We start from the raw sequence: 40,474 nt of genomic DNA on the forward strand, positions 1-40,474 counted from the left end.
TTGTATCTGGCCATGAGTGGGGCGCGGGAAAATATGCGCTCTCAACAGGCTCATGCGAACAACCTTGCGAATGCGACTACGACGGGTTTTAAAGCTGATTTTGCCCAGGCCCGGGCGATGCAGGTTGAAGGCGATGGCTATGCTTCCAGAGTCTATGCGATGGCAGAGCGTCCCGGAACCAATCTGTCCAGTGGCACATTGATGCAAACGGGTCGTTCTATGGATGTGGCTATCGATGGTGATGGCTGGATGGCCGTTATCGATGCCGATGGTAATGAAGCCTATACCCGCCAGGGCGAGCTGCAGGTAAATCAGTTTAATCAACTGGTTACCCGTTCGGGTCACCGGGTAATGGGTAATGGCGGTATACCGATTACCCTGCCACCGTTTGAAAAAATGGATATCGGTGGTGACGGCACCATCACCATTAAGCCTGCCGGTGAAGCAGCGACGGAGCTGGCGATTCTCGATCGGATTAAACTGGTTAATCCAGAGCAGGGTGAGTTGTTTAAAGGGGTCGATGGGATGATGCGCAGCGGCAATAATCAGCCGCTATTGCCGGCCAATGAGGTAAAGATGCGCTCCGGTTTTCTCGAGTCGAGCAACGTGAACTCTATTTCAGAGCTGACATCCGTGATCGATCTGGCGCGTCAGTTTGAGATGCATGTGAAGATGATGAAGACGGCTGAAGAGAACTCCTCTGCAGCAACGCGCATCCTGTCACTGCAATAACAGCATAATCATGAATAAAACAGGCGGAGAATAAGTATGCATGGTGCTCTCTTTGTTGCCAAAACGGGTCTGAGTGCGCAAGACACCTCCCTGAAGATTATTTCCAACAACCTGGCAAACGTCAGTACCGTTGGATTCAAAAAGGATCGTGCGGTTTTCGAGGATCTGATGTACCAGATTCAGCGCCAGCCAGGTGCGCAGAGTGCTGAAGCTTCGCAGCTGCCTTCGGGGTTGCAGCTCGGGTCGGGTGTACGGGTTGCGGGTACGCAAAAGTTGTTTCAGGAAGGCGAACTACAAAACACAGGAGAGTCGTTCGATATCTCTATTCAGGGACGGGGCTTCTGGCAGATTACGATGCCGAACGGTGATACCGGCTATACCCGTCATGGCCAGTTTCAGCTGAACGCCGATGGTGAGATTGTTACTTCAGAAGGTTATCTGTTGAATCCGGGGTTAACACTGCCAGATGGCGTCCAGTCAATGTCGGTGAGTGTGGATGGTATTGTCAGTGTTGTGCTTCAGGGCGATCCCAACCCGCAGCAGATCGGGCAGCTGCAGCTGGCTGATTTTGCGAATCCGCAGGGGCTGCAAAATTATGGTCAGAACCTGTATCTCGAAACAGCGGCAAGTGGTAATGCTGTGCTGTCCAACCCGGGCGAAGGTGGTACAGGTCAGTTGCGACAGGGAATGCTGGAAGGCTCTAACGTCAATGCGGTAGAAGAGCTGGTGAATATGATCACTACCCAGCGGGCCTATGAGATGAATTCTAAAGTGATCTCAACCGCAGATCAGATGCTGTCCTACGTGACACAGAATCTGTAAGTGTGAGTTGAGGAGGTAACCGATGAAACAGTTGCTATTATTACTGACTACAACTCTGATATTGGGTGGTTGTGTCAGTACGCCACCCAAGCCGGATAGTCCCCATTTTGCGCCCGTGCGTCCGCAGGCTATGCAGGCACCTCAGGAAGTTACTGGTTCAATCTTTAATGCGGCCACCAGTAACAGTCTTTATGGCGACGGCCGGGCGCATCGGGTTGGCGATATTATTACCGTTGTGTTGCAGGAAAGTACCTCCTCCTCGAAAAGCAATAAAACGTCTGTGGATAAGTCGAACTCACAAACGCTGGCGTCACCGACTATTATGGGCATTCAGCCTACCGTATTTGGTAAGCCTCTGAGTGTCAGTACCGGCGATTCAAACACCGCGTTTGATGGTGAGGGTAAATCCGATATGAGCAACAGTCTGGATGGCAATATTACTGTCACAGTGCATGAAGTAATGCCTAACGGGTTGATGATAGTGAAGGGCGAAAAGTGGCTGACTCTGAATCAGGGAGATGAATATATCCGTGTCAGCGGTATGATCCGGCCTCAGGATATCTCTAGCAGTAATACGGTGTACTCTACCCAGCTGGCCGATGCCCGAATCACCTATAGTGGTTCCGGTGCCCTGAACGATTCCAACTCAATGGGTTGGTTGTCAAAGTTCTTTATCGGTCAGCTGTGGCCATTCTGAGCGGATCAAACGGAGAAAAATGATGAAACGTTTTTGGATGATCGCTTTGACCGCAGTGTTGTTTAGCAACACTGCTTATGCAGAAAGAATCAAAGACCTGACCTCGGTTGCCGGGGTACGTAGTAACCAGTTAGTCGGTTATGGTCTGGTGGTGGGTCTGGATGGTACCGGCGATAAAACCGCGTTCACTTCAGCGACTTTTCGCAACATGCTGAATAATTTTGGTGTCGCTATTCCGCCGAGTATCGACCCTAAATCAAAAAACATTGCGGCAGTGGCCGTCCATGCAGACCTGCCTCCCTTTGCTAAGCCCGGGCAGACGATTGATGTCACAGTGTCGACAATTGGCGATGCAAAAAGCCTGCGGGGAGGCAGCCTGATTATGGCCCCGCTGAAGGGTGCCGATGGACAGGTTTATGCTATTGCACAGGGAAACCTGGTGGTCTCCGGGTTTGGTGTACAGGGGGCAGACGGTTCAAGGTTGTCACTTAATGTGCCCAGTGTTGGGCGTATTCCCGGTGGTGCATCAGTAGAGCGTACCGTGCCCAATGCGTTTTCTCAGGGCGACAGCCTGGTGCTGAACCTCAATTACGCTGACTTTACCACTGCCCGACGTGTGGCTGAACAGATCAATAGCTTACTCGGACCGGACATGGCAAAGGCAATTGATGCCACGTCTATCCGGGTGTCTGCACCGCGTGATCCGAATCAGCGTGTGTCCTTTTTGTCCGTGCTGGAAAATCTCGAAGTCCAGCCTGCACAGGAAGTGGCGAAAGTCATTATTAACTCACGTACTGGCACCATCATTATTGGCCAGAATGTGCGGGTTTCGCCGGTGGCTATTACTCATGGCGGAATGACCGTCGCGATTACGGAAGACCTGAACGTTAATCAGCCCAATGCGCTGGCGAGTGGTGCAACGGTTGTGACACCTCGTACCGGTATCGAAGTTGATGCTGGCAGTGGTCATATGTTCGAGTTTTCTCCGGGTGCCTCGTTACAGGATATTGTCGAAGCGGTTAATCAGGTCGGCGCGGCCCCTGGCGACCTGATGGCGATTCTTGAAGCGCTGCGTCAGGCCGGTGCTCTGAAAGCTGAACTGATCGTTATCTGAGGTAGAAGATGAAAACTGATTCGACTCAACATGCGCAGCTGTACACCGAACTGGGTGAGATGAATAAGCTGCGTCAGCAGGCTAAGGATAAAGATCCGGCCGCGTTACAGGCAGTGGCTGAACAGTTTGAACAGCTGTTCTTGAATATGCTGGTTAAAAGTATGCGAGAAGCCAATGCCAGCTTTGCCGATGACAGCTATTTCAACAGCTCGCAGGTCGAGTTTTATCAGCAGATGGGGGATACCCAGCTGACCAAAGAGATCGCTGAAAACAAAGGCTTTGGGCTGGCTGAAATACTGGTGCGGCAATTGGGCGGCAATATTGATCCGCGCATGTTGAATGATAATGATAAAGAGGACAATCGTCTCAAGCCTCTGTCTGAATCTGAACGGATGTTAAACCGTACCGTTGATAACGCCGCCAGTATGGCAGCGTCAGCTATATTGGGGCAGGCGCAGGCGAATAGCCGTGCTCTGGAAAACGCTCAGATGTCGATGCAGAAAGCGGTTGAGCCCGTATCAGAAGATGAGATGCCGCCAGTTAACCGTCATATCACCGGGTCTTCTTCAGATGCAACGGTTAAACCACCATCTACGCCAGTCACAGGGAATACTCAGCCGCAGCGCTTTGACACACCTGAGCAGTTTGTCGCAACGCTGCTGCCGCTGGCAGAGAGTGTGGCTGCTGAACTGGGGGTTGACCCTAAAGTGCTGTTAGCACAGTCCGCCCTGGAAACCGGCTGGGGGCGTTATCTTATTCAGCGCCCAGAGGGCGGCAGTAGTTATAACCTGTTCAATATTAAAGCGGATAGTCGCTGGTCTGGAGATAAGGCGCAGGTAGGCACGGTTGAATTTCGTGATGGTGTCGCTCAGAAAGAACGCGCTGCCTTCAGGGTTTATGATTCCTACGAACAGAGTTTTCGCGATTATGCTGAGTTTCTGACAAATAGTTCCCGCTACCAACAGGCGTTGGAGCAGGCGGGTGATCCATACCAGTACTTGAGTAGCTTACAGCAGGCGGGTTATGCAACTGATCCTGAGTATGCAGCCAAGATCAGCAGAATTTTTGATGGGGATGTTCTGGCCGGCCTCAGTTCCGATCTGAGTGCGGCTACAGGCACTAAAGAAAGCTAGTGTCTGGCCGCTATAGAGAGCAGTATCTAGGTGAAACCTGTCTGCTCCCTGCTTTGCCGATAGAGTGTTCCCGGGAGTGATTATATGTCCAGTTCCAGTTTATTAAGTATAGCCAGCCAGGCCACGCAGGCCAACAAGACTGCGTTGAGTGCGATTGGCCAGAATATCAGTAATGTGAATACCGAGGGATATACACGCCAGCGGGTAAACCAGGTAACCCGTCCCGATCTGTCCGGGGTGTTTGTTCAGGATATTGAGCGGATTACTGACAAGTTTCTCACTCAGCAGGTCTGGACTGATACGTCTTCATATACGCAGGTTTCTACCTATGCCGGTCTGTCAGGCAGACTGGATAATATGTTGGGTGCGAGTGCCAACAGTGTATCGACGGCACTGGATGATTATTTTGGGGCGTTGCAGAGTGTTGTCGATGACCCAACTTCTTCGCCTAACCGCGAGTTGTTTATGGCGCAGGCTGATGCTCTGGTTAAGCGGTTTAATAGTCTTGATGCGAATCTTAAGAGTCAGGAAGGCACGATTAATGCGCAGATGGATAGTTATGCCAGCCAGATCAACACGCTGACAGCGAGCATTGCCGACCTGAATGGTAAGATAAGTGTGGCGGCGAGCACGAACCGTTCGGCGAACGATATGTTGGATCAGCGCGATGTGTTGACTGATAAACTTTCTGCCATCGTCGGTATCACCGTGGTTGATCAGAGTTCTGATCAATACAGTATTTTTATCGGCAATGGGCAGCCACTGGTGATTGGTTCGACAGCTGAAACGGTTGTCTCTGTACTGGGTGATAGCAGTTCTCAAAAAGAGCTTGCTCTGGTGAACGGCAGGGAAACTGTCAATATCAACGATGAGCTAACGGGTGGTCAGGTCGGAGGGCTGATTCAGTACAGGGAACAGGCGTTGAGCGAGGCCCGCAATCAGCTAGGCCTGATTGCTATTGGCTTTGCTGAAAGTATGAATGAACAGCATAACCTGGGTATCAACCTGAATAATGATTTTGGTGCAAACTTGTTCACTGATATGAACAGTGACTTTTTACAGCAAAAGCGTATTACCCCCAACAGCAACAATCAATCGGTGTTGTCAGTGGCTCGCGTAGAGATTCAGCAAACCGATAAGCTTCAGGCCAGCGATTATGAATTAGTGGTGGGTGACAGTGGCCGATTAACACTTTATCGCAGCAGTGATGGTACGCAGGTGCGCGTTGATCAATTAGAAAATGTTGACGACCCTGCGTCACCGCTGACACCCGCGGATGGTGTTTATAAAGTAGGTCAGGATCAGTTTTATCGCGACCCTGATGGCAAATCGTTATCTTTTGCGGTGGATGGCATCAAAGTAACCATTGATACCGGTTCAAATCTGATTAAGGGCGATCGGTTTGTGATTCGCCCGGTCATCAGTGGTGCTGAAGACCTGAAGCTGACGATTCATGATGGCAGGCAGTTGGCGCTTGCATCGCCAATACGTATAACCCCTGACAGCGGTAATAATGGCACCGGTATAGCAACAGCGATGGCAACAGATGCTAAGGCTGCATCCTTTGCGACACCGGGCACGCTATCACCGCCTATCTCCATCGTGTTTAATGCGCCAGATCTCGGGGCAACAGACCCTCAGATGACCTATACCGTTTATGATATGACTGATCCTGCCAACCCTCAGCCATGGCCACAAAGTGCTCCGTTGTCAAATCAGCCATTTGAATCCGGCAAGAGTATTCAGCTGGATGGGTACGCGGTAACTATTAATAACCTGCCCCAGCCCGGAGACCGGTTCAGCTTTGGTTTCAACCTTGATGGGGTGTCGGATAACCGCAATGCCATCGCGTTATCGAATTTGCAGCAAGCTAATCTGTTTGACCGGGGTTCCTATCAGGATATCTATGGCAGTCTTGTTGAAAAAGTGGGGACTCAAACAGCGTCCGCTGTGATTTCAGAACAGGCGGGTAAGGTGGTGCTGGACACAACCACGGGGGCTAGGGCCAGTGTGTCCGGCGTCAATCTGGATGAAGAGGCTGCTAAGCTGGTGCAATACCAGCAAGCGTATCAGGCGTCGGCCCAATTGATCCGGGTGTCGCAGACTATTTTTGACAGTCTGCTCAACAGTATTTAAGAGGACGGTTGAATCATGCGTATATCAACCCAACAGCAATATCTGCAATCAATGCAGAGTATGCAGCAAGGTCAGACCAGACTGGCTGAATTACAGGAACAGATTTCCTCGGGTAAAAGAGTGGTTCGTCCATCGGATGACCCTGTTGCTGCGGCGCAGGCGATTAAGCTGGAGCGAGAGTTAGCGCAAAGCGAAAAATATGACGAAAATATAAATGTCACGCAGCGACGGCTTGAACTTGAAGAAACCATACTCTCAGATATCAATGTTGCCGTTGATCGGATGAGAGAGCTGACCGTTCAGGCCGGTAATGGAACCCTGGGTGATCAGGATCGTGCGTCTATAGGTAATGAGCTTTATCAGTTAAAGGATTATGTCGCCGGTTTAATGAACACCAAAGATTCACAAGGGGAATATCTGTTTGCCGGAAGCAAAGGCTTAACCAAGCCCTATATAGAATCAGGTGATGGAAGTTATAGCTTTACCGGTGATGATGGCCAGCGGGTGATACAGGTGGGTAGTGATCTGTTTGTGCCCTCAAATGATTCAGGTCAGTATCTGTTTGAGTCGATTGAAGGACCGTTGCAGGTCAACCTCACGGGTCAGGCGGTGTATAATGCGGATCTGGCATCAACGGATCCTTTTATGCGTAACGTTGCTTTTGCGAATACCAGCGCAGAAGATCAGTTTAAACTGGCGACTCAGGGGTTGGGCGATTTAACCATCAGCGTCACCGAAGCGTCTCCCGGTGCTTTTGTCTACAGCATAGAAGATAGCGGTGGTAATCCGGTCATTGATGATAATGGCGATCCTATTACTGATATCCCGGCAGGCGATCTTTCTACCACACCGCTAGCCCTGAATCTGTTTGGTATGCAGTTTGATCTTACTGCACCGGCAGACCCGGCTGCGAATGAAATTACCATCAACACCTATACTGAAACCAAAAATATCCTCGATGTTGCTGTTGAGCTGGCTGATGTGCTGGTTAAACCCGTCAAGGGGACAGACGGGCAGGCCGCTCTGAATAAAGCGATTGCTTCAGGTCTGACTCAGTTTGAAGAAGGGGCAGAGCGGATGCTTCAGGCAACCTCAGTGTTGGGTTCCCGGTTAAAAACACTTGAAAATGTTAGTAGTTCAAATCTGGATTTTCAACTGCTGACGCAGACGACGCTGTCAACGCTGGTGGATGCCGATCTGGCTCAAGTTATCAGTGAGTTTAAACTTCAGGAAGCAACACTACAGGCCTCACAGGCAACCTTTGCCAGGGTGAGCAGTCTGTCACTGTTTAATTATATTAATTAAGTAGTAGGTTGGGCTGAGCGCAGCGATGCCCAACAAAGATTAACCAACCCCTCGATATCAATCACAAGGAATGTAATTGATGCTGTCTGTTTACAGCAGTAGGTTGGGCCGAGCGAAGCGATGCCCAACAAAGATTCACCAACCCCGCGGTATCAATGACAAGGAGTGTAAGCGATGCGTTATCGACGCAGCGATATTGCCGGCGGCACCTATTTTTTCACAGTGAATCTTTGTGATCGTCGCCAGCATCTTCTGGTTGAGCAGGCCGATCGGCTCCGCTCGTCTATAGCCAGAGTTAAAGCGCGTCATCCGTTTACCATCGACGCAATGCTGGTGTTACCTGATCATCTGCATGCTATCTGGACCTTACCCCAAAATGATTGTGATTATGCGATGCGGTGGATGCTGATTAAAGCCGCTTTCTCCCGTGGGGTCGATAAGAATGAATCAATCAGCGTGAGTCGGCAGATTAAGAGAGAACGTGGCATCTGGCAGCGCAGATATTGGGAACACCTAATTCGTGATGAAAACGATTATGCGCGTCACGTGGACTACATTCATTTCAATCCGGTAAAGCATGGCTATGTTAAAAGGGCATTGGATTGGCCGTTTTCGAGTATTCACACGTTTATCGGTCATGGCGTGTTGAATAGGGATTGGGGTGGCGAACCAGATAACGATGGTATTTATGGTGAACGGTGATGTTGGTTTTTGTTGAAGTGGTGTTGTTGAAAGGGAGTTGTTGAAAGGGGGCTGTTGGGCATCGCTGCGCTCAGCCCAACCTACGAGGCTATCGGTTATCTTGATAGGCTTTGTTCATCTTGCGGCCTTTGTTGTTTTTTTGTGTCTCTTCGATAATAGACTGCTTCTGTTTTAACAATAAAGGCAGGATGCGGGCGTCCAATGCCTGAATGTTGTTAACAAGTGCTGATAGCTGTTCTGACGCCTCCTGGTTTTGCGGTGCGGGTAGTGTCTCTGTCTGCTGCATCAGTTGTTCGCGCTGGCGTTGCAGTGTTTCTACTGCTGGCCAATCGCTTGTCTCTGCGGCAGAAAGAATTTCTTCTGTAAGTTCAAACACTTGTTTTATCTTGGCGTACATTTGCTTAACCTGATTATTTTGTTAAAGCCATTAGAAATGCTGCCGATGATAAGGTTATCACTTGGCCAGAAAAGAAACAGCTAAGAGATTCATAAAGAGACACTCAGTAGTATCAGGAACGTCTCGCCAGAGCTTCACAGAAGAAACTCAAATTAACACGAAAAGAATCTCTAAAGTATCTTCAAAAATGGTCGATAAACTATTCAATACTCGATGACGCTCAGTTTTTAAATAGTTGGACGGTATCGAAAATATGTAAATTAACGGCCAGTCAGAACTGGTTGATATGAGGGGAATATCTCATGGCTATGGTAATTAATTCCAACATTATGTCGTTGAACGCACAGCGTAACCTGACCAGTTCTCAGAACGAACAGAATCAGGCGATGCAGCGACTCACCAGTGGTTTGCGTATCAACTCTGCAGCGGATGATGCTGCCGGTCTGTCTATTTCCAGCCGTATGACTTCTCAGATCAGCGGTCTGAACCAGGCAGTACGTAACGCTAATGACGGTCAGTCTCTGATTCAAACTGCAGAGGGTGCGCTGGGCGAATCCACTAACATTCTGCAGCGTATGCGTGAACTGTCTATCCAGTCTGCCAACGGCACCTACGATAGCGGCAACCGTACAACGATGAACGCAGAAGTTAAACAGCTGGTGGCCGAACTTGACCGTATCTCACAAACTACCAGCTTCAATGGTCAGAATGTGCTGGACGGTAGCTTAAGCAGTGTAACGCTGCAGGTTGGCTCTGAAGCGAATCAAACCATTGAAATGAAGCTGGGTGCGATGGATTCCAAATCATTGGGTCTGGGTTCAACCAGTGCTGATGTCATGGGGTCGGCAATAACAAAGGCTAGTGTTGCTCTTTCTAATAACTCTGTGACTATCAACGGACAGTCAATTATGGCGATCGGTGAGACCTACGATGGCTCCACAGATAATTTGGGCGACTTGGTTGATGCTATTAATACCAATGTCAGTGGTGTGACTGCCTCTACATATGCTGAGGCAACGGCTTCAACCGCAGGTACAGGCGTCCTGGTTGAGGGCACTGATACGCTGACAGTCACTTTAACCAAACTGGATGGTGTTGATGCAGCAATCAGTGTGACCGGTACCGATAGTCTTGCTTCTTTAGTTGATAAGCTGAACGCAGAAGGTGGCGGTCTATTAAGCGCTTCTATCACTGACGAAGGTAAGCTGAATATTAGTGCTGAAAATGTTACTGCAATTGCATTTACTGATGTTGCCGGTGCAACTGGTACTCTGACTGATGCTGAAGCTTCGCTAGCGCTATCCTCTGATGCAGGTGCTGATATTGTTATTGAGCGAGGCTCTGCCGGTAACTCTGCTGACTTGGAAGCCCTGGGCTTTCGTGAAAGCAACGTTTCTGGGGTTATTGAAGGTGCTGCTAGTGATGCCGGCACAACTACCCTGGCTGCCGGAGATGTGACTATCAATGGTGTGAAAGTTGGAGCAGGCGAGAGTGGTGCCCTTCAAGACACCGTTGCAGCCATTAACAAGGTGAGTGATGAGTCTGGTGTAACAGCCAACGCGTTTACCTCTGTTGAGGTAGATACAGCGACTAACGCGACAGGTGCCGGTACAGCAGCAGCTTTTACTATTAATGGTGTGATTGTCGCTGCAGGTGCTGATGCTAAATTGGCAACTACTGTTACTCAGATTAATGCTCAAACCGCTTCAACCGGTGTTACTGCAGTGCTGTCTGGAAGCCAGCTTCGCTTAGAAGGCGATGTGTCATCTATGACATTTGGTACTGCTACCGGAGTATCTGATAATGGCGCTGCATTCGCTGCAGTGTTGGGAGCAGGTCTTGCTGCTGGTACTGATATTGCTGATGGTGTTGGTGGCGTGAAGCTAACATCCGATAGTGGTTCCCCAATCAGTGTTGATGTAACCGCTAATGGTGCGCTGGCAACTGGTTTGTTAGATGCTAACAATACTTCTAATGGTGCCTTCGGAGCTTCACTTAGCAGCGTTGATATCTCTACTGCTGCAGGTGCTCAGAAAGCGATCGGTATCATTGATAATGCCCTCGACACTATCAACTCTACCCGGGGTGATCTGGGTGCGGTGGCTAACCGTCTGGACTTTACCGTCAGTAACCTGTCTAACGTTGCAGAGAACGTTTCTGAAGCGCGGTCACGTATTGAAGATGCTGACTTTGCCCAGGAATCTGCTAACCTGAGTCGTGCGCAGGTGCTGCAGCAGGCGGGTACTGCGATGCTGGCACAGGCGAATGCTTCACCACAGCAGGTTCTGTCACTGCTTCAGTAAGCGTTCAGGGGTAAGATAACCTAACGTTAAAATCCCTCACCCACCGTTGGTGGGGGATTTTTTGTTTCAGGAGATGAAAAATGTCAGTTGAATCGATGAATGCAACCAGCAGCATCGCCAGTGCGCAGCCCGCGGCAGCCCGCGCAGCGCAACCAAGCGATACCGCTGGGGTGAAAAACATACAGCCGGTTACCGCTAATACTGTTGATGTCAATCCACAGCAGGAGATGACCGCTGATGAGATGCAGGCGGTCGTGGATAAGCTCAATGAGTTTATGCACAATGGTCAGCGTAATCTGAACTTCTCGGTGGATCGGGAAACCGATGAAACCGTTATTAAGGTGATGAACAGCGAAACCCAGGAAGTTATTCGTCAGTTTCCCTCAGAGGAAGCACTGAAGCTAACGCAGCATATTGAAGGCATGATGGGGTTAATTTTTAACGATCGTGCGTGATTTGTTGTAAAATACTACATTAGTCACCCGTTGATAGTCGCTGTTGAAGCGCAGATTCTGTATTGAGAAGAGAGGTTTGTTATGGATACCAGTATTGTTTCCGCATTAGGGGCCGGTTCAGGTATCGATACCGTTGCGCTGGTAAAACAGCTGGTTGAAATAGAGAGAGCCCCTCAGCAACAGCGCCTTGATTCCAAGAAAGAGACCCTTGATGCTCAGATTTCTGCATACGGGACATTAAAAAGCAGCTTGTCAGCATTTCAGGAAATACTAAAGCCGTTATCCAGTAATGACACCTTTAGTGCGCGTTCTGTTTCTTTTCCTGAAACCGATGTTGTCACCCCGAATAGTCTTGGCACCAATGCCCAGGTGGGTAGTTATCAGCTGGAAGTGATTGATGTTGCTCAGGCGCAGTCTCTGGCGATCAATACCACCTATGCGAATAAAGATTCAGCCATTGGTGTTTCAGGCAGTCTGACTATTAGTCTGGGCACCTGGACCTATGACAATACCGACCCGAACAATCCCCTGCCGCAGTCTTTTGCTGAGAATGAAACGCAGCTGGCATTCGATGTAGAGGTTACATCTGATGATTCACTGCAGGATATTGCCGATAAAATTAATGCGGATAAATCGGATGTACAGGCATCCGTTTTGCTGGTTGATGGTAATTATCAGTTGATGATCTCCGCGCCTTCCGGCAAAGACAATGCGCTGCAGATAACGGCAGATGACCCCAGCCTGGACCTGTTTAATTTCAACGCGACTAATTATGCAAATGTATCTGAAACTCAGCAGGGCCAGGATGCACATCTGAAACTCAATGGTCTGAATGTCTATCGCGACACTAACGAAGTTGATGATGTGATGCAGGGGCTGTCATTCTCAATCAATAAAGCCAGCCCGGGTGAGAAGTTTACTTTTTCTATCTCTGACGATAAAAATACCGCGGAAACGGCCATTCGTAACTTTATTGATGGTTATAACAGTTTATATACCACGATGAAGTCGTTGACGGGTGTAAGCACCGATGCTGAAACCAATGTCGCCTCTCGGGGGGAGTTAGCCTCAGACGGTACAGCTAAAAACCTGTTGGCCAGAATTCGCAGTATGATCTCTGAGGCGGTGCCGGGTGTGAGTGAGTTTAATGCCCTGACCAATGTCGGAATCCGAACTAAGCTTGATGGAACTCTGGAGATAGATACTGAAGACTTTAATGCCGCGATTAAAGATAACTTTGATCAAGTCGCTGCGATTTTCGCTCCTCAGACCTCTTCTACCAGTAGTGGTGTAGACGTTGTTATCGGTAGTTACGCATCCAAAACGGTGGCAGGCACCTATAGCGGTTCTGTTACCACTGCACCTAGCAAAGGGTCGGTGGTCAGTGATGCTGTCTTTGCCGCGTTTGATACAACTGCTCCGGCCGGTGATTATACCTTTGCTGTCACCGTAGACGGGACAACCTCCGAAGCGTTAACCCTGTCCGGGAGTTTTACTACGGTAGAAGAGTTTCGTGCTGAACTGCAGTCATTGATTAATAATGATGCATCTATATCAGCTGGGAAAGCTTTTGTTGATGTAGTGATTGATAACAACCAGATACAGATTCAATCCCGCCAGTATGGCAGTACATCCAAAGTGGCTATCGACAGCGCGGGAACGGAGTTTACCAGCGCCACCGGTTTGTCATCGGCGTCGGTATCGACTATTGGGGTTGATGCGGCGGGTACTATTAATGGTGCCGCGGCGTTCGGTTCCGGCGAAGTGTTGCTGCCTCAGATTGATAGTGACCCTTACGGTCTGAATCTGACCGTCTCAGAAGGTATGTCTGGTGATTTTAGTTTTACCTTCTCTCGAGGCTTTGCCGGTGAATTGTCGTTGCTGATCGATAGTTTTCTGTCTACTACCGGAGTTATTAAATCGAGAGAAGACAGTATTAATAGCCAGCTTGGTAGCATTGTTGATGATCAGGAGAGTCTTGATCGAAAAATGACGATTAAGAGTGATCGTCTGACTCAGCAATACCTGGCTATGGAACAGATTATTGCCAGTTTTAATGCTACCGCAGACTCGTTGACCGGGCTGACTGATCGATTGCCCTTTACGTATAAAAAATAATTTGTAACGCTTTTGGAGTTGTTAAAGATGAGTGTTAATTTAAATGCATTAAAGCAGTATAAAAGCGTTGGCCATGCAGCCGCTGTTCAAACAGCGTCACCCCATCAGCTGATCGTGATGTTGTTTGATGGTGCCCTGACTGCCTTAGCAACAGCGAAGGGCTTTATCGAGCGGAAGGATATTCAGGGGCGTGGTAAGCAGCTGAATAAGGCCAGTGATATTATTCTCGGTTTAAAAGACTTTCTTGACCATGAGCAAGGTGGAGAGATCGCAACTAATCTGGATGCGCTCTATGACTATATGGTGCGTACTATCTCTCAGGCTAATCGCAACAGTGATGCTGAGAAAGTTCAGGAAGTGATTAACCTGTTGCTGGAAGTTAAAGCGGGTTGGGTGGAGATGCAAAAGCCAGCTTAAGCGCGCCAGCTTCTCTGTCAATTGTTTGTCAATATCTGTGCTTATTATATGTGCTTATTATATGTGCTTAGATCAACCTCTCGATATTAGTTTAGAAAACTGAAACCGCCTCTGGGCGGTTTTTTATTGTCTGTCCCAACGGCTGTAACGTTGATGGTCATCTGTTGTTGCAATGGATTGATTGCTGCTGTGTCAAAAAAACATCATCTTCTTTTGTTGTGTTTTCTCTTCTTATGTCATAAATTTGACGTAACCTGTTTTAACACAAGATCTATTGCAATTAATTCCTGAGTGAAGTTGATTTGGTAACCCTATGAACAGCCCGCTTCAGATAATATATATTGATGACAATGCTGAAAACCGCACACATCTGTCAGAACGGCTGGGCTTTGCGGAGATCAATCATACAACCACCGACTATGTGTCATGGCTGCAGGGTGATATTACCGAGCCTGGCAATCGTTCGGTTGTCTGGCTGGGGCAGTGCTCGTTGCCGATTTCGCTGGAAAAACTGATGCAGCAGTTTGACCGTCTGGATGACAAACTGCCGGTGATCGCTGTTACCCCCTGGCCGGAACTGGAACAGCTGCCAGAAAACCTGCAGGAAAAAATTATAGGCCGGTTAAACCCGGATGCGACGTTGGAAGCGCTGACGGTGATGCTGCACCGGGCGCTTATCTACCGTCAGTTACAGCTGCAATATGCCGGTCAGCCTGATCTTTTTTCACCTAAGTCCGTTGCCAGTCAGTTTGAGGGGATGGTAGGGCATAGCGAGGCGATGGCGCTGGTGCGCAAGATGATCAGCCAGGTGGCCGGGCGGGATGTCAACGTGCTGATTACCGGTGAAAGTGGCACCGGCAAAGAGATCGTGGCGAATAACCTGCACCGGGCATCAAAACGATCAAACGGGCCTTTTGTGCCGGTTAACTGCGGTGCTATTCCGGCCGATCTGCTGGAAAGTGAACTGTTTGGCCATGAGAAGGGTGCGTTTACCGGGGCGATCAACTCCCGTGCCGGCCGTTTCGAGCTGGCCAATGGCGGTACTCTGTTTCTTGATGAAATTGGTGATATGCCGCTACCGATGCAGGTGAAACTGCTTCGAGTGCTACAGGAACGCTGTTTCGAGCGGGTTGGCGGCAGCATCACCATCGATTGTGATGTCAGAATCATTGCCGCCACCCATAAAAATCTGGAGCAGATGATTATTGATGGCAGTTTTCGTGAAGATCTTTACTACCGTCTTAATGTGTTTCCTATCGATATGCCGCCCCTGCGTGGACGGGTAGAGGATATCCCCCCGCTGGTGGATGAGTTTGCCCGCCGCCTTGCTAAAGAGGGGTTTGGCCGTATCCGCTTTCATCCTGCGGCAATCCGTTCGCTGCAACAGCATGACTGGGCGGGGAATATCCGAGAGCTGGCTAATCTGGTGGAGCGCCTGGCGATTCTGTATCCGGATGCGGTGGTGGGTGTGAGTGAGTTGCCGCCAAAATTTCGCCATATAGCGGAGCCTGACCCTGAGATGTATCTCGGTGCTGCGGATGTAGCAGCGGGTGAAGGAGAGGCGGAGAATCAGAATCTGGTTGAACTGCCTGAGCTAGGTATGGATCTGAAACTGCATATTGAAAACATCGAGCAGACGTTAATTACTCAGGCGCTGGATCAAACTTCCGGGGTGGTTGCCAGGGCGGCAGACCTGTTGCAGATCCGCCGGACCACGCTGGTGGAGAAGATGCGTAAATATGGAATTCAGCGAAAATAGATGATGACAGACGCAAACAACAGAATTGCACAACTGGAAGCGGAAAATAGCCGGTTGCGGCTGCAACTTGAACAGAGCCTGCAGACCAGTGTCGAAAAACAGGTGGAGCATGAGCGCCTCTCGGGGCGCTTGGAGGATCTGCTGGATCTGCTACCCGCAGGGGTAGTGGTCATCGACAGCCGGGGGCGGGTCGCGGAGTGCAACAGCGCCGCTGAGCAGTTGCTGGGATTACCGCTAAGAGATGAAAACTGGGTAGCGGTGATACAGCGCAGTTTTGCCCCCCGTAGCGATGATGGTCATGAGGTCTCACTAAAAAGTGGCCGACGCGTGAGTCTGTCGACCAGTACTCTGGCGAATGAGTCTGGTCAGTTGCTGATGCTCACCGACCAGACTGATACCCGACTGCTGCAAGGGCGTCTGGCGCATTATCAGCGCCTTTCTGAGATGGGGCGGATGATGGCATCGCTGGCGCATCAGGTGCGCACGCCGCTCTCTGCAGCGCTGCTCTATGCCGGGCATCTGATGAAGCCGGAACTGCTGCCGGAACAGCGGATCAAATTTGCCGGAAAAGTGAAATCCCGTCTGGAAAATCTGGAGCTACAGGTGCGCGATATGCTGATCTTTGCCCGGGGGGAAACCCGGCTGGAGGATCGTATCAGCATCGGCCAGCTGTTTCGCGAACTGGAAGATGCGCTGGATATGCCGTTGCACAGCTGGGATGCCGATTGCGACTGTCTTAACCGTGTGCCTGAACTGACGTTACAGTGTAATAAAGACTCGTTGCTGGGGGCGATTATGAACCTGGTTAACAACGCCCTGCAGGCGGGAGGCAAAGGTACAGAGCTGGTGATCGAAGCGCAACTGATCGGTGATAAGTTGTGTATTGAGGTGCGGGATAATGGTCCGGGAATGGATGCGGAGCTGTGTAATAAAGTGATGGAGCCATTCTTTTCGACAAAGTCTCATGGCACCGGATTAGGGCTTGCGGTGGCGCAGGTGGTGGCGAAGGCGCACCATGGCGAGTTCCTGCTGCGCTCGCAGTTAGGCGTGGGCACTCAGGCTGCATTTCTCATTCCCTATCAAACGGGCAGTCAGGCTGGAAGTGAAAGTAGCGATACAGATAATGACAGTAGCAATGGGTAGTTTATGAGCATTCAGGTATTAGTGGTTGAAGACGATGCAGATCTGCGCGAAGCACTGGTCGACACGCTCGAGCTGGCGGGCTTTGATTATCTGGAAGCGGACTCAGGGGAACGCGCGCTGGAGGTGATTGCCGAGCATTCGGTGGATATGGTGGTCAGTGACGTCAACATGGGCGGCATGGATGGACACCAGCTGCTGGAAAAAATTCAGCAGACTCAGCCCTGCCTGCCAGTGATGCTGATTACCGCTTATGGTCAGGTGAATAAAGCGGTGGATGCGATTCGCAGCGGCGCAGTGGACTATCTGATGAAACCGTTTGCGCCGGACGCGCTGATTGAGGTGATTAAACGTTATACCGGCACACAGATTAATGAACAGGACAGCGTTCAGCCAATTGCGGAAGAGACCAGCAGCAAGCAGCTGCTGCAAGTCGCCCGGCGCGTTGCTGAAACTGATTCTACGGTGTTAATTACCGGTGAGAGTGGTACTGGTAAAGAGGTGTTGGCGCAGTATATCCATATGCACTCTCCCCGGGCGGACAAACCGTTTATCGCGATCAACTGTGCCGCGATTCCGGAAAATATGCTGGAAGCAACGCTGTTTGGCCATGAGAAGGGCGCATTTACCGGCGCCTATACCAGTAACCCGGGTAAGTTTGAGCAGGCCAATGGCGGAACGATTTTGCTGGATGAGATCTCCGAGATGGATCTGGGTTTGCAGGCTAAATTGCTGCGGGTGCTGCAGGAACAGCAGGTGGAGCGGGTGGGTGGCCGCAAGGTGATCAACCTCGATGTGCGCATACTGGCAACCACCAACCGCAAGCTGGAAGAGTATGTCGCTGAGCATAAGTTTCGTGAAGATCTGTATTACCGCCTGAATGTATTTCCGTTGCAGTGGTTGCCGCTACGTGAACGGATCGGCGATATTGTGCCCCTGGCACAGCGTCTGCTGGCTAAATACTCCCGCAAAATGAACCGCACCGCGGTATCGCTGAGTGAGGAAGCGCAGCGCGCCCTGCAGGCCTATCACTGGCCCGGCAATGTGCGTGAGTTGGATAATATTGTGCAGCGGGCGCTGATTTTGCAGCAAGGTGCGTTGATTGGCCCGGCTGATCTGCATATTCAGCCAGGTAGTATGCAAACCTCGGAGATGGCGGGTCGCATCAGCTCGGTCAGTATGTCTGTTGATGAAAGTAGTCAGCTGGGCAATGATATGAAACAGCATGAGTTTCAGTTGCTCATTGAGACACTGCGGGAAACCGGTGGCAGTCGTAAAGATGCAGCCGAAAAACTCGGTATCAGCCCACGAACACTGCGTTATAAACTGGCCCGGATTCGTGAGGCCGGAATTGATCTTGATGCCCAGTTAAAAAACTAATTCATCATTATTTCGCTGTTTTGTGCGTCTAAAGTTGTAGTAAACAACCTTGCTACGACTAATGGCCTGTGTCGGATAGACCAATGTCTAATTCAGCAGGAATCGGTCACTTCGGTATAACATTAACCACTAAAAATAATAGTTTCAGAAGTTTGGTTTAACTCGGAACATGAAATACCTGAAATACTCGCCGCAATAACAATAATATCGGTAAAACAGGGATAGGGAGACGTGGTTATCGGCTTTTTGATAGCTATAGTTACTGCAAAGAATAATTAACAAGCTAAGGGCATCTCACATGAGCGATTCTAAGTTATATCCGGTTAGCGAAGAGCTGGCTGCGACTGCGCATATCAATAATGAAAAATATCTGGCGATGTATGAGCAGTCAATTAATGATCCTGATACTTTCTGGGGTGAGGAAGGTAAGCGTCTTGATTGGTTCAAGCCATATACCAAAGTTAAAAATACCACCTTTGATCCGCACAATGTTGATATCCGCTGGTTTGAAGATGGTACGCTGAACGCCTCCTATAACTGTCTGGACCGCCACCTGGAAACCCGTGGTGATCAGGTTGCGATTATCTGGGAAGGTGATGATCCAAGTGATTCTGAAAATATCACCTATCGCGATCTGCATGAGCGCGTGTGTAAGTTTGCCAATGCACTGAAAGCCCGCGGCGTTGAAAAAGGTGACGTTGTTACCCTCTATATGCCGATGATTCCTGAAGCGGCTGTTGCCATGCTGGCCTGTACCCGTATCGGTGCGGTGCACTCAATCGTCTTTGGTGGATTCTCTCCGGAAGCGCTGGCTGCCCGTATCGAGGGTGCTGAATCTAAGGTCGTTGTAACCTCTAACTACTCTCTGCGTGCCGGTAAGTCTGTACCGCTGAAACTAAACGTTGATAAAGCGCTGAAACACGAAGCGGCTAAAGCCCTGGTGCAAAGCGTTATCGTTGTTAAGCGTGTCGAACAGGATGTTGCCTGGGATGACAGCGTTGATGTCTGGTACGAAGATCTGGTTGCCAATGCTTCTGCAGACTGCCCTGCCGAAGAGATGGAAGCAGAAGCTCCCATGTTCATCCTCTACACTTCCGGTTCTACCGGTGCACCAAAAGGTCTGAAGCATACGACCGGTGGTTACATGGTGTATGCGGCGATGACCCATGAGTACGCCTTCGATTATAAAGAGGGTGATATCTACTGGTGTACCGCTGACGTGGGCTGGGTAACCGGCCACAGTTATATTGTTTATGGCCCGCTGGCTAACGGTGCAACCTCGCTGATGTTTGAAGGTGTGCCGAGCTATCCGGATAACAGCCGTTTTGGCCGTGTTATCGAGAAGCATAAAGTTAACCAGTTCTACACTGCGCCAACGGCGATCCGTGCGTTGATGCAGCAGGGTGAAGATGTGCTGGGTGATTCAGACCTGTCCAGTCTTCGCATTCTGGGTTCAGTGGGTGAGCCTATCAACCCTGAAGCCTGGGAATGGTACTACCGTATTGTCGGTCAGAACCGCTGCCCAATAGTTGATACCTGGTGGCAGACTGAGACCGGTGGCATGATGATTCTGCCGCTGCCGGGTGCGACTGCCGCTAAGCCGGGTGCGGCTTCCCGTCCGTTCTTTGGTGTACAGCCTGCGCTGCTGGATGCCGAAGGTAATGAGCTGGAAGGTGCAACTGACGGTAACCTGGTGATTAAAGATTCCTGGCCGGGTCAGAGTCGTTCCATCTGGGGCGACCATGAGCGCTTTACTCAAACCTACTTCACTACGTATAAGGGTTACTACACTACCGGTGACGGTGCCCGCCGTGATGAAGATGGTTACTACTGGATTACCGGTCGTGTCGATGACGTTATCAACGTTTCCGGTCACCGTATGGGTACAGCTGAGGTAGAGTCTGCGCTGGTTGCGCACCCTGCCGTTGCTGAAGCTGCCGTTGTTGGTTATCCCCATGAGCTGAAAGGTCAGGGTATCTATGTTTATGTAACCCTGCAGTCTGGTTTTGAACAATCTGAAGAGCTGCTGCAAGAGCTGCGCTTACATGTGCGTTCAGAGATCGGTCCAATCGCGTCTCCCGACCTGATTCAGTTTGCGCCGGGTATGCCTAAGACCCGTTCGGGTAAAATTATGCGTCGAATTCTGCGTAAAATTGCTGAGAATGACTTTGATGCGCTGGGTGATACCTCCACGCTGGCGGATCCGTCGGTGGTCGATGATCTGATTGAGAATCGTATGAACCGTAAGTAATTGTGCTACCGAATTAATTTCGGACTACAATTCCCTTACTCCCTCCCGGTTTTTTAGGTCGGGGGGGAGTTTTGCTTTAAAAGTGGTGTTAATATAATCAGGTGCAGCCGATAGGCTGGCACTCTATAAGCGGATATATTTACCTGTTTTCGCAGGCTGAAAACAGGTAAGGAGGGAGATTAGCTGAATGCAACTGGCGCAGAAGATAATCATTGCGGATGACCATCCGTTGTTCCGAGCGGCGCTGAAACAGGCCGTTACTCAGGCTGTTCCTGGTGTAGAAACCGTCGAAGCCGATTCCCTGGAAGCCGTTCAGGCTGCTGTTGAAAATAATCCTGATGCTGATCTGGTGTTGCTTGATCTGCATATGCCAGGCACCAATGGATTTACCGGTTTGGTTTTCCTTCGAGGAAAAAACCCCGGCATTCCTGTTGTGGTCGTTTCCGGTAGTGAAGAGTCATCCGTGATGAAGCGTGCGCTGGACTATGGTGCTTCTGGCTTTATTCCTAAATCCTCTACGCTTGATGTGATCGCCGAAGCGATTACTGCGGTACTTGAAGGCGAGGAGTGGTTGCCTCAAGAGGTGGCTGAGGGAGTTGTTGATGTCACAGCGGAAGATCAGAAATTTGCCACCAACCTGGCGTCATTGACACCGCAGCAGTTTCGGGTGCTGACGATGCTGACCGAAGGTTTGCTGAATAAGCAGATCGCCTATGATCTGAATGTGTCTGAAGCGACCATTAAGGCACATGTGACTGCGATTTTGCGTAAGCTGGGCGTACACAGCCGAACTCAGGCTGTTATTGCCGCGCAGCGTCTGTGTGTTGATCCGCCTAAAACTGAGATGAGCTGATTTTCGTAAGATGGCGATTTCTTTAAGATGAGAGTATTGCCACCGGTTGTGAATAAAAGCGTGTACCTTCGGGGCGCGCTTTTTTTGTGCTTGTGTGATGATTTGTAGCGCTAAAAATGAGCCTGGTTTTGGTCAGGCTCTGGCTGTTATGGCCTGTTATGACTTGGCGGTAGTGATCAGCTTGCTGATAACGGCTCTTAACGCTGCCGGTTTTATCGGTTTGTGCAAAATCTCAGCCTGAGTCTCGGCGATCTCCTCTTTGACTGCATCGGTCCGGTCTGCGGTGATAACAACCGCAGGGATTGGATGGTGCCAGAGCTCTCCTAGTTGCTGTAGTGCCATGACCCCGGTGCGGGTTTCGTCGAGGTGATAATCCGCAAGGATAATGTCGGGAATAAATTCCTCTTCTATGACCTGAACTTTGGCTTCTGAGGCAGAGATGGCGGTTAGTACGGAGCAGGACCATCCCCGTAAGAGGGCGCTCATCCCCTCGAGTATTTTAGGCTCATTATCGATTACCAGTACTTTGATCCCTTCCAGGCCTTTACTGCGGATCCAGCCACGCTTTTCGGGTCGGGGCTTAACGGCTTTGGCTTTGTCTCCCAGGGGGACGCTGACGCTGAATACAGTGCCGTTGCCGGGCCATGAGCGAACATTGATTGGGTGGTTTAGCATTTTTGCGATCCGTTCGGTGATCGCCAGCCCCAGTCCGAGTCCGTTTACCTGAGAGTGTTTCGGGTTGTCGATTCTGCGGAACTCTTCGAATACCTCGCCGAGTTTGTCTTTGGGTATGCCGACGCCGGTGTCCCAGACCTCAATGCGTAAGTGACTCCCCTGGCGACGGCAGCCCAGCATGATTTTTCCCTGCTGGGTATAGCGGATCGCATTGGAAAGGAAGTTTTGCAGCACCCGGCGTAGCAGTTGCTGATCGGAGTGGACGACCTGACAGCACTTAACAAAATCGAACTGCAGCTGTTTCTCTTCCGCCAGTGCGGTGAATTCGGCGCTCAGGTTGTCGAACATCCCGTTGATAGAAAAATGACTGAGGTTTGGCTCAAGCGCTCCGGCATCCAGTTTAGAGATATCCAGGATGGTGGTTATAAGGCTTTCAGCGGCCTTCAGTGAGCCGTCCAGGTTGTTGACTAGCTGGTGGGTCTCTTCCGTGTGTTTTTGCTGTGCCAAGGCTGAGATGAACAGCCGTGCTGCATTTAAAGGCTGGAGGAGGTCGTGGCTGGCTGCAGCGAGAAAACGGGTTTTACCCAGATTGGCAGCATCAGCATCAAACTTGGCTTGCCGTAACTCATCTTCGATCAGGGCGCGTACCGTATTTTCTTTACGCAGCTCTTTGTTGACTACCGACAGTGTGTGGGTTCTTTCCCGGACTCTTTGTTCCAGATTCTCGTTGGTTTCCTGCAGTAACTGCTCCGCTTTCCGGCGCTCAGTAATATCCTGATAAAGTGTGAAATACCCCAACAGTTCGTTGTTTTCATTGCTATGGGGAATGTAGGTAACTTCGGCATATTTGAACTTACCATCGATCGAGGGAAGTTCAGTCTCAAAGCGTTGTCGTTCGCCCTGCAATACTTTGCTGACATAGGGCAGGCGCATCTCCAGTTCCTCCTTAGAGAGGATGCTGTTGCTGTTGACGCCGGCGATGTTGTGCCGGTCAAGTCCGAAGGTGCGGGCATAGGCTTTATTGACGAAGCGGAAGTTGCGATCGGTATCCAGAAAGGCGATCAGCACCGGGACGTTATCAGTATAGGTTCGAACATTCTGTTCGCTTTCGCGGAGTGCCTCCTGTACCCGTTTGTGTTCGGTGATATCCATATAGGTGTTAACAAAGCCACCATTCGGCATGCGGTTGCCCCGGACCTCCAGTACCGACCCGTCGGTTCGAAGCCGTTCATAGGAGTGCGCCTTACCTTCTTTGAGTATTGTCAGACGGTTTTTAACCTGTTCTTCTGCATCGCCCGGACCATACTCACCTTTGGTGGCGTTGTAGCGGAATATGTCTTCAATTGGGCGGCCTACGCAGATCAGTCCGTCAGGGTAATCGAACATATCAATATAGCGGCGGTTCCAGGCGACCAGGCGCATCTGTTGATCAACCACGCTGATGCCCATGGTGATATTTTCGATGGTGGATTGCAGTAGTGAGCGGTTGAAGCGGAGCGCCTGGGATGCCTCATCGACAATGGTGACGACATCACCGATCTGCATATCTTTACCACGCAGGGTGGAGGCAAGCACGATTCTGGCAGAGGATGCACCGATAACCCCGGCCAGCAGTCGTTCGGTGAACTGGATCAGTTCCGGGCTGGCTTTATCCCCAGATAAAGGCGACTCGATTCCAGCCTTCAGTGCGAAACCGGTAAATGCGTGCTGGGTGCGGCTGATCCCGAGAAAACGTTCGGTGAGAATCTGTAGATCACCGACGGTGGCATGGCTGAATACCCGGGAGGGTTCGGACAGATCTTTACTATAAACATCAACAAAGGCGCTTGCCTGAATCCGGTCGACCAAACGCTGGGGGCTGTAACGGGAGATCAGAATATACAAAAATGCGTTAATGGATACGCTCCAGAACGCGCCATGGGTGAGTGGGTCCATGCCGGTCAGACCAAATAGCTGGGTTGGTCTTAGCAGTTCAGAGCCAAATAAACCGCTCTGGAGGAATGATGTGGGCATCAGTCCGGCGCTGGCCATAGTTGGAAACACCAGCGTATAAAGCCAGATCAGAAAACCAGCGCAGAGGCCAGCGAGAATGCCGTGGCGTGAGCCGGTTTTCCAGTAGACTCCGCCGAGCAGTCCCGGTAGGAACTGGGCGGCGGCTACAAAGGCCAGCAGGCCAAATGAGGCCAGCGTGCCCTGATCACCGAGAATACGGTAATAGAAATAGGCCATGATCATCAGGCATATAATGGTGATGCGCCTTACCCGCAGCAGCATTGCACCCAGGTCTTTGTTTTTTGACAGCTTTAACCAGGACACTCTGAGCAGCAACGGCATGACGATGTCGTTGCACACCATGGTGGACAGGGTGATGGAGGCAACAATAACCATACTGGTGGCTGCAGATAGTCCGCCGATAAAGGCGAAGGTGGCCAGATCCTTATAGCCTTCGTGCAGGGGGAGCATCAGTACGAACGTATCTGCATTAATATCCTGGCCGGCGAACAGGGTCATGCCGGCGGTAGCAATCGGTAGTACAAACAGCGACAACAGCACCATATAGAGCGGAAACAGCCAACGGGCAGTTTTCAGATTTTCAATCTGACTGTTTTCGACGATAGTGACGTGGAACTGGCGTGGCAGGCAGAGAATCGCGGCGCAGGCCAGTAGGATTTCGGTAAGGAAGCTGTTGCCGAGAAAGTTGCCCTCCAGCGGGCTACTGAAATTATCGTTGTGATATAGCTGGTCGCGAATGTTGACAATCAGATCAGGTACACCATCAAAGATCTGAAACGTCACCATCAGACCCACAGCTATAAAGGCGGTCAGTTTAACAATGGATTCGAAGGCAACGGCCAGTACCATACCTTCGTGGTGTTCGGTGGCATCGATGTGGCGGGTACCAAACAGAATGGTAAACACGGCCATAATCAGGGCAACAAACAGCGCAGTATCGTTACCTTTGCTCAGTGCTTCGGTGACACCCGGTGCGATCGCATCGTAACTGATTGCCACCGCTTTCAGTTGCATGGCGATGTAGGGGATGGTGCCAAAGACGGCGATAACCGTTACTAATACGGCTAATGCCTGGCTTTTGCCATATCGGGATGAGAGAAAGTCAGCAATCGAGGTGGTGTTCTGCTGTTTGCTGACCAGAATGATCTTCTCGATAATTCGCCAGCCAAAAATAAACACGATGGCCGGGCCAAGATAGGTGGCCAGGAACTGCCAGCCGTTGACTGAGGCGCGACCGACTGCGCCATAGAAGGTCCAGGATGAACAATAAATTGCCAGTGATAGCGAATAGATGACCGGATTGCTGGCATAGGATCGCCCCTTGGCGCTGCGATCACCAAAGTAGGCGATAGCGAAGAGCAGACCTACATAGGCCAGTGAAATCAGAATAATTGAACCGCCAGAAAGCATAGTCGGGTCTGCCTGTTGTTACTGTACTGGAACACATAGTGTAACCGAACTCGGGGGGAGAACCCTATTGCTCTTATACCTTTGTCTAATCCTTTGAGTTATATAGGTTTTTCTTTAAAGGCTCGATGTGGCGCAGGGCTTGGGCTGGAGCCTGTTTTTCATGGTTTTGACATGTTTGATCAGACCAAAGTAGGGGATTTGTTTGCCAGAACACTTTGTTAAATTCTATCAGTCCACAACTTTTACTTAACCTTTTAATAACAAAAATAAGGATGGTGCAAATGTCTACTTCTTCACAAGACAATGCTGATGCCTACTGGGCTGAAAACCTGCGCATTATCATAACTTACCTGTCAGTCTGGTTTGTAGTGTCTTTCGTAGCTGGAATCCTGTTTGTCGATCAATTGAACGCAATTCCGTTCTTCGGTTTCCCTCTGGGTTTCTGGATCGATCAGCAGGGTGCAATCTTCGTATATGTAGCTCTGATCTGGATGTATGTATCCAGTATGAACAAGCTGGATGAAAAATACGACGTTCACGAATAAGAACAATTACAATTGAGCTGAGGATGACAATATGAGTCTTGATCTACTAACTTACATCTTTATAGGGGGTTCCTTTGCTCTCTATATTGGTATCGCAATCTGGGCCCGTGCCGGGTCTACAAAAGAATTCTACGTAGCGGGCGGTGGTGTACACCCAATTGCTAACGGTATGGCGACTGCGGCTGACTGGATGTCTGCTGCATCGTTTATCTCTCTGGCAGGTCTGGTATCGTTTATCGGTCGTGACGGAGCCGCATACCTGATGGGCTGGACTGGTGGTTACGTGCTGCTGGCGATGCTGCTGGCGCCTTACCTGCGTAAGTTTGGTAAGTTTACTGTGCCTGACTTCGTCGGTGACCGTTATTACTCGACTACTGCACGTGTCATTGCGGTAATCTGTACTATCGTAATCTCCTTTACTTATGTAGCAGGTCAGATGCGTGGTGTGGGTATCGTATTCTCCCGTTACCTGCACGTTGACATCAATACCGGTGTTATCGTCGGTATGGCGATTGTATTCTTCTACGCTGTTCTCGGTGGTATGAAGGGTATTACCTATACTCAGGTAGCTCAGTACTGCGTACTGATCCTGGCGTTCATGGTGCCTGCAATCTTCATGTCTATGCAGATTACGGGTCACTTCCTGCCTCAGCTGGGCCTAGGTGCGACGCTGGATTCTGGTCTGTCTGTACTGGCGACACTGGATAAACTATCAGTTGATCTCGGCTTCGCTGAATACACGTCCGGGCAGAAATCAACCATTGATATCTTCTGTCTGACCGCTGCTCTGATGGCGGGTACAGCAGGTCTGCCACACGTAATCGTGCGTTTCTTCACTGTGCCGCGTGTAAAAGATGCGCGTACCTCTGCTGGCTGGGCACTGATCTTCATCGCTATTCTGTACACTACCGTTCCGGGTGTTGCTGGTTTCGGCCGAGTAAACCTGATTCAGACCCTTAATGGTACTGATGAAGCGAATGTGGGTACTGAGTATGCGAAGATGCCTACCTGGTTTAAGAACTGGGAAAATGCGGGTCTGCTGGGCTGGCACGATTATAACGGTGACGGCAAAGTACAGTACTCTGCTGGTGCAGCGTTTGAAGGTGGTAAGCCTGCTTGGGATGGTGAAGCTCGCGGTGAGCACGGTGAGCGTGCTGTAACCAATGCTAAGGTTAATCCTGCTCCGGCTAAAGGTGCTCCGTTTGTCAACGAAGTATACGTTGACCGTGACATCATGGTATTGGCTAACCCTGAGATCGCTCAGTTGCCTAACTGGGTAATCGCCCTGGTAGCAGCGGGTGCGGTTGCGGCGGCACTGTCTACTGCAGCGGGTCTGCTGTTGGTAATCTCTACAGCGATTGCTCATGACTTGATGAAAACCTGTATCAACCCGAATATCTCTGAGAAGCAGGAGCTGATGTACGCACGTCTTGCGGCTGTCGTAGCGATCTGTATCGCAGGTTACTTCGGTATCAACCCGCCGGGATTTGTGGCACAGGTGGTGGCGCTGGCCTTTGGTCTGGCATCCTCCTCTGTATTCCCTGTTATCGTGATGGGTATCTTCAATGCTCGTATGAACAAAGAGGGTGCAATTGCAGGTATGATCGTTGGTCTGGGTTCAACTATGGCTTACATGATCTACTTCACCTTCATGGGTGGTTCAAAAGACGACCTGTTCCTGGGTATCTCTACCGGAGGTTTCGGCTTCGTCGGTATGATCCTGAACTTCATCGTCGCCTACGTTGTGTCTATGATGACTCCGCCGCCTCCTGCTGAAATTCAGGAAATGGTTGAGAATATCCGTGTACCACGTGGTGCTGGTGTCGCTCACGCGCACTAAGATCTGAACAGATCTAGCTAAACGCAAGGCGCGCCAGCGAGGGTTGGCGCGCCTTTTTTTATCAGGTTTTTCTGTAGGCATTAAAGTTCCGGCTTAAAGGGTTGTTGTAACTCTTTAATCAGGTGCTTTCAGGGTTATTTCTGGTTTAGAGGAGTATTTATGCCATCATCTTTTAAAATCGAGAATATGCCGTTCAGTCTGCTCAGCGAAAAGGAGCAGGAGATACTGCGTTTAAGTCTGGATATTGGCTATTACCAGTCGGGTGAAACCATTCTTGCTGCCAATAGTGTCCCTGAGGGGGTGTATGTCATTCTCAAAGGCCGTGTTGCTGAGAGTGATGTGCCCGGTGAGGATGATGGGCAGCAACATCTGTACGTCCACTACACCAATGAAGATTATTTTGGCGGCTGGTCAGCTATCCGGGGTAAAGCGATTCATAACTTTATCGCGGTTGAGGAAACCATCTGCCATATTCTGCCCACCCGGGTGCTGCTGGATCTGTGCGCTTCTAATAGTCGTTTTGCTGACTACTTTCAGCAGAGCCTGTCTGCCAAAACCGAGATTCAGGCCCAGGAGGGTGGGGATCAGGATATGGCGGAATTTATGCTGGCGCAGATCAAAGATGGCCTGATTCGTGAGCCGCTGGTGGTGCTGGAGGGCACCACCATTACTGAAGCGACGATGATGATGCGCGAAAAGCATGCCGATTGCGTGCTGGTTAAGCGCGGTAATCGTTATGGTATGGTGACGGGCACTGATATTCTGGATGCGGTGGTGATTAATAAGCTGGATATGGATTCTGATGTGGCTGAAATCGCCAGTTATCGTCTGATCTCGACGACCTCGGATGACTATCTTTTTAATGCGCTGATTACGATGACGCAGCAGCGTATTGAGCGTGTGGTGGTGATGGATGAAGGTCGCCTCACCGGCGTTATTGAACTGACCGACGTATTGAGCTATTTCTCCAGCCACTCCCATGTGATTGGCTTGCGGATTGAGCGGGCACAGACGGTTGAAGACCTGTATGAGGCGGCGCATGGTCTGAATGATCTGATTAAGGCGCTGGTGTCGCAGGGGGTTAAGGCTCGCTTTGCGATGGAGTTGATTGCGGCGATGAATGAGCGGGTGATTGCTAAGCTGTTTGGTCTGGTTATTCCCCGTGATATGCAGCCGCATGTTTGCCTGGTAGTGATGGGTAGTGAGGGGCGTGGTGAGCAGATTATCAAGACCGATCAGGATAATGCGTTGATCTATCGCGATGGACTGATCTGGCCTGAGATGCAGGAGACTATGAATCGTTTCAGTGAAACGCTGATCTCGTTTGGCTTTCCGAAATGTCCCGGCAACATTATGGTGTCAAACCCTGCCTGGGTTAAGTCCATCGGACAGTGGACGCAGCAGTTGAGTGACTGGTCTTACCTGTGTGAGGGTGAGGCGCAGATGAATCTGGCGATTGCGGTGGATGCGCACCCGGTTGCCGGTAATGCGGCGTTATTTAAAACGTCAAGAAACTGGTTTCTGCGTCATCTGAAAAATAATGATGTGTTCTTTTCTCACTTTGCCCGTGCTGCTATTGAGTTTGATACCCCGCTGACGTTCTTTGGTAACCTCAAAGACAAGGGTGAGCTGGATGTTAAGAAGGCGGGTATTTTTCCGATTGTGCACGGCATTCGTACCATGGCGCTGCAGTTCAGGATCCTTGAAACCAACACCTTTAAGCGGATTGAGGCGCTGGTTGAGATGGGGCAGATGAAGCAGGAGCACGGGCGTGAGATGGCTGAGGCATTGGCATTGTTTATTCAGACACGTCTGAAACAGCAGGTTAAACGTATAGATGGGTCTGAAGACGGCATAGACCAAACGCCTAATATCCTGGAGTTGTCATCATTAGATAAAATGGAACGAGATCTGCTGCGAGATGGCATGCATATCGTTAAGGGTTTCAAAAAGCATCTGACACTCAGGTATCACCTGGGAGGCTAAGCGGAATATGATTATTCCCAGAACTATAAGAAAAATGAAAGATCGCATGGATCATAAAAATGGTCCGTATGCTCACCTGTTTGAACCTTATGAGGGTGATGAAGTGGTCTCGCTTGATTGTGAAACCACCAGTCTGAATGTAAAAGAGGGTGAGATTCTGTCCATTGGTGCGGTGAAAATTAAGGGTCGTAAAGTGATGACCAGTGAGCGGCTGGATATAAAGCTTAAGCCGCCCAAAAGTCTCACCGGTGATTCGATTAAAATTCATAAGATCCGTGCAGCTGATCTGGTTGACGGCGTGTATATGGATGAGGCACTGGAAAAGGTGCTGGAGTTCGTGGGTAATCGTCCGATTCTGGGCTATTACGTTAATTATGATGTGCGCATGTTAGAGAAGTATCTGCGGCCCCGTTATGGCTTCGGTCTGCCTGGTAAGGCGATTGAACTGTCCCATGTTTACCACGATATTATTAAGTGGCGTTACGTTGGCGGCGATATCGATCTGCGTTTTGATACTATTTCAAAGCGTCTCGATATTCCCATGCTGGAACGTCATACCGCGCTGGGTGATGCGATCACTGTGGCGTTGATGTATGTGCGCTTGAAGTATGGCGAGCCGCCTGCAGCGGGATAATATTTAAATTATGTCAAAAAACAAACGAGCCTATGGCTCGTTTTTTGCTTTATACAGTGTTGAGGTTAAAAATTGACACGGTTTTGTGTCATATTATTGGCGAATAAGTTGTTTTGTTGCTTGCTAAGTGGCTATTCAAACTTATAATGTCAATATATTGCCATTTCAGAGGTATCTATGGTTGTACGTGCAGACATAAACGCAGTGCTGCAGCAGATGCGTGAAGTCAAAATGCAGGCCCAGCAGGGTATTTCGCCTGAAATGCAGCGCCCGACTGGTATTCGCAGTGTTGCAGGTGAACAAAATGGTGAAAGCTTTGCTGATCTGTTTAAAGGGGCTATTGATGGCGTCAATAATTCGCAGGCTCAGGCAAAAAGCCTGGTGACGAGCTATGAGCAGGGCGTTGCCGGTGTTGATCTTCACCAGGTGATGATCAGCATGGAAAAGGCTTCGGTCTCTTTTCGGGCGTTAACTCAGGTGCGCAATAAAATGGTCAGCGCATATGAAGACGTTATGAAAATGCCGATCTGATTGGGTTGGTAAACACAATAATGTGCAGTCGTAGCATCAGGGTGTCAGGTTAGATGGAGAGCGCAACAGTGCAGGCAGGAACAGGTGGGTCGGTAGCCTTTGGCTTTAACCGCTTGGGGCTGGTGCGTCAGTTAGGTCTGATGGTGGGGCTGGCAGCCACTATTGCGATCGGCTTTGCTGTTGTGCTCTGGTCGCAGGAACCCGATTACCGGGTGCTCTATAATAATGTTTCCTATGCTGATGCGAATCAGATAGTCGAGCAGCTGCAGTTTAATGCCATCCCTTATAAATTTGATTCAACCGGACAAAATATCCTGGTGCCTGATGAATATCTGCACAGGGCTCGCTTGCGCCTGGCTGCAGAAGGCTTTAATGGCGATAACACGGTTGGTTTTGAGCTGCTGGATAAGGAGCAGGGGCTTGGTACCAGTCAGTTTATGGAAAACGCCCGCTATCGTCGTGGTCTGGAAGGTGAGTTAGCGCGTACTGTCACCAGTATGTTGGCGGTGCGGAGTGCCCGGGTGCATCTGGCGCTGCCAAAGCAATCGGTGTTTGTCAGAGATCAGCGTAAGCCAACTGCCTCGGTGTTTCTTGATCTGGTTGCCGGTAAGCGTCTGGAGGCGATTCAGGTCGAAGCAATTGCTAATCTGGTAGCATCCAGTATCCCTGAATTGTCCAGCGAAGACGTGACCGTGGTCGATCAGAAGGGGCGTTTGCTCAATACCCGGGATATGGATACTGATGTTGTGCTGGCGGCAAAGCAGCTTGAGTATACCCGCAGGATTGAGGAAACCCTGGTTAACCGGGTCAATAGCATTTTGCAGCCGGTTGTCGGCTTAGGACGTTATCGGGCGGAAGTGTCTGCCGATATTGATTTTACGGCAGTTGAACAGACCGATGAGATCTATAATCCCGATCTGCCTGCGTTGCGCAGTGAGCAGGTGCTGGATGAAAGTACCGTTGGTCAGGGGGCTGCTGCCGGTGTGCCGGGGGCGCTGTCAAACCAGCCGCCTGGAGCCAGTGCTGTACCAGAGGTTGGTGCTAATGGTTTGCCATTACAGAATGAGGGTGTAGTTGCGCGCCCTGAAGGTCCTAAAAATGCCCGCTCTCAGGCGACCCGTAACTATGAACTGGATCGCTCTATTAGTTATACCAAACACCAGATGGGGCAGATTAAAAGGCTTTCTGTTGCCGTAGTCGTTGATGATATACCGACCGCTAATCCTAACGGAGGGGAAACCACTCGTAGCGCCTGGGATCAGAATGAACTGGATCGGTTGTCTATACTGGTTAAAGATGCGGTGGGATATTCCGCGGTACGGGGTGATAGTGTCAGTGTTCTTAATTCACCTTTTGCTGTGCCTGAGGTTTATCAGGAGGAAGAGATTCCGATCTGGAAGCAGGAGTGGGTGCTTAATCTTGTGAAACAGGTGGTAGGTGGGCTGTTTGTGCTGCTGCTGGTGTTTGGTGTACTGCGACCGATTATGAAAAATTTGGCGGTCAGTGCTGCGAATAAAGCAGCGGCTGATGGCGCTTCGTCTAAGACTGAATCCAATATGGCTTCAGAGCTCGAATCGCTGGATATGAGCGGTATTTCGGCCGACAGTGTAACCTTTAGCGGTATTGATAATGCGTTGGCGCCGACGCCGAATGAAACGTATGAATACCAGATGAATGCGATTCGAAGCATGATAGCCGAAGATCCGGCTAAAGTTGCGCAGGCGATTCGTCAGTGGGTGATTGAGAATGAGTGATGCAAAAGAGTCAGGTATTGAGCTGACCAATGTTCAGAAGGCCGCTGTGTTGCTGATATCACTGGGGGAAAGTGATGCGGCTGAAGTGTTGCGTTATCTCGGGCAGAAAGAGGTGCAGCAGCTGGGTTTAACCATGAGTAACCTGGATAATATCCCGCAGTCTGCGGTTGAGGCGGTGATGGCTGATTTCATGGAGGCGATCAGTGATCAGACCAGTATCGGGATCAACAATGATCACTATATCAAAGAGATGCTCAGTCAGGCGCTGGGGAATGATCGGGCGCAGACGCTGGTTGATCGGATTCTGATGACCACCAATACGTCTGGTCTGGAAAGCCTCAAATGGATGGATTCCCGTCAGGTCGCTGAGATTATCCGTTATGAGCATCCGCAGATTCAGGCGGTGGTGCTGGCGTATCTTGATCCTGATCAGGCGGCTCATGTGTTACAGCGTTTTGATGAGAATGTTCGTCTGGAAGTGATGATGCGGATCACGTCGCTTGATCAGATTCAACCGTCCGCTCTGCAGGAGCTGAATGATATTCTTGAGTCTCAATTCTCGGGTGCAAGCAGTCAGAGTGCGAGTCTGGGTGGCCTGAGAACAACCGCTAATATTATGAACTATTTTGATACTAATATTGAGCAGGAGTTGATGGAGAAAATTCGCGAGGTAGATGAAGCGCTGAGCGATCAGATCTCCGAGATGATGTTTGTATTTGATAATCTGATTGATGTCGAAGATCGGGGTATTCAGGTTATTCTGCGTGAGATTAATACCGATACCCTGGTGGTTGCACTGAAGGGTGCGGAAACAGCCTTGCAGGACAAAATATTCAAAAATATGTCGAAACGAGCGGCTGAGCTGTTGCGTGATGACCTGGAGGCAAAAGGTCCGGTACGTGTCAGTGAAGTTGAAGATGCTCAGAAAGAGATTCTCAATGTGGCACGCCGTCTCGCCGATGAGGGTGAGATTATGCTGGGTAGCGGCGGCGAAGAGATGATGTAATGCGGATGAAGGCAATCGATAAATCAGTCATCAGAATACGTGCAGAAGACGCCCGGGCGGCGGCTCTCTGGACGCTGCCTGTGATGCAGAGCCATCATTTGGTGGGGCTGCAGCGTAAGCCCGAGCCGGTTGTAGAAGAGGTGGTTGAGGAGTTTGTGGATGGCCGCCTTAAACTGTCAGAGCTTGAAAAAATCCGTGAAGATGCTCACCAGGAGGGGCTGCAGCAGGGCCGTGATGAGGGGTTGCAACAGGGGCTTGAAGAGGGGCGAGCTAGCGGTCATCAACAAGGCCTGGCAGCGGCGCGGGCGGAGATCGATGCGCAGTTGTTGCTCCTGAACGCTTTGCAGCAACAGCTGGACCAACCGTTACAGCAGGTTAGTACGCAGGTGGAGCAGGTGGTAATTGATCTGATCACCGAAATGGCTCAGGCGGTTATTGGTGCGCAGATTGAACTGGACAGTACTGCGGTGATTAAAGCTGTTGAAGATGCTATCGCTCAGCTGCCGCAAGCGGGTGCCGATATTAAAATTATTCTCCACCCGGATGATGTGCCGCTGCTGGAACCGCTGCTGGCGCTGAATGAACGCTGGAGCCTGGTCGAAGAAGCGACTATCTCCCGTGGTGGCTGCAAAGTTGTCAGCGGTTATGGTTTGCTGGATAACACGATTGAGCGGCGTTTTGATGCTGCAGTCGCCAGCTTGCGCAATGCTTTAGTACAGGCAGTCGATGAGGACCCTGTGTCACCGTCGGATCAGTCGCCGGATATTCATGAGTGATCAGCTACTCAAGCGCCTGTCCCGACTCCGCGGACTTGATTATCAAATTCCTGCGCCTGTTGCCCACGGACAGATAACCCGCCTGATCGGTCTCACTCTGGAAGCTGTTGGTATTAAAGCCTCCATGGGGGAGTACTGTCTTATTTATCCTAAGCATGGTGAACCGGTTGAGGCGGAAGTAGTCGGCTTCTCCGGCGACCGGATCTATCTCATGCCTGTTGATCTGCTTGAGGGGTTATCACCGGGTGCGCGGGTGAGTCCGATGCAGGGGGGTAATGAAGTCGCCGTTGGTTTTGAGCTGTTGGGGCGGGTTATCAATGGTGTGGGTAAGCCGTTAGATGGACTTGGTCCGTTGGGCTGTAAAACAACGGTGCCGCTGCAGGGACGCAATATTAACCCTCTTAGTCGTCAGCCTATCAGGCAGACGCTGGATGTGGGTATTCGGGCAATTAATTCGTTATTGAGTGTTGGCCGGGGGCAGCGTCTGGGGTTGTTTGCCGGGAGTGGTGTGGGTAAAAGTGTGCTCTTGGGGATGATGACCCGATTTACTGAGGCTGATATTGTGGTGGTTGGCCTGATCGGTGAGCGTGGCCGGGAGGTAAAAGAGTTTATTGATCACAGTTTGGGTGAGGAGGGTATGCGTCGTGCGGTAGTGGTTGCATCCCCTGCTGATGAGTCTCCTTTGATGCGACTCAGGGCGGCGCAGCTGGCAACTCGTTTGGCTGAGTATTTCAGAGAGCAGGGTAAAAATGTTCTGCTGCTGATGGATTCGCTGACCCGTTACGCTCAGGCTCAGCGCGAGATAGCTTTGGCGGTGGGGGAGCCCCCGGCAACCAAAGGATATCCGCCTTCAGTGTTTGCCAAACTGCCTAAATTGGTTGAAAGGGCGGGGAATGGCGACAGTGGTGGAGGCTCAATTACAGCTTTTTATACCGTGCTGACCGAAGGTGATGATCAGCAGGATCCGATTGCGGATTCGGCGCGGGCGATTCTTGATGGTCATATTGTTTTATCGCGAAACCTTGCAGAGCGGGGGCACTATCCGGCGATTGATATTGAGCAATCAATCAGTCGGGCGATGCCTCAGGTGGTCAGTTCTGATCATCTTAAAGCGGCCATGGGGTTTAAACAGATATACTCTAAGTTTCAACAAAATAGCGATCTTATCTCTATTGGTGCTTATGTGCGGGGCAGTGATGCGGAAACCGATTTTGCTGTGGAGCGGATGCCGCTTATGAATGCTTTTCTGCAGCAGGGTCTGGATGAGTCGTTTGCCTTTCAGAAGAGCCTTACCGACCTGGCGATAGTGTTAACCCCTAATCCTGGCAATGCGAGTGGTGCACAGTCGGGGCAGCAAAATATCGCCATGGGTAATCAGAGACAGTGAAAAAGAGATCAATGCGGTTACAGGTAGTACTTGATCTTGCAGAGCGTAAGCGCAAACAGGCGGATCAGTGTTTGAGTCAATCGCAGGCAAAAGTGCAGCAGGGTGAAGCAACGCTGGTGCAGTTGAGGGAATATTCGGCTGATTATGCGAATAACTTTTATCAGGTCGGTGCTACGGGTGTATCGCCGGGGCAGATGCAGACGCATCAGGCATTTATGCAGAAGTTGAGGCTGGCAGTTCAGCAGCAGGAAGATGCGTTGCGGATGGATCGCGCTCAGCTGGAAAAAGTAAAAGAGTATTGGCAAAGCGCCTATCAGCATTTCAAGGCGGTTGATATGTTGGTAGATAAGTTGAAGCGTCAGGAATCGCAGCAGGCAGACAAAATGCTGCAGAAAGAGCTAGATGAGCGTTCACAGTTGATTCGTCCGCCCTTTATCTGACTTTTCTGGCACCGATTATGCATTGTGTGAGTAGATAAAAGTCTGCCGGGGAATGCAGTATGAACCAAACACTTTCGACCGCTAACGGGGTCGGGTCATTATTGAATGTCGGATCGGTGTCCACAAGCACCATCGCTGGCGCTGTATCGACTGTGACGGGTGGCAATGCTGGCGCTGTTTTGCCGTCGTTTGGGGATTCTTTGCGGCAAGCACAGCAGGGACCGGTGGTTGATGGGCAAAAAAGTAGTGGGCAGGTCGGTTCGGCACTGCAGAGAGACGGACAGAACTTGCCGGGCAGTGGCCAGTTATTGCCAGCTGGCGGGGATGATTCGGCAGAGCGCCTTGATTCTCAGGTGATTGTTGGTCCCGTTGCTGATGTTACCGCTGAGGTCGCTATACCTGTTGGTGAACGGGGTAAGCTGCAACAGTTGGAAGAGCGCTTGAAGCAGCAGTCTGCCATCGATTTAGCCGTTACTCAAGCGAGTGGCGAATCGGGTGATGATACTCTACAACAGATTGATCAGTACCGTCGTGCTGATCTCGCAGTGGCGGTAGACTCGGCATTGAAACAGTTAGGTGGTGTTGTTAACGCCAGGCCTGTCGAAAATGCTGGCTTTGCAGAGTCTAATGGGCGTTCAGTCGCGTCTACTGCTGCAGCTCTTCCTTCAGCTGTCTCGCCATTTGAGTCTCAATGGTCACTGCCGTCCCAGGCGCGGTTTAATACTCAGGCTACGGATGTGACAGGTCCGGCTAAACCGATCCAGACACCACAGAGAACTGCAGTTTCTCCGGGTGAAATGAGCTCTGCACCTCAGATAGTCGGTCAGACTCAGTCGGCTCATGCGGAACAAAGCTTCACTTCTGCAGGTAAAATGGTGTCAACCTCTCAGGCTGGGGGACAGACTGAGTTGATTCGAGCACAACAAAACGGCGATGCCGTGGATAAAGTGGCGCCGACCTCTGCTGCCGTGGATGGTTTTGCTCCAGTGGTTGATGGAGCTGTGGTTGCAGGACAGGCAGGTCCGGGTGTGGGTCAGTCATCGATAAGTCCGTTAGCTTTGAATTCATCAGCTATTCAGTCCGATGCACCGTCACCCATGCAGTCAGGTGTTAGTCAGCTAGTGACCAGTAATGCTGTGGATAGCTCTGCAGAGCAGGTTGTTCGACAACGAGAAGCTGTGTTAGTCCAGGATCTGCAAACGGAAGAGATAAAGTCAGGAGCGCCAGTATTGCAGAATCCTGTAGCAAGTGAGATTGCGGCCCAGACAACATCGGTCGTACAGGCTTCGGTAAAAAGTGTGGCTCAAAACGCTAATCCTGTGCTGCAGAGCCGTACTGAGAAACAGCAGCGAGTTTCACTTGAGGGTGTGCCGCTTCAGGCGCAGCAGGATCAGAATAGCCAGCAGTCTGTGCGGCAACAGAACGATTCTCTTTTAGCGCCTTCTTCTTCGCCGCAGTCGCAAACCGCTGCAGGTCAGTCTATACCTCAGTCTCAGCTGGATAGTCAGGTGAGTGCCGATAGTATTCGGGAGAAACTGAAAACTGTCGGAGCCGAGGGGGATAAATCCTCCAGCAGTATTGAGTCTGCCGCCCGTTCAGAGGCGCGACCAGAGAGCCAGTTGACCAGTTTTGCGGACTCGCTGGCGGCGGCATCCAGAACGGCACGCCCGATGCAGGAAGCGTCACAGTTAATCATGCCTCATGGGGCTAGACCAGGCGAACCTGTCTGGAGTCAGGCGGTCAATGATCGGGTGATGGTGATGGCGTCAAAAAATGGTCAGTTTGCTGATATTCAACTCGATCCGCCGGAACTGGGGTCTTTGCAGGTGCGGTTGCATCTGAAAAATGACCAGGTCAGTGTGGTATTTAACACTCCCCATGGAAGTGTGCGTGAGGCGTTGGAACAGAATATGCCAAGGCTGAGAGAGATGTTTGCTGACCAGGGGCTTAATCTGTCCGATTCTTCAGTGGAAGATCATAGTCGCGGACAGCAGCGGGATGAGTCGGGATCAGATTCCCGGTCCTCATTTGCGGGCTATCAGAGTGATACTGTAGATGATAGTCGGGTAGAGATGGTTCAGGCTGAGAGTCTTTCTCTGGTGGATTATTACGCCTGATATACTTCCGGCAGGATAACTTGCCCCTAATGTGAGGTCGTCTGCTTCCGCAGCTGAATCAGTATGTTATATTACGCTCTGGGTTGTGATTTAATGCATCCGCCGGTTTTTCCGGTTGGTTGACTGTGGGGCAAATAATGGCTGAAGATACGACTGACACTGGTGAAGCAGGTGCGAAGAAGTCAGGTAAATTAAAACTGATCCTTATCATCGTTGCCGGGGTGGTTCTGGCTGCGGGGATAGGCGGTGGCGTTGCAATGTTCCTTATGGGCGGCTCTGATACAGAGGTTGCTGCAGATAGCGCAGCCCCGGCTAAGCCTGCTCAGGCTTTATATACCAAGATTCGAACGTTGGAAGGAAGTCCGTACTTTACGGTTGTTGTTCCCAGTAATGATGGCCGTACACACTATATGCAGCTCTATGTTGAAGCAAAAAGTCGCGAGGCTGAAGTTGATTCTGCGTTGACCAAGCATATGCCGAAGATTGTATCGAATCTTAATCAGTTGTTTTCCCGTCAGTCGTTTGATGCACTGCGCACGCCTTCGGGTAAAATGATGCTTCAACAGGAGGCTCTGGTTGCGCTTCAGGAGGTTATGCAGGAGAAAATTGGCAAACCCGGGGTCGAAAAAGTGCTGTTTACCGGATTTATAATGCAGTGATGGATATGCTTATATGACAGTCAAAGACCTGCTCTCTCAGGATGAGATCGACGCGCTGCTTCATGGTGTTGATGATGGTGATATTGAGACCGAAGAGGGTGTTGTCGAAGATGAGGGGGCGATAAAAACCTATGATCTCGCCAGTCATGAACGTATTGTTCGTGGCCGGATGCCTACCCTTGAGATGATTAACGAGCGTTTTGCCCGTCATACCCGTATCTCTCTGTTCACGCTGTTGCGCAATAATGCTGATGTATCCGTTGGCGGCGTGCAGATTATGAAATACTCCGACTACATACACACCCTTTATGTCCCCACGAGTATTAACCTGTTGCGGGTATCTCCGTTGCGGGGTACTGCGTTGCTGGTGATGGATGCTAAGCTGGTATTTAAGCTGGTAGATGGCTTTTTTGGTGGTGATGGGCGGCATGCCAAAATAGAAGGGCGGGAGTTTACACCGACAGAAATTCGTCTGATCAATAAAGTTATTGCTCAGTTTTTTGTCGATCTGGAAGGCTCCTGGGAGCCGGTAATTCCGCTCAAGTTTGAGGTGCTCGGGCATGAAGTAAACCCGGCGATGGCAAACGTTATTAACCCTTCAGAAGTGGTCGTCGTAAGTCGGTTTGAGGTGGACATGGAGGGCGGTACGGGTGAGTTTCATGTGACGATGCCCTACTCTATGCTCGAGCCTATCCGGGATGTTCTGATATCCGGCTATAAGCCTGTTGAGGAAGCGTTGGATGAGCAGTGGCTGACCTCCCTCAAACATGACATGTTGGGGGCTCCAGTCAATCTGGATCTTATTATTGCTGAGCGTAAGATGAAATTACGCGATGTTATGCAACTGGAGGCCGGAGATATTATTCCTATCGATATTTCTGATACGCTGAAGTTAAAAGCTGCCAGGGTGCCTATCTTTAATTGTAAACTGGGTACATCCCGTGGGAATCTGGCGGTAAAAATTATCAGCCGGACTAAAAATGATTA

Annotated in this window: 32 protein-coding genes; 30 read left to right on the forward strand and 2 right to left on the reverse strand. The window is 50.4% G+C overall.

Annotated elements, in window-relative coordinates:
* The 8 genes from flgF to Q0499_RS23155 all read left to right on the forward strand — a co-directional run.
* The coding region (flgF, locus tag Q0499_RS23120) for a flagellar basal-body rod protein FlgF (RefSeq protein ID WP_299205287.1) at nucleotides 1-732 on the forward strand (732 nt) is incomplete at its 5' end.
* A gap of 36 nt (nucleotides 733-768) precedes the next feature.
* Nucleotides 769-1,554: a flagellar basal-body rod protein FlgG gene (gene flgG, locus Q0499_RS23125; RefSeq protein WP_299205290.1), complete on the forward strand. Its 786-nt coding sequence runs from the start codon at nucleotides 769-771 to the stop codon at nucleotides 1,552-1,554.
* A 22-nt stretch (nucleotides 1,555-1,576) separates the two neighbouring features.
* Nucleotides 1,577-2,251 (forward strand): flagellar basal body L-ring protein FlgH, encoded by a 675-nt coding sequence (gene flgH / locus Q0499_RS23130; RefSeq protein ID WP_299205293.1) that lies wholly within the window; start codon nucleotides 1,577-1,579, stop codon nucleotides 2,249-2,251.
* 22 nt (nucleotides 2,252-2,273) lie between these two features.
* Nucleotides 2,274-3,365: a flagellar basal body P-ring protein FlgI gene (locus tag Q0499_RS23135; RefSeq protein ID WP_299205298.1), complete on the forward strand. Its 1,092-nt coding sequence runs from the start codon at nucleotides 2,274-2,276 to the stop codon at nucleotides 3,363-3,365.
* An 8-nt stretch (nucleotides 3,366-3,373) separates the two neighbouring features.
* Nucleotides 3,374-4,498, forward strand: coding sequence for a flagellar assembly peptidoglycan hydrolase FlgJ (gene flgJ, locus Q0499_RS23140; RefSeq protein WP_299205301.1), 1,125 nt, complete (start codon nucleotides 3,374-3,376; stop codon nucleotides 4,496-4,498).
* Between the two features lie 84 nt (nucleotides 4,499-4,582).
* Complete coding sequence (gene flgK, locus Q0499_RS23145) at nucleotides 4,583-6,634, forward strand: flagellar hook-associated protein FlgK (RefSeq protein ID WP_299205304.1); 2,052 nt, start codon at nucleotides 4,583-4,585, stop codon at nucleotides 6,632-6,634.
* Nucleotides 6,635-6,649: 15 nt separating this feature from the next.
* Nucleotides 6,650-7,939, forward strand: a complete 1,290-nt coding sequence (flgL, locus tag Q0499_RS23150) for a flagellar hook-associated protein FlgL (RefSeq protein ID WP_299205307.1) — start codon at nucleotides 6,650-6,652, stop codon at nucleotides 7,937-7,939.
* 174 nt (nucleotides 7,940-8,113) lie between these two features.
* Nucleotides 8,114-8,641, forward strand: coding sequence for a transposase (locus tag Q0499_RS23155; RefSeq protein WP_299205310.1), 528 nt, complete (start codon nucleotides 8,114-8,116; stop codon nucleotides 8,639-8,641).
* 88 nt (nucleotides 8,642-8,729) lie between these two features.
* On the opposite strand, the gene Q0499_RS23160 is transcribed toward Q0499_RS23155, so the two are convergent.
* Nucleotides 8,730-9,038 carry a flagellar protein FliT gene (locus Q0499_RS23160; RefSeq protein ID WP_299205313.1) on the reverse strand — a complete coding sequence of 103 codons (309 nt, stop codon included), beginning with the start codon at nucleotides 9,036-9,038 and terminating at the stop codon, nucleotides 8,730-8,732.
* 302 nt (nucleotides 9,039-9,340) lie between these two features.
* On the opposite strand from Q0499_RS23160, the gene Q0499_RS23165 reads away from it, so the two are divergent.
* The 9 genes from Q0499_RS23165 to Q0499_RS23205 all read left to right on the forward strand — a co-directional run bounded on the left by Q0499_RS23165 (nucleotide 9,341) and on the right by Q0499_RS23205 (nucleotide 21,714).
* Nucleotides 9,341-11,341 (forward strand): flagellin, encoded by a 2,001-nt coding sequence (locus tag Q0499_RS23165; protein WP_299205316.1) that lies wholly within the window; start codon nucleotides 9,341-9,343, stop codon nucleotides 11,339-11,341.
* A gap of 80 nt (nucleotides 11,342-11,421) precedes the next feature.
* Nucleotides 11,422-11,796 (forward strand): flagellar protein FlaG, encoded by a 375-nt coding sequence (locus Q0499_RS23170; protein ID WP_299205319.1) that lies wholly within the window; start codon nucleotides 11,422-11,424, stop codon nucleotides 11,794-11,796.
* A gap of 81 nt (nucleotides 11,797-11,877) precedes the next feature.
* A complete protein-coding gene (gene fliD / locus Q0499_RS23175; RefSeq protein ID WP_299205322.1) occupies nucleotides 11,878-13,914 on the forward strand; it encodes a flagellar filament capping protein FliD in 2,037 nt (678 codons plus the stop codon).
* A 27-nt stretch (nucleotides 13,915-13,941) separates the two neighbouring features.
* Nucleotides 13,942-14,331: a flagellar export chaperone FliS gene (fliS, locus tag Q0499_RS23180; RefSeq protein ID WP_299205325.1), complete on the forward strand. Its 390-nt coding sequence runs from the start codon at nucleotides 13,942-13,944 to the stop codon at nucleotides 14,329-14,331.
* 313 nt (nucleotides 14,332-14,644) lie between these two features.
* Nucleotides 14,645-16,090 (forward strand): sigma-54 dependent transcriptional regulator, encoded by a 1,446-nt coding sequence (locus tag Q0499_RS23185; RefSeq protein ID WP_299205328.1) that lies wholly within the window; start codon nucleotides 14,645-14,647, stop codon nucleotides 16,088-16,090.
* Between the two features lie 3 nt (nucleotides 16,091-16,093).
* Nucleotides 16,094-17,233, forward strand: a complete 1,140-nt coding sequence (locus tag Q0499_RS23190) for an ATP-binding protein (RefSeq protein WP_299205331.1) — start codon at nucleotides 16,094-16,096, stop codon at nucleotides 17,231-17,233.
* A gap of 3 nt (nucleotides 17,234-17,236) precedes the next feature.
* Complete coding sequence (locus tag Q0499_RS23195; RefSeq protein ID WP_299205334.1) at nucleotides 17,237-18,610, forward strand: sigma-54 dependent transcriptional regulator; 1,374 nt, start codon at nucleotides 17,237-17,239, stop codon at nucleotides 18,608-18,610.
* 298 nt (nucleotides 18,611-18,908) lie between these two features.
* Nucleotides 18,909-20,861, forward strand: a complete 1,953-nt coding sequence (gene acs, locus Q0499_RS23200; RefSeq protein ID WP_299205337.1) for an acetate--CoA ligase — start codon at nucleotides 18,909-18,911, stop codon at nucleotides 20,859-20,861.
* Between the two features lie 187 nt (nucleotides 20,862-21,048).
* On the forward strand, nucleotides 21,049-21,714 hold the full coding sequence (locus tag Q0499_RS23205; RefSeq protein ID WP_299205340.1) for a response regulator transcription factor: 666 nt from the start codon (nucleotides 21,049-21,051) through the stop codon (nucleotides 21,712-21,714).
* A 156-nt stretch (nucleotides 21,715-21,870) separates the two neighbouring features.
* Here Q0499_RS23205 and Q0499_RS23210 read toward each other — a convergent pair whose 3' ends face one another.
* Entirely contained in the window at nucleotides 21,871-25,812 is a 3,942-nt protein-coding gene (locus Q0499_RS23210) for a NahK/ErcS family hybrid sensor histidine kinase/response regulator (protein ID WP_299205343.1), read from the reverse strand.
* A 281-nt stretch (nucleotides 25,813-26,093) separates the two neighbouring features.
* Here Q0499_RS23210 and Q0499_RS23215 point away from each other — a divergent pair, with 281 nt between their 5' ends.
* The 13 genes from Q0499_RS23215 to fliM all read left to right on the forward strand — a co-directional run.
* On the forward strand, nucleotides 26,094-26,357 hold the full coding sequence (locus tag Q0499_RS23215; protein WP_299205346.1) for a DUF4212 domain-containing protein: 264 nt from the start codon (nucleotides 26,094-26,096) through the stop codon (nucleotides 26,355-26,357).
* Nucleotides 26,358-26,388: 31 nt separating this feature from the next.
* Entirely contained in the window at nucleotides 26,389-28,197 is a 1,809-nt protein-coding gene (locus tag Q0499_RS23220; RefSeq protein ID WP_299205349.1) for a sodium:solute symporter family protein, read from the forward strand.
* Between the two features lie 159 nt (nucleotides 28,198-28,356).
* Nucleotides 28,357-30,183, forward strand: coding sequence for a DUF294 nucleotidyltransferase-like domain-containing protein (locus tag Q0499_RS23225; protein ID WP_299205352.1), 1,827 nt, complete (start codon nucleotides 28,357-28,359; stop codon nucleotides 30,181-30,183).
* Nucleotides 30,184-30,217: 34 nt separating this feature from the next.
* Nucleotides 30,218-30,817: a 3'-5' exonuclease gene (locus Q0499_RS23230; protein WP_363317853.1), complete on the forward strand. Its 600-nt coding sequence runs from the start codon at nucleotides 30,218-30,220 to the stop codon at nucleotides 30,815-30,817.
* Between the two features lie 177 nt (nucleotides 30,818-30,994).
* Entirely contained in the window at nucleotides 30,995-31,348 is a 354-nt protein-coding gene (fliE, locus tag Q0499_RS23235) for a flagellar hook-basal body complex protein FliE (protein WP_299205358.1), read from the forward strand.
* 53 nt (nucleotides 31,349-31,401) lie between these two features.
* Nucleotides 31,402-33,102, forward strand: coding sequence for a flagellar basal-body MS-ring/collar protein FliF (gene fliF / locus Q0499_RS23240; RefSeq protein WP_299205361.1), 1,701 nt, complete (start codon nucleotides 31,402-31,404; stop codon nucleotides 33,100-33,102).
* Nucleotides 33,095-34,108 carry a flagellar motor switch protein FliG gene (fliG, locus tag Q0499_RS23245; RefSeq protein WP_299205365.1) on the forward strand — a complete coding sequence of 338 codons (1,014 nt, stop codon included), beginning with the start codon at nucleotides 33,095-33,097 and terminating at the stop codon, nucleotides 34,106-34,108. Before fliF ends, fliG begins: the two co-directional genes overlap by 8 nt.
* Complete coding sequence (locus Q0499_RS23250; protein WP_299205368.1) at nucleotides 34,108-34,884, forward strand: flagellar assembly protein FliH; 777 nt, start codon at nucleotides 34,108-34,110, stop codon at nucleotides 34,882-34,884. Before fliG ends, Q0499_RS23250 begins: the two co-directional genes overlap by 1 nt.
* The gene (gene fliI / locus Q0499_RS23255) at nucleotides 34,877-36,271 is read left to right on the forward strand and encodes a flagellar protein export ATPase FliI (protein ID WP_299205371.1); all 1,395 of its coding nucleotides are present in this window, start codon (nucleotides 34,877-34,879) and stop codon (nucleotides 36,269-36,271) included. The genes Q0499_RS23250 and fliI overlap by 8 nt, the downstream gene beginning before the upstream one ends.
* 11 nt (nucleotides 36,272-36,282) lie before the next feature.
* Nucleotides 36,283-36,711, forward strand: a complete 429-nt coding sequence (gene fliJ / locus Q0499_RS23260; protein WP_299205374.1) for a flagellar export protein FliJ — start codon at nucleotides 36,283-36,285, stop codon at nucleotides 36,709-36,711.
* A 59-nt stretch (nucleotides 36,712-36,770) separates the two neighbouring features.
* Nucleotides 36,771-38,828, forward strand: coding sequence for a flagellar hook-length control protein FliK (locus tag Q0499_RS23265; protein WP_299205377.1), 2,058 nt, complete (start codon nucleotides 36,771-36,773; stop codon nucleotides 38,826-38,828).
* A 137-nt stretch (nucleotides 38,829-38,965) separates the two neighbouring features.
* Nucleotides 38,966-39,487, forward strand: coding sequence for a flagellar basal body-associated FliL family protein (locus tag Q0499_RS23270; protein WP_299205381.1), 522 nt, complete (start codon nucleotides 38,966-38,968; stop codon nucleotides 39,485-39,487).
* 13 nt (nucleotides 39,488-39,500) lie between these two features.
* A partial coding sequence (gene fliM, locus Q0499_RS23275) for a flagellar motor switch protein FliM (protein WP_299205384.1) occupies nucleotides 39,501-40,474 on the forward strand: 974 nt, incomplete at its 3' end.

The organism is uncultured Amphritea sp., from assembly GCF_937127095.1.
Taxonomy (GTDB): Bacteria; Pseudomonadota; Gammaproteobacteria; order Pseudomonadales; family Balneatricaceae; genus Amphritea.

What these genes read in the sequence shown, in the direction of transcription:
- Q0499_RS23215 (WP_299205346.1), top strand. Translation starts at nt 26,094, where the DNA reads ATGTCTACTTCTTCACAAGACAATGCTGATGCCTACTGGGCTGAAAAC.
- Q0499_RS23220 (WP_299205349.1), top strand. Translation starts at nt 26,389, where the DNA reads ATGAGTCTTGATCTACTAACTTACATCTTTATAGGGGGTTCCTTTGCT.
- fliE (WP_299205358.1), top strand. Translation starts at nt 30,995, where the DNA reads ATGGTTGTACGTGCAGACATAAACGCAGTGCTGCAGCAGATGCGTGAA.
- acs (WP_299205337.1), top strand. Translation starts at nt 18,909, where the DNA reads ATGAGCGATTCTAAGTTATATCCGGTTAGCGAAGAGCTGGCTGCGACT.
- flgL (WP_299205307.1), top strand. Translation starts at nt 6,650, where the DNA reads ATGCGTATATCAACCCAACAGCAATATCTGCAATCAATGCAGAGTATG.
- Q0499_RS23225 (WP_299205352.1), top strand. Translation starts at nt 28,357, where the DNA reads ATGCCATCATCTTTTAAAATCGAGAATATGCCGTTCAGTCTGCTCAGC.
- Q0499_RS23190 (WP_299205331.1), top strand. Translation starts at nt 16,094, where the DNA reads ATGACAGACGCAAACAACAGAATTGCACAACTGGAAGCGGAAAATAGC.
- fliF (WP_299205361.1), top strand. Translation starts at nt 31,402, where the DNA reads ATGGAGAGCGCAACAGTGCAGGCAGGAACAGGTGGGTCGGTAGCCTTT.
- Q0499_RS23165 (WP_299205316.1), top strand. Translation starts at nt 9,341, where the DNA reads ATGGCTATGGTAATTAATTCCAACATTATGTCGTTGAACGCACAGCGT.
- fliI (WP_299205371.1), top strand. Translation starts at nt 34,877, where the DNA reads ATGAGTGATCAGCTACTCAAGCGCCTGTCCCGACTCCGCGGACTTGAT.
- Q0499_RS23205 (WP_299205340.1), top strand. Translation starts at nt 21,049, where the DNA reads ATGCAACTGGCGCAGAAGATAATCATTGCGGATGACCATCCGTTGTTC.
- flgJ (WP_299205301.1), top strand. Translation starts at nt 3,374, where the DNA reads ATGAAAACTGATTCGACTCAACATGCGCAGCTGTACACCGAACTGGGT.
- Q0499_RS23135 (WP_299205298.1), top strand. Translation starts at nt 2,274, where the DNA reads ATGAAACGTTTTTGGATGATCGCTTTGACCGCAGTGTTGTTTAGCAAC.
- flgG (WP_299205290.1), top strand. Translation starts at nt 769, where the DNA reads ATGCATGGTGCTCTCTTTGTTGCCAAAACGGGTCTGAGTGCGCAAGAC.
- fliS (WP_299205325.1), top strand. Translation starts at nt 13,942, where the DNA reads ATGAGTGTTAATTTAAATGCATTAAAGCAGTATAAAAGCGTTGGCCAT.
- fliJ (WP_299205374.1), top strand. Translation starts at nt 36,283, where the DNA reads ATGCGGTTACAGGTAGTACTTGATCTTGCAGAGCGTAAGCGCAAACAG.
- Q0499_RS23170 (WP_299205319.1), top strand. Translation starts at nt 11,422, where the DNA reads ATGTCAGTTGAATCGATGAATGCAACCAGCAGCATCGCCAGTGCGCAG.
- flgK (WP_299205304.1), top strand. Translation starts at nt 4,583, where the DNA reads ATGTCCAGTTCCAGTTTATTAAGTATAGCCAGCCAGGCCACGCAGGCC.
- Q0499_RS23185 (WP_299205328.1), top strand. Translation starts at nt 14,645, where the DNA reads ATGAACAGCCCGCTTCAGATAATATATATTGATGACAATGCTGAAAAC.
- Q0499_RS23155 (WP_299205310.1), top strand. Translation starts at nt 8,114, where the DNA reads ATGCGTTATCGACGCAGCGATATTGCCGGCGGCACCTATTTTTTCACA.
- Q0499_RS23210 (WP_299205343.1), bottom strand. Translation starts at nt 25,812, where the DNA reads ATGCTTTCTGGCGGTTCAATTATTCTGATTTCACTGGCCTATGTAGGT.
- Q0499_RS23160 (WP_299205313.1), bottom strand. Translation starts at nt 9,038, where the DNA reads ATGTACGCCAAGATAAAACAAGTGTTTGAACTTACAGAAGAAATTCTT.
- Q0499_RS23250 (WP_299205368.1), top strand. Translation starts at nt 34,108, where the DNA reads ATGCGGATGAAGGCAATCGATAAATCAGTCATCAGAATACGTGCAGAA.
- Q0499_RS23195 (WP_299205334.1), top strand. Translation starts at nt 17,237, where the DNA reads ATGAGCATTCAGGTATTAGTGGTTGAAGACGATGCAGATCTGCGCGAA.
- Q0499_RS23265 (WP_299205377.1), top strand. Translation starts at nt 36,771, where the DNA reads ATGAACCAAACACTTTCGACCGCTAACGGGGTCGGGTCATTATTGAAT.
- fliG (WP_299205365.1), top strand. Translation starts at nt 33,095, where the DNA reads ATGAGTGATGCAAAAGAGTCAGGTATTGAGCTGACCAATGTTCAGAAG.
- fliD (WP_299205322.1), top strand. Translation starts at nt 11,878, where the DNA reads ATGGATACCAGTATTGTTTCCGCATTAGGGGCCGGTTCAGGTATCGAT.
- Q0499_RS23230 (WP_363317853.1), top strand. Translation starts at nt 30,218, where the DNA reads ATGAAAGATCGCATGGATCATAAAAATGGTCCGTATGCTCACCTGTTT.
- Q0499_RS23270 (WP_299205381.1), top strand. Translation starts at nt 38,966, where the DNA reads ATGGCTGAAGATACGACTGACACTGGTGAAGCAGGTGCGAAGAAGTCA.
- flgH (WP_299205293.1), top strand. Translation starts at nt 1,577, where the DNA reads ATGAAACAGTTGCTATTATTACTGACTACAACTCTGATATTGGGTGGT.